Origin of the sequence: Lentzea sp. NPDC006480 (assembly GCF_040611995.1) — a bacterium.
In the GTDB taxonomy this organism is placed as follows: Bacteria; Actinomycetota; Actinomycetes; order Mycobacteriales; family Pseudonocardiaceae; genus Lentzea.
In genome coordinates this window covers 1-42,011 of record NZ_JBEXPJ010000065.1, presented here as the reverse complement: position 1 = coordinate 42,011, position 42,011 = coordinate 1, and the positions used below count along the sequence as shown (strand labels likewise).

Annotated in this window: 39 protein-coding genes and 2 pseudogenes; 28 read left to right on the top strand and 13 right to left on the bottom strand. The window is 69.4% G+C overall.

Annotated elements, in window-relative coordinates; all coding sequences use genetic code 11:
* Positions 1-296 (bottom strand): annotated as a pseudogene (locus tag ABZX92_RS24615) (hypothetical protein); the annotation flags it as partial.
* A gap of 377 nt (positions 297-673) precedes the next feature.
* Here ABZX92_RS24615 and ABZX92_RS24610 point away from each other — a divergent pair.
* Entirely contained in the window at positions 674-1,261 is a 588-nt protein-coding gene (locus tag ABZX92_RS24610; protein ID WP_355563662.1) for a hypothetical protein, read from the top strand.
* Positions 1,262-1,454: 193 nt separating this feature from the next.
* Positions 1,455-1,766: an EthD family reductase gene (locus ABZX92_RS24605; protein ID WP_355563659.1), complete on the top strand. Its 312-nt coding sequence runs from the start codon at positions 1,455-1,457 to the stop codon at positions 1,764-1,766.
* A gap of 95 nt (positions 1,767-1,861) precedes the next feature.
* On the opposite strand, the gene ABZX92_RS24600 is transcribed toward ABZX92_RS24605, so the two are convergent.
* Positions 1,862-2,701, bottom strand: coding sequence for a helix-turn-helix domain-containing protein (locus ABZX92_RS24600; RefSeq protein WP_355563656.1), 840 nt, complete (start codon positions 2,699-2,701; stop codon positions 1,862-1,864).
* 100 nt (positions 2,702-2,801) lie between these two features.
* On the opposite strand from ABZX92_RS24600, the gene ABZX92_RS24595 reads away from it, so the two are divergent.
* The 3 genes from ABZX92_RS24595 (at position 2,802) to ABZX92_RS24585 (ending at position 4,714) form a co-directional block, all read left to right on the top strand.
* On the top strand, positions 2,802-3,017 hold the full coding sequence (locus ABZX92_RS24595; RefSeq protein WP_355563654.1) for a hypothetical protein: 216 nt from the start codon (positions 2,802-2,804) through the stop codon (positions 3,015-3,017).
* Positions 3,018-3,153: 136 nt separating this feature from the next.
* The gene (locus tag ABZX92_RS24590) at positions 3,154-3,795 is read left to right on the top strand and encodes a hypothetical protein (protein WP_355563652.1); all 642 of its coding nucleotides are present in this window, start codon (positions 3,154-3,156) and stop codon (positions 3,793-3,795) included.
* A gap of 94 nt (positions 3,796-3,889) precedes the next feature.
* On the top strand, positions 3,890-4,714 hold the full coding sequence (locus ABZX92_RS24585; RefSeq protein WP_355563650.1) for a cyclase family protein: 825 nt from the start codon (positions 3,890-3,892) through the stop codon (positions 4,712-4,714).
* A 27-nt stretch (positions 4,715-4,741) separates the two neighbouring features.
* On the opposite strand, the gene ABZX92_RS24580 is transcribed toward ABZX92_RS24585, so the two are convergent.
* From ABZX92_RS24580 to ABZX92_RS24570, 3 genes are all read right to left on the bottom strand, one after another.
* A complete protein-coding gene (locus ABZX92_RS24580) occupies positions 4,742-5,212 on the bottom strand; it encodes a YdeI/OmpD-associated family protein (protein WP_355563647.1) in 471 nt (156 codons plus the stop codon).
* Between the two features lie 92 nt (positions 5,213-5,304).
* On the bottom strand, positions 5,305-5,700 hold the full coding sequence (locus tag ABZX92_RS24575) for a type II toxin-antitoxin system VapC family toxin (RefSeq protein ID WP_355563644.1): 396 nt from the start codon (positions 5,698-5,700) through the stop codon (positions 5,305-5,307).
* Positions 5,697-6,380 carry an alpha/beta hydrolase gene (locus ABZX92_RS24570; protein WP_355563641.1) on the bottom strand — a complete coding sequence of 228 codons (684 nt, stop codon included), beginning with the start codon at positions 6,378-6,380 and terminating at the stop codon, positions 5,697-5,699. Before ABZX92_RS24570 ends, ABZX92_RS24575 begins: the two co-directional genes overlap by 4 nt.
* Positions 6,381-6,475: 95 nt before the next feature.
* Between ABZX92_RS24570 and ABZX92_RS24565 the strand changes: the two genes are divergently transcribed.
* Both ABZX92_RS24565 and ABZX92_RS24560 read left to right on the top strand, forming a co-directional pair.
* Complete coding sequence (locus ABZX92_RS24565) at positions 6,476-7,438, top strand: WYL domain-containing protein (RefSeq protein WP_355563638.1); 963 nt, start codon at positions 6,476-6,478, stop codon at positions 7,436-7,438.
* 38 nt (positions 7,439-7,476) lie between these two features.
* Positions 7,477-7,827, top strand: coding sequence for a VOC family protein (locus tag ABZX92_RS24560; protein WP_355563665.1), 351 nt, complete (start codon positions 7,477-7,479; stop codon positions 7,825-7,827).
* 142 nt (positions 7,828-7,969) lie between these two features.
* Here the strand turns inward: ABZX92_RS24560 and ABZX92_RS24555 are convergent, their stop codons facing one another.
* From ABZX92_RS24555 to ABZX92_RS24535, 5 genes are read right to left on the bottom strand one after another with little or no spacing between them, the layout of a single operon-like run.
* Complete coding sequence (locus ABZX92_RS24555) at positions 7,970-9,553, bottom strand: Na+/H+ antiporter (RefSeq protein ID WP_355563635.1); 1,584 nt, start codon at positions 9,551-9,553, stop codon at positions 7,970-7,972.
* Between the two features lie 18 nt (positions 9,554-9,571).
* Positions 9,572-9,880, bottom strand: coding sequence for a thioredoxin (trxA, locus tag ABZX92_RS24550; protein ID WP_045315209.1), 309 nt, complete (start codon positions 9,878-9,880; stop codon positions 9,572-9,574).
* Entirely contained in the window at positions 9,871-10,257 is a 387-nt protein-coding gene (locus tag ABZX92_RS24545) for a MerR family transcriptional regulator (protein WP_355563631.1), read from the bottom strand. Before ABZX92_RS24545 ends, trxA begins: the two co-directional genes overlap by 10 nt.
* A 43-nt stretch (positions 10,258-10,300) precedes the next feature.
* Entirely contained in the window at positions 10,301-10,699 is a 399-nt protein-coding gene (locus ABZX92_RS24540; RefSeq protein ID WP_355563628.1) for a hypothetical protein, read from the bottom strand.
* Positions 10,700-10,706: 7 nt separating this feature from the next.
* A complete protein-coding gene (locus ABZX92_RS24535) occupies positions 10,707-11,624 on the bottom strand; it encodes a DUF6745 domain-containing protein (protein WP_355563625.1) in 918 nt (305 codons plus the stop codon).
* A 177-nt stretch (positions 11,625-11,801) separates the two neighbouring features.
* On the opposite strand from ABZX92_RS24535, the gene ABZX92_RS24530 reads away from it, so the two are divergent.
* From ABZX92_RS24530 to ABZX92_RS24500, 7 genes and pseudogenes are all read left to right on the top strand, one after another.
* A complete protein-coding gene (locus ABZX92_RS24530; RefSeq protein ID WP_355563622.1) occupies positions 11,802-12,650 on the top strand; it encodes an LLM class flavin-dependent oxidoreductase in 849 nt (282 codons plus the stop codon).
* A gap of 7 nt (positions 12,651-12,657) precedes the next feature.
* Positions 12,658-13,929, top strand: coding sequence for an LLM class flavin-dependent oxidoreductase (locus ABZX92_RS24525; protein WP_355563619.1), 1,272 nt, complete (start codon positions 12,658-12,660; stop codon positions 13,927-13,929).
* A gap of 220 nt (positions 13,930-14,149) precedes the next feature.
* Positions 14,150-15,028, top strand: a complete 879-nt coding sequence (locus ABZX92_RS24520) for an amino acid ABC transporter permease (RefSeq protein WP_355563616.1) — start codon at positions 14,150-14,152, stop codon at positions 15,026-15,028.
* Positions 15,025-15,746: pseudogene (locus ABZX92_RS24515) on the top strand (amino acid ABC transporter ATP-binding protein). The gene ABZX92_RS24520 and the pseudogene ABZX92_RS24515 overlap by 4 nt, the downstream one beginning before the upstream one ends.
* A 12-nt stretch (positions 15,747-15,758) precedes the next feature.
* Positions 15,759-16,697 carry an ABC transporter substrate-binding protein gene (locus ABZX92_RS24510; protein WP_355563615.1) on the top strand — a complete coding sequence of 313 codons (939 nt, stop codon included), beginning with the start codon at positions 15,759-15,761 and terminating at the stop codon, positions 16,695-16,697.
* Between the two features lie 11 nt (positions 16,698-16,708).
* Positions 16,709-17,161, top strand: coding sequence for a winged helix-turn-helix domain-containing protein (locus ABZX92_RS24505; RefSeq protein WP_355563611.1), 453 nt, complete (start codon positions 16,709-16,711; stop codon positions 17,159-17,161).
* A complete protein-coding gene (locus ABZX92_RS24500; RefSeq protein ID WP_355563609.1) occupies positions 17,158-17,640 on the top strand; it encodes a GNAT family N-acetyltransferase in 483 nt (160 codons plus the stop codon). The genes ABZX92_RS24505 and ABZX92_RS24500 overlap by 4 nt, the downstream gene beginning before the upstream one ends.
* 94 nt (positions 17,641-17,734) lie before the next feature.
* Here ABZX92_RS24500 and ABZX92_RS24495 read toward each other — a convergent pair whose 3' ends face one another.
* Positions 17,735-18,196 carry a hypothetical protein gene (locus ABZX92_RS24495; RefSeq protein ID WP_355563607.1) on the bottom strand — a complete coding sequence of 154 codons (462 nt, stop codon included), beginning with the start codon at positions 18,194-18,196 and terminating at the stop codon, positions 17,735-17,737.
* On the opposite strand from ABZX92_RS24495, the gene ABZX92_RS24490 reads away from it, so the two are divergent.
* The 3 genes from ABZX92_RS24490 (at position 18,152) to ABZX92_RS24480 (ending at position 21,403) form a co-directional block, all read left to right on the top strand.
* Positions 18,152-19,498, top strand: coding sequence for a ThiF family adenylyltransferase (locus tag ABZX92_RS24490; RefSeq protein ID WP_355563605.1), 1,347 nt, complete (start codon positions 18,152-18,154; stop codon positions 19,496-19,498). The genes ABZX92_RS24495 and ABZX92_RS24490 overlap by 45 nt on opposite strands.
* Positions 19,495-20,466, top strand: a complete 972-nt coding sequence (locus tag ABZX92_RS24485) for a beta-ketoacyl-ACP synthase 3 (RefSeq protein ID WP_355563602.1) — start codon at positions 19,495-19,497, stop codon at positions 20,464-20,466. Before ABZX92_RS24490 ends, ABZX92_RS24485 begins: the two co-directional genes overlap by 4 nt.
* Positions 20,467-20,530: 64 nt before the next feature.
* Positions 20,531-21,403 (top strand): aminoglycoside phosphotransferase family protein, encoded by an 873-nt coding sequence (locus ABZX92_RS24480; RefSeq protein WP_355563599.1) that lies wholly within the window; start codon positions 20,531-20,533, stop codon positions 21,401-21,403.
* Here the strand turns inward: ABZX92_RS24480 and ABZX92_RS24475 are convergent.
* Positions 21,380-22,270, bottom strand: a complete 891-nt coding sequence (locus ABZX92_RS24475; RefSeq protein ID WP_355563596.1) for a helix-turn-helix transcriptional regulator — start codon at positions 22,268-22,270, stop codon at positions 21,380-21,382. The two genes, ABZX92_RS24480 and ABZX92_RS24475, sit on opposite strands and share 24 nt — an antisense overlap.
* On the opposite strand from ABZX92_RS24475, the gene ABZX92_RS24470 reads away from it, so the two are divergent.
* From ABZX92_RS24470 to ABZX92_RS24420, 11 genes are all read left to right on the top strand, one after another.
* Positions 22,269-23,021 carry a nuclear transport factor 2 family protein gene (locus tag ABZX92_RS24470; RefSeq protein ID WP_355563593.1) on the top strand — a complete coding sequence of 251 codons (753 nt, stop codon included), beginning with the start codon at positions 22,269-22,271 and terminating at the stop codon, positions 23,019-23,021. The two genes, ABZX92_RS24475 and ABZX92_RS24470, sit on opposite strands and share 2 nt — an antisense overlap.
* Before the next feature lie 2 nt (positions 23,022-23,023).
* Complete coding sequence (locus ABZX92_RS24465; RefSeq protein ID WP_355563590.1) at positions 23,024-23,875, top strand: protein-ADP-ribose hydrolase; 852 nt, start codon at positions 23,024-23,026, stop codon at positions 23,873-23,875.
* Positions 23,872-24,654 carry a hypothetical protein gene (locus ABZX92_RS24460; protein ID WP_355563588.1) on the top strand — a complete coding sequence of 261 codons (783 nt, stop codon included), beginning with the start codon at positions 23,872-23,874 and terminating at the stop codon, positions 24,652-24,654. Before ABZX92_RS24465 ends, ABZX92_RS24460 begins: the two co-directional genes overlap by 4 nt.
* Positions 24,651-25,736: an NAD(P)-dependent alcohol dehydrogenase gene (locus ABZX92_RS24455; protein WP_355563585.1), complete on the top strand. Its 1,086-nt coding sequence runs from the start codon at positions 24,651-24,653 to the stop codon at positions 25,734-25,736. The genes ABZX92_RS24460 and ABZX92_RS24455 overlap by 4 nt, the downstream gene beginning before the upstream one ends.
* 229 nt (positions 25,737-25,965) lie before the next feature.
* A complete protein-coding gene (locus ABZX92_RS24450; RefSeq protein WP_355563582.1) occupies positions 25,966-32,478 on the top strand; it encodes an SDR family NAD(P)-dependent oxidoreductase in 6,513 nt (2,170 codons plus the stop codon).
* On the top strand, positions 32,466-36,131 hold the full coding sequence (locus tag ABZX92_RS24445) for a beta-ketoacyl synthase N-terminal-like domain-containing protein (RefSeq protein WP_355563579.1): 3,666 nt from the start codon (positions 32,466-32,468) through the stop codon (positions 36,129-36,131). Before ABZX92_RS24450 ends, ABZX92_RS24445 begins: the two co-directional genes overlap by 13 nt.
* Complete coding sequence (locus ABZX92_RS24440; protein ID WP_355563576.1) at positions 36,131-36,391, top strand: phosphopantetheine-binding protein; 261 nt, start codon at positions 36,131-36,133, stop codon at positions 36,389-36,391. The genes ABZX92_RS24445 and ABZX92_RS24440 overlap by 1 nt, the downstream gene beginning before the upstream one ends.
* Complete coding sequence (locus ABZX92_RS24435; protein ID WP_355563573.1) at positions 36,384-37,151, top strand: alpha/beta hydrolase; 768 nt, start codon at positions 36,384-36,386, stop codon at positions 37,149-37,151. Before ABZX92_RS24440 ends, ABZX92_RS24435 begins: the two co-directional genes overlap by 8 nt.
* Positions 37,148-38,275 carry a nucleotide disphospho-sugar-binding domain-containing protein gene (locus ABZX92_RS24430; protein ID WP_355563570.1) on the top strand — a complete coding sequence of 376 codons (1,128 nt, stop codon included), beginning with the start codon at positions 37,148-37,150 and terminating at the stop codon, positions 38,273-38,275. The genes ABZX92_RS24435 and ABZX92_RS24430 overlap by 4 nt, the downstream gene beginning before the upstream one ends.
* On the top strand, positions 38,272-40,029 hold the full coding sequence (locus ABZX92_RS24425) for a class I SAM-dependent methyltransferase (protein WP_355563567.1): 1,758 nt from the start codon (positions 38,272-38,274) through the stop codon (positions 40,027-40,029). Before ABZX92_RS24430 ends, ABZX92_RS24425 begins: the two co-directional genes overlap by 4 nt.
* The gene (locus tag ABZX92_RS24420; RefSeq protein WP_355563565.1) at positions 40,029-40,814 is read left to right on the top strand and encodes a hypothetical protein; all 786 of its coding nucleotides are present in this window, start codon (positions 40,029-40,031) and stop codon (positions 40,812-40,814) included. Before ABZX92_RS24425 ends, ABZX92_RS24420 begins: the two co-directional genes overlap by 1 nt.
* Here ABZX92_RS24420 and ABZX92_RS24415 read toward each other — a convergent pair.
* Positions 40,811-42,011: glycoside hydrolase family 3 C-terminal domain-containing protein (locus ABZX92_RS24415; protein ID WP_355563562.1), on the bottom strand; the 1,201-nt coding region annotated here is incomplete at its 5' end. The two genes, ABZX92_RS24420 and ABZX92_RS24415, sit on opposite strands and share 4 nt — an antisense overlap.

The window sequence follows — 42,011 nt, the reverse complement described above, 5'->3', positions numbered from 1 at the left end:
TCTGTGGTGCCCTCCCAGGACCCGGCCCAGGCGACCTGCCGGAACGTCCGGTAGCCGGTCACGTCCACGACCTCGGCCGGGTTTGCCGGCTGGTACGTCGGGTCGAAGTTCTCGTCGTAGGACGGCGAGTACGCCACCACGAGCAACTTCGCCCCGCCCCGCAACGGAACAGGCTCACCCGACCCGACGTGGGTCACCTCGTCGGTGTAGCGCACGTAGTGGTCGCCGTCGGCCAGGTGGGTGTCGATCACCAGCCGGTCAAAGCACTCGTGCTGCCCGGAGCGAACGCCGATCACGGTACCCCCGGTACCGTTGAACACGGTCTTCAAACCCGATCCCCAGTCCACCGGCGCACACGCAGCGGCACCTGCAGTCGCAGGCACTACCGTCATGACCACCAGCACGGCAGCCACCACCAACGCGAACCTGCGCATGAAATTCCCCTCTCCCGTGGGCTTTCCCGCCCGTCGATCACTACACGCCCGGCCGGCCACGCAGGTTGTCCGATCCCTCAGGAAATCAGCCGCACGCCGGCCGTCTGACGAACGCATGTGCTTCCGACGGCGAAGCTGTGCCGCGGTAGACGACTCAGTCATCCGCTACTCGGCAGATGCGGATGGTTCGACGTCGTGCTTGTCGAACTGATCGGGCGTTGCCCTGCATGCTGACAGGTGTGACAGGAAAGGGCGGCGCTCAAGATCAGAGGTGGGCTCAGCTAGCTACCGCGCGCACCGCGTACGAGCGCCAGGTGGCGTCCTCCTACGACGAGGTGCTCCTTGAGGTAGCGGCGCGCGTTCAAGCCGCGGGCAGCATTGGCAAGTCGGACATCGGCGCGTTGCTCCTTTGGAAGCGGCTGCGGGCCGACACTCTGTGGGCGCGCCGGCTGATGAGCCTGCCGGACCTCGAGGTGCGCACCACCACGGCGCGCGCCGTGGACGCGGTCCGTGACGAGCGTGCGTCGACACCGGCGGCAGCATTCCAGGGCCGTCGGCTGTTGAGCTCGCTGCCCGGCTTCACGACAGGAGACGCCCTGGCCTCCGCGGTGCTGGTCGCCGCCGCCCCACGCCGAATGGCCGTGTACGACAAACGAGCCCACCGCGGCCTGGAACTTCTGGGCGAGACCTTGTCCTCGTCCCCCGGCCGATACGGCCGCTACATGCAGCTGATCGACGACCTGCTCAACCTGGTCCACCAGCATGATCACACCTGGATCGCCCGCGATGTCGATCTCGCCCTCTACTGGCTCGGACGGTCGCACTGAGACACGCTCGGCGGCATGTGAATGCGTTGGTGGCGGCGAATTGGCGTGTCGCCGGCAGGGATGGGTCAGCGCTTCGATGATCGGCTCATCCGCAATCCACTGGATCTTGGTGTGCAGTCTGATCTACCGTCCATCTCTCCTTGGGCGCGCACACCGGAGCGTTGTGGTCGCCCGCCGCTGAACAGAGGTTGTCATGCACAAGCTGGTGGTTCTGTATCCCGAGCCCGCCGATCCTGACCACTTCCGCGACTACTACGTGAGCAACCACCTCCCGCTGGTCACGCGCATGCCCGGCCTGCTCGCGTGGCGCTACAGCTTCGAGGTGGCAGCGACGCAGGGACAGACGCCGTACTTCGCGGTTTTCGAGGCCGAGTTCGCTGACGCTGCGGCAATGACCGCGGCGAGGGCGTCTCCGCAGGGCCAGGCGGTGGCTGCCGATGTCGCCAACTACGCCACCGGTGGTGCGGTCGTCATCCACTATCCGGTGCAGAACGGCACCGGCTGAGCCAGGCCCTGAGGCACCGCCGTGTCCGCGGTGAGCCATGGTCGCGGAATCGGTCCCCGCACTCTCTTCGGCATGAGCGGGCGTTCGTGGTCTGGTCAGTCGTCGGCGGTCTGTGCCGCGGCGGCCATCGGCTCGAGCCCCGCGATCAGCTCGTCCAACTCGTGTGCGTTGAGCACGTGGTACGCCGGCGCCGCCAGTTCGTCGGTGAGGGCCTCGATCCGCTCGCTCGTCTGCCGGCCGGTGTCGGTGAAACCGCCGGTGGCGTCCACGAGGCCGCGGTCGCGCAGCCCGTCGACGACAGCGGCCAGCTGTGCCTTGGGCAGGTGGTGGATCCGGCCGAACTCCTCCGGCCTCATTCCGAGGGAGAGCGCGAGCAGGACGTGGGCCTCGGTACCGCCGATGCCGTGGGCGACGAGGGCGGCGTTGTGGCCGTCCCCGCGGTGCTCGCGCAGCAGCGTCGCCGCGTGCCAGAGCCTGGCCACCGGCTCCTCGGGCACGTCGAGCGCCCGGAGCCCGGCGTAGAGCACCCGGCCCTCGGTCGGCGCGCTGACCGCCGCTCGGGTGGCGAGGTCGGCGACCCGCACCAGACCGGGAGAGTCGGCGAGCTCCCCGATCGTGCGCCGCAGCGCGGCGACGCTGCCCCGCTCGCGCACGGCGATCGCCTCCTGCGGGGTGATCTTCCCCCAGACCCGCGGGATGTGGCGCGCCACTTCGCCGTCAGCGAAGTTGTAGAACACCGCGTGCACCACCTCGGCCGGTGCCTGCCCCAGCGGCGCGGCCCGGCCCGCGAAGTACCCGTCCCAGTAGTTGCGCATGCCGGCGGCCAGGAACGCCTCGTTCACCACCGCGGAGTAGGTGACAGTGGCGATCGGCTCGACGAGCTCGAACATGCGGTGGACCTTGGCCTGTGAGTGCAGCATCGGTCGGATCTCCATCGTCCTGACGGCGCCCTGGTGGGCGACCTCTCAACCTGACGACGAACGACGCGGCCCGGATTCGACAACTCCAGCCGGATCTGCGGGCAGGCTTGAGCGCATGCCCGACGAGTTTGCACGGTGGACCGCTTTCCACTTCTCCCAGTCGAATCCCGCCGGACGCGGTCAGGGAGACGTTTCCGCCCTGCTGCGGCGGGTTGCCGACACGATCGATGCTCTGGGCGAGGTCGAGATCATGGACATCACCTTCAAGGCCACGCCGACCGAATCCGAAGACGACCTGACGATGACCGTTCACTACACCCACGACCGGTGACGCGCGGTCTGCGGCACAGCTGCTCTACGTCAAGAAGGTGACTCCGGCCGGAGAAGCGTGAGACGGCGCCGGCCGCGTAGTCCAATGAGGGGCTTCCCACCGCCGGGGAGCCGGGCGACTGTTCCTCGGAGGACGCATGGATCTGCTGCAGTTCGTGATCGTGTTCGGAGTCCTCTTCCTGATCACGGGAGTCGTGTTCTCGATCATCAACGCCGGGCAGCAGTCCGCGCTGCTCCGCTCCGCGAGGGCGGCCGCCGGAGCGTTCCGGCGGCAGGCGGGCGAGCCCGGCTGGCGGCAGGTTCCCGAGGACGAGGACGTGCCGGCGGGGCGGATGAGCGCCTCCGGACGGACGCGGCGCGCGGCGGTGGCGGGAACCCGTGCGGGGCGGACCGTGCGAGCCGCTGTCTTCTCCTCGGTGGTGCCCGCTGGTCGCTATCAAGGCGTTCCCTTCGGAGGAGTCGCCGTGCTGGGCCTCGTGGTGGCGGTGGACGTGCCGGAACTGCGCGGGGATCTGCGGATGGACCCGTCCCGGGCCTCCAGGGGCTACGAGATGTCGGGCGACCTGGCGCCGTTGGTGGTGGGAGACGCCGAGAAGAAGGTTCTCGCGCAGCTCAAGTCGTACCAGCCGCCCGCCGTGGACGTCGCCGACGGCGTCGCGTGCTTCACCTTCACCGACATGGACCTCGCCGAACAGGTCGACGAGCTGGCCGCCCTGGCGTGCGACGTGGTGGACATCCTCGTGGGCCTCAGAAAGTCGGTTCCGCCCGGCGGGGAGTAGGCGGCCGGGGCGAATCCTCACGCCGCCGCCCTTCCAGGTGATATCACCGTGGATGCCGCCGCGCGATAGCGCGGCTTCTGCGGAAGGTGATCGCATGCCACAGAGACGAAGGGTGCTCGCCGCCGGGGTGGCGGGGCTGTTCGGCGCGTTGTCGTTGCCCGCCCGGTCCGCACAGGCCGCGACCCCGCCGGTCCGGCTGGATCAGCTGAACCTGGTCAACCTGTCGCACGTCAACGACCCGGCGACGACCAACGTGTTCCCCGGCGATCCCGCGTTCACCCTGGAGACCATCGCGACGATTCCCGATGACGGCTACTACCTCCAGTTCGTCCGCGAGGGCGAGCACACCGGCACGCACTGGGGCGCGCCGGGACACTTCAACACCGGAGAGGCGCTCGCCGACGACATGGACCCGGCGGATCTGTTCCTGCCCGCGGTGAAGATCGACATCCGTGACCGGGCGGCCGCGAACGCCGATTACGCCGTCACGATCGACGACATCAAGGCGTGGGAGCGCAAACACGGCCGCATCCCCAACGGCTCGATGGTCGTGCTCTGGACCGGCTGGGACGCGAAGTGGGGCACGCCGGCGTACCCGAACCTCGACGCCGACGGCGTGCCGCACCAGCCCGGGTTCTCGATCCCGGCGGTGAAGTGGCTGATCGACACCGGGCGCCTCGGACGCCGCGGTGGCACCGGCACCGACACGTTCAGCCCGGACGTCGGCACCGAGGAGACGTACACCGTGTCCAAGCTGGTGTACCAGCGCCGCCGGATCAGCCTGGAGATCCTGGCGAACCTGCGCAAGCTCCCGGCCACCGGTGCGTGGGTCCTCGCCGGCGGCCCGATCAACCGCAAGGGCGCGGGCTCGACCGCGACCGTGTTCGGCATGATCCCACCGGGTGTCGCCGTGGACTGACGCACGTCCGGAGGGAGGCGGACCGGGTCAGGTCTTGGGGCGCTGCTTGATGCCTGCGCTCAGGAGCTCGACCATTTCGGCGATCCGGGCCGCGCGCAGTTCCGGGCGGCGTTTGGTGCCGTCGATCCAGCGCAGGTAGGCGCGGCGGTAGAACTGGGCGAGCGAGTCGAAGAACGCGGCAGCCGCCGGTGCGGCGTCGAGCGCGGCCGCGATGTCCTCGGCGAGGTCGGCGCGTTGCGGGCCTTCTGGAGACAACACGACCTCGACGCGATCGCCGTGCGCCAGGCCGTGGTCGCGCAGCCAGGCCGGAGTGAGGACGATCCTGGGGCCGGCATCCGAGATCTCGATGACGCCGCGGATGCGCACCTGGTTGACGCTGCCGGTGATGTGATGCCGGGACTTGACGCCCCAGACCTCGTCGGGGTCGAACGGCACGGGCACGACCAGGTGGCCGGGTCCCTCCGCGTGCACCGTGCCGACAAAGCGTGGCGCCGTCATGAACAGCGATGGTAACGAGCGCCGTGGTGTCAAGCCGGACATCGGCACGCTCCTGATGTGGAAACGGCTGCGCGCCGGCCGATGAACGCCGATCAGGAGAGCGCGTCGATCGGTGCGACCGTCACCAGCTTCCGCACGGCGCGGGCGAGCTGCCCGTCGAGCGTGATCAACGCGTCTGCCTGGAGCTGGGTCAGCGCGACGTACTCGGCGACCAGGGTGTCGGCCCACCCGAGCTGGTCCGCGACCTTCCAGGCGGTGGACTGCAGGACGCGGTCCCCGAGCAGCCGGATCCGCAGCCCGCGCAGGTGGTCGAGTCGTGCCTCGGCCTCCTTCTTGGTCATCTCACCGCGGTGCACTTCCTGGTAGAGGAGCGACAGCGTCTGCGAGCGGAGCAGCGTCGGGGCCAGGATCTGGTGTCCGGCGCCGATCACGGCCCGGTCGCGAGCCAGGCGAACAGCAACGTCCGGACCGATCACGTACCTGGTCATGGCAGGTCCACAGCCGCCGACGCGAGGAGCCGCGCGAGTTCGGCGGGCTTGGTGTGCATGGGCCAGTGGCCGGAGTCGAGGTCGACGAAGCTGAGGTGCCGCACCGAGGCGAGCTCGGGCACGTCGCCCGCGTTGATCCACTCCTTGGCCTGGGCCGGGGTGAACTCGGGGCAGACGACCACGACCGGCACGTCGAAGCGGCGGGAGTCGGTCAGCCGCACGACGCCCGTGGCCACGCCGGCGGGAACGGGGATCGCGGCGGCGGCGAACGCGCGCCGGGCCTCCGAGTCGAGGTCGGCCGAGTCCGGTCCTTCGAACGCGTCCCAGCCCGGGAAGGGCATGACGCCGTTCCGCACTGGGAAGAAGTCGGCGTAGGGCTTCCCGTCGGAGGCCGGGAAGCCGCCGACGAGGACGACCTTGGAGATCTTGTCCGGACGCGCGTCCGCGGCCAGCCACGCGAGCGAGCACGCGGCCGAATGCCCCACCACCACGGGCTTGCCGGAGGCCGCGTCCACGGCGGCGAGCACGGCCGCCACCTGGTCGTCGAGCGTGGCGGACCCGTCACCCTGGCCGGGCAGGGTGAGCGGCACGGGGCGGTGGCCGAGCGACCGGAGCTCGGACGCGACGTCGTCCCAGGCGGATCCGTCGAGCCACAGGCCGGCGATGAGCAGGACGTCCATGATTTTTCCCTTTCGCAGCACGTCGACGCGTCACGCTAGAGGCAATTCCGGACGATCTGCTTCCGGTTCAGCAAGTGATCGCCTAACCTGCCCGAGTGCCGAGCGACCTCAGCCCCACCGCGAGGGCACTGCGCACGCTGGAGATCCTCCAGGCACGCCCCGGCACGACGGCCGACCAGCTCGCCGAGCGGCTGGGCGTCACGGAACGGGCCGCCCGCCGCTACATCGGGATCCTCCGCGAGGCAGGCATTCCGGTCGAGTCGAGCCGGGGTCCGCACGGCGGGTACCGGCTCGGGCGCGGCACCCGGCTGCCGCCGATCGTGTTCACCCAGGCCGAGGCGCTGGGCCTGGTCATGGCGGTGCTCGACGGCCAGCCCGCGGCCACCGAAGCCGACGACCCGGTCGGCGCGGCCCTCGGCAAGGTCATCCAGGCGCTGCCAGAGAACGTCGGCCGGCAGGCGGCCGTCCTGCGCGAGCACGCCAAAGCCGCGCCCGACCGGCACTCGGCCCGCCCGGATCCCGCCACCACCAGCGCGCTCGTCGCCGCCGTCGCGGCCAGGCAGCGGGTGCTGATCGCGTACCAGAGCGAGCGCGGCAACGGGTGGCAGACCGAAGTGGACCCGTGGGCGGTCGTGGTCCGCCACGGGCGCTGGTACCTGTTGTGTCATTCCCATCGGGCAGACGCGGTCCGCACCTATCGGATCGACCGGATTCGCACGGTCGGGCAGACCGCGCACGAGTTCGAGCCACCCGGCGACCTGGACCCGATCGCGGCGCTGGAGGAACACCTGGGCACGGGCTGGGAATACCCAACGCACGTCGTGTTCGACGCGCCGCTGACCGAAGTGGCGCCCTGGATCCGGCCTCCCATGGGACGGCTGCACCCAGAAGGGGACGGGTGCGTGCTCGTCGGCAGCACCAGCAATCCGGCGATGTACGCGCAGGAGTGGCTGGCGGCCGTGCCGTTCGCCTTCCGCGTCGAGGGCGGCGACGAACTGCGTGCCGCGGTCGCGACGGTCGCGACGCGCTTTGCCGCGGCGCTGGCGGAACGCTACTAGCGGTTGCGCGGCAACGTCTTCGGGAGGCATGGTTGGCCATGTTCAGCGGCGCGCACGTGATCCTCTACAGCCAGGACGCCGAGGCGGACCGGGCCTTCATCGCCGACGTCCTCGGGTTCCCCCACGTCGATGCCGGGCACGGCTGGCTGATCTTCAAACTGCCACCGGCCGAGGTCGCCGTGCACCCGGCCGACGGGCCACCGCAGCACGAGTTCTACTTGATGTGCGACGACCTGGACGCGGTCCTGACCGAGCTCGCCGCAGCCGGTGTCGAAGCCACCCGGCCGGTGACCGAGGCGCGGTGGGGGCGGCTCACCGCGGTGCCGATGCCGAGCGGGTCCGAACTGCCCCTGTACCAACCGCTGCACCCCGTCGCGCACAGCCTCTGACTCTCGGCACGAGCTGGGCAACAACCCGGACGAGCGACGAACCTTCATCCACCTCACGTGGATGAAGGTTCCCTTCATCGACGTGGGACAGGCCGGGAGGGCGTTCACGGACCTGGCTCGGAAGACCGGCCAGGTGCTCGGATCAGTCCTCCTCGATCTCCCGTCGCGAGAGCCGGACCTCCTCGATGTCGAGCCGCCGCTGCACCGCCCGCAGCACGATGTCGTCGATCGCCGCCTCGTCGCGCAGCCGGACCACCGTGGCCCGCTTGTGCGCGATCAGCTCCAGCCGCAGCGCCGCGTACTCGACCTCGGACTGCGCCACCTCCTCGTCGCCGGCGTCCTTGGCGCGCCGGACTTCGAGGTGGTGTTCGTACTCCGCGAGCACCCGCTTGTAGACGACGTCGCTCACGCCCACCTTGTCGGCCAGGCGCGGCAACGCCTCGTAGGCCTCCTCGGAGGCCGTCGACTGGGCGAGCTTCAGCTCCTCGTCGACCGCGGTGTCCTCGGGCAGCCGGGAGAACCGGATGATCGCCGGCAGCATCAGCGACTGCACGACCAGCGTCAGCACGACCACGCCGGACGTGATGAGGATGATCTCCTCGCGGAACGGGAACGGCGCACCGCCCTGAACCGTCTCGGGCACGGCCAGCGCCGCCGCGAGCGACACCGCCCCGCGGAACCCGGCGGCCGACGACACGAGCCGTTGCCGCGCACCGACGCGCCTGAGCCGTTGCTGGGGACGGCGGTCGATCGCCCGAATCACATAGGGAGTCGTGTAGCCCCACAACAGCCGAGTACCGGCAACGGCCAGGGCGACCAGACCGATCGCGCCGAACGACTTGAGCACCTGGGAGCCGTCCAGGCTGCGAACCGCGCTGTGCGCCTGGAGTCCGATCAGGACGAACAGGGCACCGTTCAGCACGAACGTCGCGATGCCCCAGAACGCCGTGCTGACCTGCCGGGTGTCGGCGCGCACGATCCGCGGCCCGACGCGGGCGAGTGCCAGCCCGCACGTCACCACCGCGATCACGCCGGACCCGTGCACCAGCTCGGCCACCAGGAACGCGGAGAACGGCGTGAGGATGCTGACGACGGTCTCGTGGATCGGGTTGTCGAGCCGCCTGCGCACCTGCACCACGAGCCACGCGATCGCCAGCCCGGCCGCCGCGCCGCCCGCGTACGACAGCAGCAGCTGCAGCCCGACCATGCCGGTGCTGAACCGCTGCTCACCGGTCGTGATCGCGACCGCGATCGCGTAGATCACCAGCGCCGTGCCGTCGTTGATCAACGACTCGGCGCGCAGGATGGTCGTGGTCCGGCGCGGCATGCCACGGGCGATGGCCGAGACGGCGGTCGCGTCGGTGGGCGCGAGGGCCGCGCCGAGCACCCACGCCGGGCCCCAGTCGAGGCCCAGCGCGTGGGCGACCGCCGCGACCGCAGCGGCCGTCGCGAGCACGAGCAGCGTGCTGAGCAGCACGATCGGACGGAGGTTGCTGCGGATTTCGCGCAGCGAGGTGTTGAGGCTCTCCCAGTACAGCAACGCCGGCAGGAAGATCAGCAGCATCGCCTCCGGCGGCAGGCTGACCGACTCCAGGGCCGGCACGAAACCGAGCACAGCACCGCAGAAAACGAGTAAAACCGGGGCGGCGAGGCGCAACCGTCCTGACGCGACACTGCTCGCCAGGATGCACACACCGAGCACCACCACGAGTTCGAGACCGAGCATGGCCTCAAGATAGGCGGCTCACGCGCTGAGTGCGTCATCCAATTCGGCGAGCAACCGCGACTTGGGTCGCGCTCCCACGATCTGCCTGATGGGCACGCCGTCGCGGAACAGCAGCATCGTCGGCAACGACATCACCTGGTAGTCCCGCGCGGTGGCGGTGTTCTCGTCGGCGTTGATCTTGTAGACGGTGAGGTCGTCGCGCTCGCTGTCGATCTGGTCGAGGATGGGCGAGAGCATGTGGCACGGCCCGCACCACTGCGCCCAGAACTCGACGAGCACGGTGCCGGTCCGCGTCTGGTCCGCGAAGGTGGCGTCGGTCAGCTGCACAGGAACTCCTTGGGTTCGGGCACGAGGCACGGATCTTGGAAGGCGAGTCTGGCCAGCAGGAACTCCCGGACGCCTTGGAGCCGCTCCAAGCACGCGTCCACCTCGGCGAGCTTGCGCCGGTAGACCTCCCGCGAGTCAGGGCACGAGTCGCCGGACTCGTGGCCAGCTCGCAGGCACGCGACGAACGGCCGCGCGTCCTCCAGCGACAGCCCGACCGCTTGCAGCGACTGGATCTCCTTGACCAGCCGCAGGTCGTGCTCGGAGTACTCGCGGTAGCCGTTCGACGCGCGCTGCGCCTCCAGGAGCCCCTCGGACTCGTAGAAGCGCAGCGCCCGTGTGGTGGTGCCGGCTCGCCTGGCCAGTTCGCCGATCCTCATGTCACGAACGCTAAACCTTGACGCGCACGTCAAGGCAAACAGTTCAGTCCGCGACGAGACCGGTCTGTTCCCGCTGCCGCCGGACGAGCCACTGGCCAGGCGCGATGCCGGTGCCACCGTGCTCGGGATGCAGCAGGTAGACGGGTGCGGTGTTCTCGATGACGCCCACGTCCTGCTCCTCGGCGGGCGACCACGTGCAGGTGCCCGGATCGGCGACGAGGACGTGCGGGTTGCGGCCGTCCTCGCCCGCGATGAGGTGGACGCCTTCCTCGGGGACCCAGCGGCCGGCGTTCTGGTCCGGCGGGCCGGCGAGCATCGAGAACGGGATGACGATCAGGTCGCCCTGGGCCTGGAGGCCTTCGACGACGGGGACGGTGGACTCGCGCTCGAGGTGGTCGAGCGCGTCGACGCTGGTGCGGTCGACGAGTTCAGCAAGGTTCATGGTGTGTTTATGTGCGTCGAAGGAGTTGGGAGTACTGCCGCGGCTCCAGCCCGTAGGTCCAGGCGGCGGCCTGGACCGGATCCTGGAGCGAGTCCGGAACGCGTAGTCCGTAGCGCCGCCGCGTGCCGTCGCGCTCCACCGAGCCGTTGACGACGACCAGCAGCCGCGCGGGTTCGAGGAGGAGGTCGTGGAGCGTCAGGTGGAAGCCGGGGTTGGCGGGGTCGCGTGCGGAGGCGATCGGCGTCGTCGGGGTGCCGTGCCATGCGTGGGCGCAGCTTCCGTCCGCGAACTCCACTGCAGGCCCATCGTCGTTGTGCAGCAACGAATCCGCGTCAACGTGCATGGTCACGGGCCGCTCGGCCATGACGCAGGCTTCCTCGCGCGGCCACCACCAGCCGGTCGACCGGACCAGGGTCTCCCACAGCTCGAACAGCGCGAGATCCACCGGGTCGAACCTCGTGCCGAGCAGTCGATGCGCGTCGAGCTCCGCCAGCCAGTAGGCGTCGTGCTGGCCTGTCCAGCCGATACCGGTGGACGCGTCCGGCATCGTGGATCGCACCGCTTGCACAAGGCTGCTGCGGATCCGCCGCAGTTCCCGGCGAATGCGGCTCGGAGCGCCCTGCCAGTCGGTGCGCCCGCGCATCCGTCCGATCAGGTCCATGAACTGTGTGGCGATCTGTGACCCGACGGTCTGCCGGTCATCTTCGAAGCAGGTGACTTCGTTGGCGGGCAACAGTTTCGCGGCTTCCGCAGGCGAACGCACCCAAGTGAACTCCGGCGGTGGCCTGCCCGTGGCCGCGTAGAGCTGTGCCACGGCCTCCTCGGCCGCTGGACGATCAGCGGGTGCGGTGCTGAGCGCATGGCTCAGCCATTCATCGCGGAGCTGGAGAAGAGAGCGGGTCTCGAGCCCGCCCGGTGCGCTCACAGCGCGAGGGCGCGCACGCCCTTTCGAGTCGACATGCGGAAGATCGTGACACCAAGTACGCGGGAGGCGCAAGCGGGAAAATATTCCCGCCCCACCGGCTTTTCCCACTCTGTGGCCGTGCCAGCGGTCGCCCTCGAAGCCTGCACAGAATGCAAGGACCCGAGGAGAGGGGGACCGGTGAGTTCACCACTGCACCTGGCAGTCGCACTCCGAGCGACCGGAGACGACGCGTTCACCGCGAAGCACTGGGTCGAGCGAGTGCGCGAGGCCGAGGAGGCGACGCTCGACTTCGTCACGTTCGACGACTCGCTGAGCGGCGAGCCCGGCCTCGACGCGGTGCTGACGGCCGCCCGCGTCGCGCCGCTCACCACGAACATCGGCCTCGTCCCGACAGCGGTAGTCACGCACACCGAGCCGTTCCACCTGTCCAAGGCGATCGCGACGCTCGACCACGTGAGCCGGGGACGTGCGGGCGTGCAGCTCGACACGGCGCCGTATCCGTTGCACGCCAGGCACTTCGGGCGCCGCGAGGTCCTGGACGACCTCTGGGAGGAGGCGGCGGACTACGCCGAGGTGCTGCGCCGGCTGTGGGACAGCTGGGAGGACGACGCCGAGATCCGCGACGTCGCCACCGGCCGGTTCATCGATCGCGAGAAACTGCACTACATCGACTTCGAAGGCCGCTGGTTCAGCGTGCGCGGGCCGTCGATCACGCCCCGCCCGCCGCAGGGACACCCGCCGATCGCCGCCACCCATGCCGGGTTCGCGGACATCGTGTTCGCCCAGGATCCGAAGGTGTCGGACCAGCTCGTCTTCCGCGACGTCACCGGCGTGCCCGAGATCGACCAGTTGCTCGACTGGCGGGAGCAGGGCTTCGCCGGGTTCCGGTTCCACGCCGATCTGCACGAGATCACCCGCGGCCTCGTCCCCGAACTCCGCGAGCGTGGCCTGTTCCGCACCGCTTACGAGCACCGAACCCTGCGCGGCCACCTCGGCCTCGCGAAGCCCGCCAACCAGTACGCCTAGGAGCGCGATGACCAAGCAGATCCACCTCGCCGCGCACTTCCCCGGCGTGAACAACACCACGGTCTGGAGCGACCCCCAGGCAGGCAGCCACATCGAGTTCGAGTCGTACGTCCACTTGGCACAGACGGCAGAACGCGCGAAGTTCGACTTCTTCTTCCTCGCCGAGGGACTCAGGCTGCGCGAACAGGGTGGCCAGATCTACGACCTCGACGTCGTCGGCCGCCCGGACACGTTCACCGTGCTCGCCGCGCTGGCCGCCGTGACCGAACGCCTGGGGCTCGCGGGCACGATCAACTCGACGTTCAACGAACCCTACGAGGTGGCCAGGCAGTTCGCGTCCCTCGACCACCTCTCCGCTGGCCGCGCGGCCTGGAACGTCGTCACCTCGTGGGACGCCTTCACCGGCGAGAACTTCCGCAGGGGCGGGTTTCTCAAGCAGGAGGACCGCTACTCCCGGGCGGAGTCGTTCCTGCGCACCGCGTGGAAGCTCTTCGACACCGGCGTGGGCCGGTTCGAGCACCAGGACGAGCACTTCGACATCAGCGGCACCTTCGGGGTCCCGCAGTCACCGCAGGGCCGTCCGGTGATATTGCAGGCGGGGGATTCCCACGAGGGCAGGGAGTTCGCCGCCGCCACCGCCGACGCGATCTTCTCCCGCTACGGCACGCTCGAAGCGGGGCAGCAGTTCTACCAGGACGTCAAGGGGCGCCTGGCGAAGTACGGGCGCACGCCGGACCAGCTCGTGATCCTGCCCGCTGCCACGTTCATCCTCGGCGACACCGACGCGGACGCCCAGGAGAAAGCGGCGGTCGTCAGGAGGCAGCAGGTGAGCGGCGCGACCGCGATCCGGTTCCTCGAACAGGTCTGGAACCGCGACCTCAGCGGCTACGACCCGGACGGCCCTCTGCCCGAGGAAGAGCCGCTGACCGGCGAGAACACCATCGCGAAGGGCCGCGCGAGCGTGCGGATGTTCAAGGACCCGGTGGCGACGGTGAAGGAGTGGCGGGAGCGGGCCGCGGCCAAGAACCTGTCGATCCGCGACCTGGTGATCGACGTGAGCGCGCGGCAGTCGTTCATCGGCTCGGCGGACACCGTCGCGACGCAGATCAACGATCTGGTGCAGCAGGACGCGGCGGACGGGTTCATCCTCGTGCCGCACGTGACGCCCGGCGGCCTGGACGAGTTCGCCGACACCGTGGTGCCGCTGCTGCAGGAGCGCGGCGTGTTCCGGGAGGACTACACCGGTCCGACACTGCGGGATCACCTCGGTATCCGATAGTTGTTCACCACGTGGACGTCCTTGCTCAGGCAATCGTGCGGTCCTTAACGTGAGCCGCGGTCTGCAAGTGCTCTCATCCGAGCGCAGGGAAGGGAGGGCAGGAATGGTCTTCGCCCTGTTCCTGTCCTCCCGCAGGCACATCGACCACGGGCGCGTGTCGAGCACCGCCTGTACCGGCTGATACTCCGCCCTCTCCCGCCTGCCCCGACAAGGACCCGCCATGTCTTCCGGCACCCTCACTCCTCCGTCCACAAAGGACAGATCGGACGATCTGGCCTCGTTACCGGTGGTCGCCGCCCGCCACCCGTGGCGCTGGGTCGGCGTCGTCGCCGTGCTGGTGCTCGTGGCGCAGCTCGTCCACGGCCTGGTCACCAACCCCGCCTGGGACTGGCCGACGTTCGCCCGCTACTTCACCGCCCAGTCGATCCTGACCGCGGTCGGCACCACGCTCGTCCTGACCGTGCTCGGCACGGTGCTGGGATTCGGGCTGGGCATCGTGGTCGCGGTGCTCAGGCTCTCGAAGAGCCCGTTCCTGCAGGCCGTCGGCTGGACCTACGTCTGGGCGTTCCGGTCGATCCCGCTCATCGTGCAGCTGCTGTTCTGGTTCAACATCTCGTACCTCTACCAACGGCTCAGCCTCGGCATCCCGTTCGGCCCGGAGTTCGTGAGCTTCGAGACCGTGGAACTGATCAGCCCGATGGGCGCGGCGGTGCTGGGACTGGCTTTGCACCAGGCCGCCTACGCCGCCGAGATCGTCAGGTCCGGGGTGATCTCGGTCGACCGCGGCCAGCTGGAAGCCGCCGCCGCGCTGGGCATCCCGAGGTTCCGCCAGTTCCGCAGAATCGTGCTGCCCCAGGCGATGCGCGCGATCCTGCCGAACGCCGCGAACGAGGTGATCAGCCTCTTCAAGGGCACGTCCGTGGTGTCGGTGATGGCGATCGGCGAGCTGTTCTACCAGGTTCAGGTGATCTACGGCCGCAACGCGCGGGTCGTCGCGCTGCTGATGGTCGCCACCGTCTGGTACATCATTCTGACCACGCTGCTCTCGATCGGCCAGCACTACGTCGAGCGCTACTTCGCCCGAGGAGACCGCCGGTGATCGAGGTTCTGGGCGTGCACAAGAGCTTTGGTGACAACGAGGTGTTGCGCGGCGTGTCGCTGGAAGTCGCGGCCGGTGAGGTCGTCGTGGTGCTCGGCCCGTCCGGCTCCGGCAAGTCGACGTTGCTGCGCACCATCAACCACCTGGAGAAGGTCGACCGCGGGTTCATCAGCATCGACGGCGACCTGGTCGGGTACCGGCACCACAAGGGCAAGCTGCACGAGCTGAAGGAACGCGAGATCCTCAAGCAGCGCAGGCACATCGGGTTCGTGTTCCAAACTTCAACCTGTTCCCGCACCTCACCGCGCTGGAGAACATCGCGGAGGTCGCCCCTCTGGCCGACGCGCGACGGTTCCTGGCGAGGGTCGGCCTGGCGGACAAGGAAGACGCCTACCCGCGTCAGCTCTCGGGCGGTCAGCAGCAGCGCGTCGCGATCGCGCGAGCCCTTGCCACGCAACCGAAAGTCGTGCTGTTCGACGAGCCGACGTCGGCTCTCGACCCGGAACTGGTCGGCGAGGTGCTGGACGTGCTGCGCGACCTCGCCAGGTCCGGCACGACGATGATCGTGGTCACGCACGAGATCGGTTTCGCCCGCGAGGTGGCCGACCGGATCGTGTTCATCGACCAGGGCGTGATCGTCGAAGAGGGCACACCCGCCGAGGTGCTCGACAACCCGGCTCACGAACGCACCCGCGCGTTTCTCTCGAAGGTTCTCTAGAAGGAGTCTGTTGTGCGCAAACCACTGTTCGCCGTCCTGGCGCTGCTTCTCACCGCCTGCGGCACGGTCGGGGCTGAGCCCGAGCCCGCCACCAGTGGCGGCGCCCTGAACGTCAACCTCAGCCCCCAGCAGAACCGCGTGACGGCCGCCAAGGACGACAAGATCGCGTCGAAGGTGCCGGAGAAGTTCCGGACCAAGGGCGAGCTCGTCATCGGCGGATCCGCAGGGACAGCACCACCTCTGCGCTTCTACGCCACCGACGACAAGACCGTGATCGGCGTCGAGACCGACATCGCCTCCCTGGTCGCGGACACGCTCGGCCTGAAGCCGCGGCTCGAGGTCTCGTCCTGGGAGAACCTGTTCGTGGGCCTGGACAGCGGCAGCTTCGACGTCGGTCTGTCGAACATCACGGTGACCGAGGCGCGCAAGGAGAAGTACGACTTCGCGACGTACCGGCTGGACACGCTGGCGTTCGAGGCGAAGAAGGGCGGCACCTGGCGCGTCAAGGAACCGAAGGACGTGGCGGGCAAGGTCATCGCCGTCACCTCCGGCACCAACCAGGAGAAGATCCTGGTCGACTGGAGCACGAAGAACGTCGCCGCGGGCCTGAAAGCCACCGACATCAAGTACTTCCAGAACTCCTCGGACTACTACCTCGCCCTGCAGTCCGGCCGCATCGACGCCTACCTCGGCCCGAACCCGACTTCCGCCTACCACGCGGCGACCTCCGGGCAGACCGAGGTGATCGGCAACTTCTCCGGCGGCGCGTCCGTCCAGGGCAAGATCGCCGTGACCACCAAGAAGGACAACGGTCTCATCGCGCCGGTCCAGGAGGCGCTGAACCAGCTGATCGCCAACGGCAAGTACGCCGAGGTGCTGAAGCGCTGGGGCCTGTCCGACGAGGCCGTGCCGACGTCGGAGATCAACCCTGTCGGCCTGCCGAAGTCCTGAGGGAACCCGTCATGCGATTCAGCATCACCATCGACACCGAGGACGAGGCGGTCGCCGTCCGGCTGCTCGGCGCGCTGAAGGACGTCGGCCTCGTTCCGGCCGCCGAAACCGCGGTCGACCACGCGGACGTCAGGATCCTGCCGGACACCCGGCAGGTCCTGCTCCACGACTCGGTCATCGAGCTCACCAGGCTGGAGTTCGAGCTGCTGCTGCACCTCTGCGAGCACCCGGACCGCGTGCACCGCCGCCGTGAGCTGCTGGCCGCGGTCTGGGGCGTCCACGACGACTACAGCGGCGCCCGCACCGTCGACGTGCACGTGCGGCGGGTGCGGCAGAAGCTCGGCGACGTGGCGGACGTGATCCAGACGGTGCGCGGCGTCGGCTATCTCGTCGCGTCGAGCGGCCGGGTGCGGGTCGAACGGTCGCCGAACGTCGTGCGGCTGGCCGATCGACGGGCCGGATGACCGAGGAGGTGCGCTGGACGCGGCCGGACGCTCCCGAGGTCGCGGAGATGATGGCGGAACTGCTGCATGAGTACGTGAGCAGGTACGGACCGGCTGCGCGGCAACGGATGGAGCGCTTCCCGGACGCCACGCTGACGCCGCCGCACGGACGCCTGATGGTGTTGCTGCGGGGTGGAACGGCCGTCGCGGGTGGCGCGTTCCGGCGGCACGACGAGCAGACCGCGGAGCTGAAGCGGATCTGGACGCACTCGTCGTACCGCCGGCAGGGCCTGGCCCGCAAGGTGTTGGAGGTGCTGGAGAGCGAGGCCGCACGTCTCGGCTACACCCGGCTGTACCTGACCACCGGGCCACGTCAGCCCGAGGCGCGCGGGCTGTACCTGGCGGCGGGTTTCACACCGTTGTTCGACGTGACGGTCCCTCCTACCGGACCGCTGCCGTTCGAGAAAGCGTTGCTCGTCTCACTTGACGCGGGGGAATGAAACATTCACCCAGTTGGGATGGTTGATTTCGCAACCATGATCAACTCCGGCTAGCGTGGACGTCATGCATTCGCAGTGGCACGTCAGTGCGTTCTTAGCTCCGTTTGACAACGTTGTCAGCAATGAGATAGTCGAGACCGTCCGGGAACTGAGGGCGCGTGTGCTGTTCGACCGCGGCCGTCGACCGGCATTCCTGGCCGAGGACGGCCGGCACGTTGACGACCAGGACTTGGACTACGGGGCGTGGCACTTCGTCGCACGTAAAGAAGCCGATGGGCCACCCCTCGGGTACATCAGACTTTCGACACCCGAAACGGGCGAACTGTTCCAATCCCGCGCATTTCTCGGTGTTGCAAGTTATCTGCAAATTCTGGACAACGCCGGGGTGACGCCGGCGGACACGTTTGAGCACAGTCGACTTGTTGTCGAGCACCGGGCCAGGAAACTCGGCCTCGGCGCGTATTTGAACGCCGTCGCAATTGGCGCCGCGCACGCCCTGGGTGCGAAAGCGATGATCGGGACATCCGGTACCAAGGACGGTCAGCACCAGTTCCACGAGCGGTTCGGCTTCCGGTGTGTCGACGGGACACGCCGGTACGTCGAGCACTACACCGAGGACGTCGTGATCATGTTCCACGACGCGGCCGGGGGCGCGGGGGAGTACGACGACCTCGTCACGAGGATGCGCGACGAGTTCCCGGCGCTGGCGGCGGTCGACCACGTCCCGGCGATCGCGACCAGCCACCGCAGGCCCGCGAAGCTCGACCGTCGGCAGGACGCGACGTCCTGGCAGCCGGTCCTCTTCACACCGACCGTGGCGGCGGACCGGGAGGCGTTGACCGCCCTGCTCGACAGTGGACAGGTTCGCGAGGTCCACGACACGATCGACGCGCAGATCGACGAGCTGATCCGCAGTCGCGAACCCTGGCTGAAGCCGGACGAGGACCTCGCCCAGCGCCGGGACGACCAGCTGGGCGGGCTCAGCGACTGGGAGTACGGCACCTGGGTGCTCTACCCGTGGTCCGGCCGGCTCGTGCACGTGCTGCCCCGCGAGGAGTTCCGGCTCGTCCGGACGGACCGCAACCGCGGCAAGATCGAGCGCCCGCAGCAGAGGACGTTGCTGGGCAAGAAGGTCGGCGTCGTCGGCCTGTCGGTCGGCAACAGCGCCGCCGTCACGTTCGCGCTGGAGGGCATCGGCGGGAAGTTCAAGCTCGCGGACTTCGACGAGTTCGGACTGTCCAACCTGAACCGGCTCCGGGCGGGCGTGCACCACCTGGGCGTCAACAAGGCGGTCATCTCGGCGCGGCAGATGTTCGAGATCGACCCCTACCTGGACATCGAGATCTTCACCGATGGGCTCACCAGGCAGAACCTGAAGGAGTTCGTGGACGGCCTCGACCTGCTCGTCGAGGAGTGCGACACCCCGTACGCGAAGATCGCCGCCCGCGAGGAAGCCCGCAGGCACGGCATTCCCGTCGTCATGGACTGCAACGACCGCGGCATGCTCGACGTCGAGCGGTTCGACGAGGAGCCGCACCGCCCGCTGCTGCACGGACTGATCGGCGACGTCAGCGCCGACGCGCTGGAAACCCTGACCAGGCAGCAGAAGGTCGACCTGATCCTCGCCATGGTGGACGCGGACCGGATCAGCCCCGAGCTGCGCGCTTCATTCGACGAGCTGGGCAAGACTCTCAGCAGCTGGCCGCAGCTCGCGTCCGGCGTGGCGCTCGGCGGCGCGCTGACGGCCGAGGTCGCGCGCAGGATCCTGCTCGGTGGCGACTGCGTCTCCGGCCGGTTCTACGTGGACTTCGCCGAACTGATCACGCCGGCCGCCAACACCGCCGGGAGCTTCGTGTGATTCCCGTGGCGGTGAAGGGAACCGGCGTCCACCTGCCCGAGCGGATCGTCACCAACGACGACCTCGCGCGGATGGTCGACACGTCCGACGAGTGGATCACCAGCCGGACCGGCATCCGGGAACGCCGGTGGCTCGCGGCGGATCGGGCGGTGTCGGACATGTGCGTGGACGCGGCACGAGAGGCGATGGCGTCCGCCGACACGTCAGCGAGGGAGCTCGACGTGATCATCGTGGCGACCTACACGTGGGACCAGCCGTTGCCGTCCACGGCGTTGATCGTCAAGGAAGCACTGGGCGCGGACCGCGCGCTCACGCTCGACATCACGCAGGCCGCGTGCGCGAACGGGGTGCAGGCGTTGCTGCTCGCCGCGCATCTGCTGCAGACCTCGGCCGCGCGCACGGTTCTCGTGATCGCGGCCGACTGCGCCAGTCGCGTCACGGATCCGCGGGAACGCACCACGCGGATCTTCTTCGGCGACGCGGCCGGGGCCGCGGTACTGCATCGCGGCGCCGGGGACAGCGCGCTGCTGTCGTGGGACTTCGGTTCCGAGCTGTCCTACGAGGTGCAGATCAGGGCGGGCGGGTCGAGGCTGCCGACGAGTGAGACGACAGTCGCACAGCGGGAACACTTCCTCGCCATGAACGGCAGGGCGGTCTGGGACACCGCGACGAGGTGGCTGCCCGACAGCATCCTCACCGCGGCGGCCAAGGCGGAGGTGCCGATCGAGCGGATCGACCACTTCTTCCTGCACCAGGCCAACGTGAACATCATCAACGCCGCGCTCGACAAACTCGGCATCCCGGCCGGCAAGGCACCGGTCACGCTCGACAGGCTCGGCAACACCGGGTCCGCCGGTGTGTTCACCGCGCTGCACTCGCGGTTCGCCGACGTGAAGCCGGGCGAGGTGTTCGTGATGTCCGCGATCGGCGCCGGGTTCCAGTGGGGAACCCTCTGCTTCCGGCACTAAAAGCGGTTGCTCCCGCTGCCCGGCCCGGTGTTGCATGACACCGGGCCGGACTGGGGAGTGGTCGATGCAGGACGCGGTGTTCGCGACGGACGTGTCTCTTGTGGACGAACTGGTCCGCACGCAGTTCCCGCGCTGGCACGGCCTCCCGATCGTCCCGGTCGAGCACGGCGGCACCAGTCACGCGATCTACCGCCTCGGCGACGAGCTGGCGGTCCGGCTGCCGCACCGCGGGTGGTCGACCGGCGAGGCCGAACGCGACACGGCGATCCTGCCGCTGCTCGCCCGGCACCTCCCGGTCGCCGTCCCGGAACCGGTCGCTCTGGGCGAACCAGACCTCGGCTTCCCGAACGCCTGGACCGTCGTGCGCTGGCTGTCCGGCACGACCGCCACCGTCGACGAGGTCCGCGCGGACACCCCGATCCGGCTGGCCTCGGTGATCCACGCCTTGCAGCGCGTCGAGGTGACCGGGCAGCAGTGGCGCCCTCATCGCGGGAACGCGGAGCAGGAGAAGTACGACGACGACGTGCACCAGGGCATCGCTCAGCTCGGTGGCGATCCGCGGCTGACCGCGCTCTGGCGGGAAGCGCTCGACGCACCGCGCTGGGACGGGCCTCCGCGCTGGCTGCACGCCGACCTGCACAGCGGCAACATGCTCTTCACCGACGGCTCGCTGACCGGTGTGATCGACTGGGGCTGTGCCGGTGTCGGTGACCCGGCCGGCGACCTGATGCCCGCGTGGTTGTTCTTCGACGCCCCTGGCAGGCGTGCGTTCCGGCGTGAGCTTCGGGAGTTCGACGACGCCACGTGGGCGCGCGCTCGCGGCTGGGCGCTGGACCTCGCCGTGGTCGGGCTGCCGTACTACCGCGCCACGAACCCGGTCTTCGCCGCCATCTGCCGGCACACGCTCGACCAGCTACTGGCGGAACGCGCCTGGTGACATGCCGGTCTCGCGGGCGAAGAACTTGGTGAAGTTGGTCGCCTCGCTGAAACCCAGCCGGTGGCCGATCGCCGCGGACGACAGGTCTGTGTGCACGAGAAGTCTCTTGGCCTCCAACGCGACCCGCGCGTCGATCAGGGTCTTGGCCGACTGGCCGGTGGCTGCCACGCAGATCCGGTTCAGGCTGCGCGACGAGTATCCGATGCGGGCGGCGTAGTCGGCGGCGTTGCGGGTGGTCGTGAACGACCGCTCCAGCTCCTGCTGGAACCGTTCGAAGCGGGGATCGCCGTGGGCGGCCGCGGCCGCGCGCAACCGGGCGATGCGCAGCAGGAACACGCCCAGCAGCTGCCTGACCAGGTCGTCCGGCTCGCCTTTCACGACGTCGCGGTACTCCTGCCGCAGGTCCCGCGCGGCCCGGTCCAGCACGGCCCGTCCGGTCGCCGGTACGTGCCACCGCACCGGGCCGAACGGGCTGAGCAACGGCCGGGTGCGGTCGAGCGGCGGCGGGAACGCGGGCGTGAACAGCACCACGTGCGCCTTCAACGGGCCGGTCGGCAGGCGCAGCACCCGGCCAGGGCTCACGTGCAGCAACGTGCCGGGCCCGCACGGGTGGTCCACGAAATCGACCATGGTGCTGCCGTGCCCGGCGGTGACCAGGAACAGCTGGTGGAAGTCCGTCCTGTGCACCTGCGTCAGGGTGTTTTCGGTGAGCCTGCGGCGGAGATCGGCGAGTTCCAGCGCCTCCAGTCCCAACCTCGGGCGGTCGGGGTTGCTGAAGCCGAACTCGGCAAGCTGTCCACTTTTGACCATGGTGAAGCCGGATCCTACCTCGTTCTCGCGGGCGGCACGGGCCAGAGTTCTCGCCATGGACAACAAAGAACTCGTTCTCAAGGCGGCCGGCGAACTGTTCGGCGACAAGGATCCGTCCGCAGTGGACCGCTGGGTCTCGCCGGACTACCGCCAGCACAGCGCGTTGATCGGCGACGGTCCCGAGGCGTTGCGTGAGCTCGTCGCAGGTCTTCCGGAGGGTTTCCACTACGAGCTGGCGCGGGTCATCGCCGATGGTGATCTCGTTGCGCTGCACGGCGTCTACCACGGCTTCGCGCCCGAGCCGCTGGTCGCGTTCGACCTCTTCCGGGTGGCGGACGGCAAGCTCGCCGAGCACTGGGACGCGCTCACGCCGCTCGTCCGGGAGACGGCGAGCGGACGGTCCCAGACGGACGGTCAGGCCCAGCCGGCCGATGCCGACACCTCCTTTTCCCGGTCGTTCGTCCGGGAATTCGCGCAGCGGGTGCTGCAGGACGCCGACTACTCGGTGCTGACCGACTACATCTCGACGACGACCTACCTGCAGCACAACCCCGAAGCCGCCGACGGGCTGACCGGGTTCGGTGCCGCGGCCGCGAAGTGGGCAGGGCAGGGCCGCAACCTCGTCTACAAGACCATCCACCAGGTCGTGGCCGAGGGTGACCTCGTGCTGCTGCAGTCCGAGGGCGAGTTCGGCGAGCCGGTGGCGTACTGGGACCTGTTCCGGGTCGCCGACGGCAAGATCGTCGAGCACTGGGACGTCATCGCGCCGATCCCGGCCTCGCTGCCGCACAGCAACGGCCTGTTCTGACCATGATCACCGCGCTGCCGTTGCGCGACTACCGGGACGCGGTCGCGCTGGACGAACCGTTCCACCCGCTCAGCCCGCCCGCACCGGCCCGGCGTCTCGGGGTGCTGACCGAGATGGCGTTGCGGCTGCTCGGCGAGGACCCGTGGGTGGGCCGGTTCGCCCTGCCCCGCGGCTTCGCCGCGCAGCGCAGCCTGTTGCGGTCGCTGCTGACCGTGCGGGAACCCGCACCGCTCGCCGCCGAGCTGCTTTCCGTGCTCGACGCGCTGTTCGGGGGCGAGCGCCAGCAACGTTCCCTCGTCAACGCGCGGGCGCTGCCGGGGCCGATCGCGGTGTGGCGCGGGGACATCACGCGGTTGATGTGCGACGCGATCGTGAACGCCGCGAACGACGCGTTGCTGGGCTGTTTCCAGCCGATGCATCCGTGTGTGGACAACGCGATCCACGCCGTGGCCGGGCCGCGCCTGCGTTCCGACTGCCACCGGATCATGGCCGCACAGGCCGCGCCGGAACCCACGGGCATCGCGAAGATCACCCGCGGCTACCACCTGCCCGCGCCGTTCGTGCTGCACACCGTGGGGCCGATCGTGCGCGGAAAGGTGTTGCCCGCCCACTCCAACGCCCTCGCCGACTCGTACCGGGCGTGCCTCGACCTGGCCGCCGAGGTCGCCCAGATCCGCACGCTGGCGTTCTGCGGTGTCAGCACCGGGATCTTCGGGTTTCCCAAGGATGCGGCGGCCCGGATCGCGGTGGCGACCGTGCGGGACTGGCTGGCCGCGCATCCCGGCCGGTTCGAGCGGGTCGTGTTCGCGACCTTCAGCGACGAGGACGACCTCGCCTACCGGGAGCTGCTGTGACGTTCGAACGCTGGCTGGACGAGTCCGATCGGGTGCTGATCGCGGCCGGTGCCGGGCTGTCGGCCGCCGCCGGGTACGACTACTCGGACACCGAGCGGTTCGCGGAGCTGTTCCCGGCGTTGCACCGCAAGGGGTTGTGGGCGCGCTACCAGCTGATCGGCCTGCCACTGCCACCTCGGTTGCTGTGGGGTTACTGGTCCGTGCACGTGCGCGACATCCGGTTCGACCCGGCGCCGAACCCGTTGTACCGGCGGCTGCGGGCGACGATCGGGGAGCGCGACCACTTCGTGCTGACGTCGAACGTCGACGGGTTGTTCGCGCGCAACGGTTTCGATGACGTGTGGACGCCCCAGGGGGACTACGGGCGTTATCAGTGCGAAACACCCTGCACACGCGAGACGTGGGAGAGCAGACCGATCGTCGAGGCGGCGCTGGCCACCTACGACGCGGAGTCCGGAGAGGTCGCGGCGGTGCCGTCGTGCCCTCGGTGCGGTGGGCCGGTGTTCCTCAACGTGCACAAGGGACCCGAGTACGTGCCTGACCACTACGTGCCCGCGGGGAAGCGGTTGAGGTCGTGGCTCGGCGGTGAGGGGCGATTGCTGGTGGTGGAGATCGGGGCCGGGTTCAGCACGCCGTCGGTGATCCGGTGGCCGGTCGAGACGGTGGTGCGCGGTGTGCCGGGGGCCCGGCTGGTGCGGATCAACCGGGACCACGCCGAGGTGCCGGACGACCTGGAGGCGTTGCCGGTGCGGGCCGATGTGACGGAGGTGCTGGCGTGAGGATCACCGCGGCCGTCGTCAGTGCGCAGCACGGACCGTTCGAGCTCCAGGACGTCCTCCTGGCCGAACCAGGCGAGGGCGAGGTGCTGGTTCGCGTGGTCGCGACCGGCATCTGCCACACCGACTCCATCACCCGCCACGGCGACCTGCCGTTCCCCCTTCCCGGTGTGCTCGGCCACGAAGGCGCCGGGGTGGTGGAGGCCCTCGGGCCGGGAGTGTCCACCGTGGCCGAGGGCGACCACGTCGTGCTCGGCTGGCCGTGGTGCGGTGAGTGCCGCAACTGCCTGGACGGCCAGCCGCGCTACTGCCTGCGGCTGGGTGAGCTCCTCGTCGGCGGCGGCAAGTCGTTGCGCAGGCTCGACGGTTCGCCGTTGGCCAGCCACTTCTTCGGGCAGTCGTCGTTCGCGACGCACGCCGTTGTGCCGCATCGGGGCCTGGTGCCGGTGGACACGTCACTGCCGCTGGACCTGTTGGGGCCGTTGGCGTGCGGACTGTCGACCGGCGCGGGCGCGGTGCTGAACGTGCTGCGGCCCCACGCTGGTTCGTCAATCGTCGTTTACGGAGCGGGCACGGTCGGGCTGGCCGCGATCATGGCCGCGCGCAACAGCGGCGCGACCCGGATCATCGCGGTCGACCGGCACGAGCCGAGGCTGCGCGCGGCGAGCAGGTACGGCGCGACGGACGTGATCAACGCGGCGGCGGACGACCCGGTGGCGGCGGTGCGGGAGATCTGCGACGGGCCCGCGGACTTCAGCCTGGAGTGCACCGGTGTGGTCGCCGTGTGCCGCCAGGCCGTGGACTCCGTGGGGATGCGGGGCGTGTGCGCACTCATCGGCGGTGCGCCGGCCGGGGCGCGGGTCGAGCTCGATCATCTCAGCACGTTGTGGGGGAAGCGGGTCATCGGCGTTCTCGGTGGTGAGGGGCGCAGCACGAGCTTGGTCACGACGCTGCTCGACCTGCACCGGCAGGGGAGGTTTCCGTTCGATGAACTGATCACGCGCTTCCCGTTCGAGCGGATCACCGAGGCGATGGAGGCCGCCGAGGCGGGCGAGGTGATCAAACCCGTGCTGCGGATGCCATAGCACGCCGCGCCATCCGCGAAGCGGCGTAATGCGCCCCGCCATCTGGGGTCATTCGTCAGGTTACGCACATGAGAAAGTTTCATCACCCCCCTCGACGGCGACTGTGGTTTGTGCGTACGGTGAGCCCCGCAATGTACTGGTGAGTAGGTAGCGAACTGAATTCCTTTCTCCCCACCCCCTGCACGGTGAGGAAGCGAGCGCAGTGAACATGCTGTCGGATCGAGATCGGGTGCTGTGTCTGAGTCCGTTCAGCACCCCCAACCCGGCCCTCGTGGTCGCGGCCGAACGAGCGGGCGGCCTCGGCGTGCTCGATCTCGGGCCGCACGCCGCCCGTGACCTGAGTCGTGTCACCGCGCGCCACCCCCGCGCGTTCGGGGTACGGCTGCACGGGCCGTTGACGAGCGCGTTGCCGGACGCCGTCGACACCGTGGTGGTTGATCTCGTTCGTCATGTCCCGAACGTGGCTGAGCTGGGTGAACGCCGGGTACTTGCCATGATCACCTCGGTGGCGGAGGCCGTTGCGGCGATCGAGTTCGGGGCCACCGGGTTGATCGCGAAGGGTGCCGAGGCAGGCGGCCGGGTGGGTGGCTCGCCCGCGTTCGTGTTGCTCCAGCAGGTGCTCGCGATCACCGATCTGCCGGTCTGGGTGGCGGGATCGATCGGGCCGGACACGGCTGCCGCCGCGGTCGCCGGCGGAGCGCGCGGAGTGGTGCTGGAAGGCCAGCTCACGCTAGTCGCGGAGGCTCGAAAACATATTTCCGCTGAAATTGTGAACGCGGTCCGCGCGATGGACGGTGCCGACACCGTCGTGAACGCCGGGTTGCGTGTACATGTTCGTCAGAACACGCTCGAAATTGGTCAAGAAGGCGCGTTCGCGGAATTCAATCGCGTCTCGTTTGGGACCGTCGGAGGCGTCGTCGGCGCGATTCAGCGGGCCATTCGAGACAATGTCGCACAGGCGGGCGAACACCGCTCGATCCGGGCCGGCGGGCCGTTCTGCGACCGCGTCGAGGGCCTGCGCTACCCGATCGCGCAGGGTCCGATGACGCGGGTCAGCGACCAGCCCGCGTTCGCTCAGGCCGTCGCGGAGGGTGGTGCGCTGCCGTTCCTCGCGCTCGCGCTGATGGACGGTCCAGCGGTCCGCGAACTCCTCGAAACGACCGCTGAGAAGCTCGGCGACCGGCCGTGGGGTGTCGGTCTGCTCGGGTTCGCACCGCCGGAACTGCGCGCCGGGCAGCTTGAGGCCGTGCTGGCGGTCCGGCCGCGGTACGCGATCGTCGCCGGTGGCACGCCCGCGCAGGCACGTGAGCTGGAAGCGGCGGGCATCGAGGCGTTCCTGCACGTGCCCTCGCCCGCGCTGTTGCGCCGGTTCCTGGACGAGGGCGCGCGCAAGTTCGTCTTCGAGGGTTCGGAGTGCGGCGGGCACACGGGCCCACGATCCAGCTTCACGTTGTGGCAGCAGCAGATCGAAGTGTTGCGTGGCCGCGAGAAGGACGTTGTCGCGCTCTTCGCAGGTGGCATCCACGACGCGCGCTCGGCTGCGATGATCGACGCGATGACCGCACCGCTGGCGGCACGTGGTGCGGCGATCGGCGTTCTCGTCGGCACGGCGTACCTGTTCACCGAGGAAGCCGTCACGCACGGTGCCATCCAGCCGGTGTTCCAGCAGGTCGCGCTCGAATGCGAGGACACCGCTCTGCTGGAAACCTCGCCGGGCCACGCGGTCCGCTGCGCGCAGACGTCCTATGTGGACACGTTCGAGCAGGCCCGCGCCGAGCTGAAGGACCTGCCGAAGCAGGAGAGCTGGGAGAAGCTCGAACAGCTCAACCTGGGACGGCTGCGGCTCGCCAGCCGGGGCCTGGTCCGCGGCGAGGGCGGGCTGGTCGAGGTCGGCGAGGACGAACAGCGCCGCGAAGGCATGTTCATGATCGGCCAGGTCGCCACGCTGCGGCACGAGCGCACCACGATCGCCCGGCTGCACGAGGACATCGTCTCCGGCCAGGTCCCCGAGACCACCGCGGAGACCACTGGCCAGCAGCCGTTGGACGTCGCCATCGTCGGCATGGCGGCGATCATGCCCGGCGCGAAGGACGTCGCCGAGTTCTGGGCGAACATTCTCAAGGGCACGGACTCCGTCACGGAGATTCCCGAGGACCGCTGGTCGCCCGAGCGCTACAACAGCCCGTTCAAGTGGGGCGGGTTCATCCCGCGCACGGCGTTCGACCCGCTCGCGTACGGCATCCCGCCCGCCTCGCTGACGTCGATCGAACCGGCGCAGCTGCTCGCGCTGGAGGTGTCGGCACGGGCGTTGAAGGACGCCGGATACGCGACGCGGGTGTTCGACCGCGAACGCACCTCGGTGATCTTCGGCGCCGAAGCCGGTGCCGACCTGGCGAACGCCTACACGGTCCGCACCGCGTTGCCGGCGCTGGGAATCCGCGGCCTGGACGACCACCTGCCCGCGCTCACCGAGGACTCGTTCCCCGGCGTGCTCGGCAACGTGATCTCCGGGCGCGTGGCGAACCGGCTCGACCTCGGTGGCGCGAACTACACCGTCGACGCGGCCTGCGCGTCGAGCCTGGCCGCTTTGGACGTGGCGTGCAAGGAACTCGTCGGCGGCACCAGCGACATGGTGTTGTGCGGCGCTGTCGACCTGCACAACAGCGCGCACGACTACCAGATGTTCGCTTCCGTGAAAGCCTTGTCCGCCAAGGGACGCTGCTCCACCTTCGACTCCGGTGCGGACGGCATCGCGCTCGGTGAGGGCGTGGCGTGCCTGGTGCTCAAGCGACTCGAAGACGCCGAACGCGACGGCGACCGGGTCTACGCGGTGATCAAGGGCATCGGCGCGTCGAGCGACGGCCGGTCTCGCGGCCTCACCGCGCCGCGTCCGGAAGGTCAGCAGCGAGCACTGCAACGGGCCTACGCGTCGGCCGGGTTGCCGGTCACGTCGGTCGGGCTGGTCGAGGCGCACGGCACCGGAACCGTGGTGGGCGACCGCACCGAACTGGCGGCGCTGACCGAGATGTTCTCCAGCGCCGAACCCGGCACCTGCACGATCGGCTCGGTGAAGTCGCAGATCGGCCACACCAAGTGCGCGGCAGGACTCGCGGGCGTGATCAAGGCGGCGCTGGCCGTCCACACCGGACTGCGGCCCGGCACGTTGCACGTCAAGCAGCCCAACGCGTTCTGGAACGCGGAGACCAGCCCGTTCACGTTCGGCCACCGCACCTGGGCGAGCAAGGACCGGGTCGCGGGCGTCAGCGCGTTCGGCTTCGGCGGCACGAACTTCCACACCGTCATCGCCGGCTACGACGGCGCCGACGAGCCGTGGCACGGCCTGACCCAGTGGCCCGCCGAGCTGTTCCTGATCCGAGGTGACGATCAGGCCGCGGCGCAACGGGAAGCAGCTCGGCTCGCCGCGATCGTCGATGCCAGGACGCCGTTGCGAAACCTGGCCGCGGCGTGCGGCAGCGGCACGGTCCAGGCGGCGTTCGTGGTCAGCGATCACGACGGCCTGCGCAAGGCGCTCGCGGACGTCGAGACCTGGCGATCCAGCGAGACGGTGAAGCTGCGCGGGGGAGAGCGGCCCGAGGTCGCGTTCCTCTACCCCGGGCAGGGCAGCCAGCGACCGGGCATGCTGCTCGACCTGGTCACGGCCTTCCCGCGGCTGCAGGACTTCGTGGACGCCCGCTACGAGCGCGTGATGTACCCACCGGCCGCGCTCACCGCCGAAGACGTCGCCAGGCAACGCGCGGCGATCACCGACACCCGGATGGCTCAGCCGACGCTGGGAATCGCCGGGCTCATGGTCACCGCGCTGCTGGAATCCGTTGGTGTGCGGCCGGATCTGGCCGGCGGCCACAGCTACGGCGAACTGGTCGCGCTCGCCGCAGCCGGTGTGTTCGAGCCCGCCGACCTGCTCGACCTCAGTGCCGCGCGCGCCGAGGCGATGCTGGAAGCGGTCGGTGAAGACCCCGGCACGATGGCCGCGGTGTCCGCGCCACTGGCCGAGGTCGAGGCGCTGCTGCCGTCGGATGTCGTGGTGGCCAACCACAACGCGCCCGACCAGGTCGTGATCTCCGGTCCGACCGAGGCCGTGCGCAACGCCGTGGAGCTGCTGAAGAACGCCGGGCTGAGCGTGAAGAGCATCCCGGTCGCCGCCGCGTTCCACAGCCCGTTGATGGCGGGCGCGCGCGATCGGTTCGCGGCCCGTTTGCAGGCCATTTCCATTGGTGAGACGGCTTTCCCGGTGTGGTCGAACGTCACCGCCGAGCCTCACACCGACGTCCGCGCGGGCCTGGCCGCGCAGCTCGCGGGCCGGGTGCGTTTCGTGGACCAGATCGAGTCGATGTACGCGGCGGGCGCTCGGATCTTCGTCGAGGCCGGACCGGGCGGCGTGCTGACGTCGTTGGTCGGCAAGACCCTCGGCGACCGCCCGCACCAGACGTTGCGCTGCGACGACCACGTGACGTTCCTGCACACGCTGGCAGAGCTCGCGGCCGCCGGCGTCGAGGTCGATGCCGCACCGCTGTTCGAGGACAGGGCCGAACCCGCCGCGGTCGTGCCGCCGCGGCCGGGCTGGTACGTGGATGGAGGTCTCGTGCGGGACGCGAACGGCGACGCCCTACCCGGTGGGCTCAGGCCCGCCACGGAGTTCCCGACCCTGAAGATCGGCTCGGGGCTGGGGCGAGACGAGATCATCGAGAAGTTCCTGGACGGCATGCGCGACGCGGTGAGCGCACAGCGCGACGTCCTGCTGAGCTACCTCGGCAACACCCCCGCCGCACCGGCCCCGATGCCGGTCATCGAGCACACGACCACGAAGGCACCGGCACCGCAGCCGCAGGCAGAAGACGTGGCCACGGTGGTACTTCGAACCATCAGCGAACGCACGGGCTACCCGATCGAGATGCTGCAGCCTGGCCTCGACCTCGAAGCCGACCTCTCGATCGACTCGATCAAGCGCACCGAGATCGTCGGCGAACTGGCCCAGAAGCTGGGCGCGTCCGGATCGATCGACGAACTGGCTCAGCTGAAGACCATCGATGGCCTGGTCGGCTGGCTCGGCACGGCGTCCGCAAGTACCACCAACCCGCAGTTGGTAGTGCTTGCAGACGCCTCGAAGTCACCGGCCCGGGACGTCCGGGCGGTCGTCGTGCAGACGATCAGCACCCGCACCGGATACCCGGTCGAGATGCTCCAGCCCGGACTGGACCTGGAAGCGGACCTGTCGATCGACTCGATCAAGCGGACCGAGATCGTCGGCGAGCTGGCCTCCGAGCTGGGTGCGACGGGTTCTGTGGACGAGTTGGCGCAGCTGAAGACGATCGAGGCCATCGTCGGCTGGTTCGGTTCGGCGTCCGCAAGTACTACCAACTCGCAGTTGGCGGTACTTGCAGACGTCCCGGCAGCTGGGCGGCTGGTGCGGTTGGTGCCGCAGGTCGTGCCCGCCGAGCCCGCCGAACCCGTCGACCTCACCGGCAAGACCGTGCTGATCATCGACGACAACGGCATCGGGCTCGAACTGGCCGACCTCATCGAGAAGCACGCCACCCGCCCGCGGATCCAGCCGGTGTTCCCGGACGACCTCACCGGCGTCGACGTCGTGGTCCGGCTCGGCGGACGGCTGCCCGAGGCGTTCAGCGAGGTCAAAGCCTGTGTCACCAACGGAGTCGCGCTCGTCGTGGTCACCACGGGCGGCGGCACGTTCGGCTTCGACCACGCCCCGGACGAGCTGCCCGCGGACATCGGCCTGCACGGCCTGATCCGCACGGCCGCTCTGGAGTACCCGGATCTCGTGGTGCGCGCGGTCGACGTCAACTCCAAGGAGAGCCACCGCGACATCGCCACGGCGTTGCTCGCGGAGATCGGCCCCGGCCCGGCGGTCGTCGGCTACCACGCGGGCAGGCGCCAGGTCATCGAAGCCGTACCTGCTGAGCTCGAAGCAAAGCCTCTCGAACTCGGTCAGGACAGCGTCGTGTTGCTGACCGGTGGCGCGCGAGGCATCACCGCGCTGGCCGCCACGGCGCTCGCCGAACGCACGGGCTGCCACGTCGAACTCCTCGGTCGCACCCCGATCGCGGCCGAGGACCACCGGCTCACCCACGCCACCACCGAGCCCGAGCTGGTGAAGGCGCTGTTCGAGCTGGGCGAGAAGGACAACGTCCCGGCCAAGGCACGGAAGGTGCTGGCCGAACGCGAAGTCCGCCAGACCATGGACCGGTTGCGCGCCAGGGCATCGAGCGTCCGCTACCACGAGTGCGATGTCACGGACGCCGAAGCGGTCAGCAAGGTCATCGACGACATCAAGGCCAGGTTCGGCAAGATCGACGGCGTCATCCACGGCGCGGGCGTGCTGGACGACAAGCTGATCGAGGCCAAGACACAGGAATCGTTCGACCGCGTCTGGGCCACGAAGGTCAACGGCGCCAAGGCGTTCAACGACGGTTTCCTGGTCCTGTTCGGCAGCGTCAGCGGCGTGTTCGGCAACCGCGGTCAGGCCGACTACTCGGCCGCGAACGACGCCCTCGACCGGATGGCCAGGTTCTGGGGCACGCACCGCCGCGTCGTCGCCGTCGACTGGGGCCCGTGGGCCGGCGCGGGCATGGCGGTGGGCCTCGCCGACGAGTACGCGCGGCGCGGCATCCCGTTGATCGAGCCGCAGCAGGGCGTGGACGCGTTGCTGAACGAGATCGCCTCCGGCAAGGACGTGCAGGTGGTCTACCGATGGGAGGCATAGCGATCGTCGGGATCGGCGCCGTCTTCCCCGGTGCCCCCGACGCGACGACGTTCTGGCGCAACATCGTCAGCGGCGTGGACGCGATCGGGCAGATCCCGGCAGGCCGCTGGGACCCGGCCACCTACTACGACCAGGGCAGCACGTCCGGCGACCGGTTCTACTGCCGCAAGGGCGGTTTCGTCGACGACCTGGCCGAGTTCGACCCGACCAGGTTCGGCATCATGCCCTCCACTGTGGACGGTGCTGAACCGGACCAGCTGCTCGCCCTCGCCACGGCTGCCGAAGCCATCGCGGACGCGGGCGGCGAAAGCACACTTCCGGCGCGAGACCGCATCGGCGTGATCGTCGGCCGCGGTGGCTACCTCACGCCCGGCTGCGCCCGCCTCGACCAGCGCGTGCGGCTCGCGGACGAGGTCATCTCGGTCGTCCGCGACCTGTTCCCGAACCTGGCCGGAGCCGAGCTCAGCACTGTTCGCCAGGCCATTCGCGACCGGCTCGGCCCGGAGCAGCCCGAATCGTCGATCGGCCTGGTGCCGAACCTCGCGGCCTCCCGCATCGCCAACCGGTTCGACCTCAAGGGCACCGCCTACACGGTCGACGCGGCCTGCGCGTCCGGTTTGGTCGCCGTCGAGCACGCCGTCCGTGAGCTCCAGGAGGGCCGCGCGGACGCCATGCTCGCCGGGGCGGTGCACGTCTGCCACCACCCGACGTTGTGGAGTGTGTTCACGCAGCTCAGGGCGTTGAGCCCGACCGAGCGCATCAAGCCGTTCGACGCGAGCGCGGACGGCACGCTGCTGTCCGAGGGCGTCGGCATGGTCGTGCTGAAGCGGCTCGAAGACGTCGGTGACGAGCGTGTCTACGCGGTGATCCGGGGCATCGGCACGGCCAGCGACGGCCGCGCGACCAGCATGATGACGCCCAACCCCGAGGGCCAGCTCCTCGCCGTGCAACGGGCTTGGGACAGCGCCGGACTCGACCCGAAGCGGGACGGGCTCGGTCTGATCGAGGCCCACGGCACCGCCACCCCCGCCGGTGATGCCGCGGAACTCGCCACGATGATCAACGCGTTCGGCGCGGAGGGCGACGAGATCGGCATCGGCACGGTGAAGTCGATGATCGGCCACGCCATGCCCGCCGCCGGCATGGCCGGGCTGATCAAGGCCGCGCTGGCCCTGCACCACAACACCCTGCCGCCCACGCTCCACGTCGAGCAGCCTCACTCAGCGCTCAAAGACACCAGGTTCGCCCCGGTCAAGGAAGCCCGCGAGTGGAGCGGTCCGCACCGCGCGGTCGTGAACGCGTTCGGCTTCGGCGGCATCAACGCGCATGCCGTGCTCGACGGCCACACCGTCGCCAAGCCGCGCAAGCCGGTCATGATGTTCGCCGCCGACACGGCCGAAGAGCTGGCCAGGGCGTTGAAGGAACGCCGGACGTCCAGCGCGGACCGGGCGTTCCGGCTGGCCATCGGCAATCCGGACGACCGCAAGCTCAAGCTCGCCGAACGCGTGATCGCCCAGGGCAAGGCGTGGCCGGGCCGCCACGACATCTGGTTCGCCCACGAACCGCTGCTGACCAGCACGGACCAGGTCGCGTTCCTGTTCCCGGGCTTCGAGCGCGAGTTCAGCGGCGAGGTCGTCGACCACGCCGTTCAGCTGCTGCAGGACGGCCGCCGCGACGCCCGCGAGCTGATGGCGCTCGGCATCACGCCGGGAGCGCTCGCCGGGCACAGCATGGGCGAGTGGACCGCGATGGTCGTCGGCGGCATCTACCCGACGATCGACGAGTTCGTCTCGGCTCTCGGCCCCGGTGCGGTGGCGGTCGTGGACATCGCCTACGCCGCGCTGGGCTGCGACGCGGGAACCGCCGAGAAGTACCTGGCGAAAGGCGTGACGGTCAGCCACGACAACTGCCCGCACCAGTCGGTGATCTGCGGCCCGATCGACCAGCTCGAACTCGTCCTGGAACGCTTGAAGGCCAACGGCGTGATGGCTCAGCTGATGCCGTTCCGCACCGGCTTCCACACCCCGGCGCTCGCCCCGTACCTGGGCCAGGCCAAGCAGATGCTCGACCAGCTGCCGGTTCGCGCCTCGGACATCCCGGTCTGGTCCGCGAACTCCCTCGAACCCATGGCCGCGGCTGACGTTCGCGAACTGGTGCTGCGCCACCTGGTCGAGCCGGTGAAGTTCCGGCCGCTGCTGGAACGCCTGCACGGAGCGGGTTTCCGGGCGTTCGTCCAAATCGGACAGGGCAGCCTGCCGGGGTTCGTCTCGGACACCCTGTCAGATCGGCCGCACATCGCGGTGAACGCCGACATCGCCCCGGAAGCGCTGTGGGCGTTCGGGCTCAAGCGCGGCACCGCCCACAAGGTCAAGCTGCAGCTCGGCACCCCCAAGATCAAGCTCGACGCCATCGGCACCGAGCCGGTGCTGGTCGCCGACGACAGCCCGATGTCGGCCGCGGTCAACAAGCTCCTCGCCCACACCAACGCCGTGGCGCGCGAGGTCGCCGGCGCGCTGAGGCCGAACGAGGCCGGGTTCACCCGCGAGTTCTCGCTCCGAACCATGCCGGAACTCGTTGACCACTCGGTGTTCCCGCAGGCGCCGGGCTGGCCGGACCTCGCGGACGGGTTCCCGATCGTGCCCGCGACCGGTTTGCTGGAGGTGTTCGCCGACGCGGCCCGCAGGCTCACCGGTGGCACCGTGCACGGGTTCGCCGAGGTCAAGGCCAAGCGCTGGCTCACCGCACTGCCCGCGACCACGGTGAAGATCACCGCTCGTGCGGAAGGCTCCGAACGCGTCGTGGTGAAGGTCGGCGACTACGCCGAGGGCGTCGTGCTGATGGCCCCGGTCAAGGGCCAGCGCCTGAACGAGCAACTCGAAGGCGTTCGCGAAGCCCCGGTCAGCGCCGAAGAGCTGTACCGGGACAACTGGATGTTCCACGGACCGGCGTTCGCGGGCGTCACGAAGATCGACTGCTTGGCGGACAACGGAATCGCGGGTGTGCTGACGCCGTTGCCCGCGCCCGGAGCGTTGCTGGACAGCGCGGGACAGCTCATCGGTCACTGGATGCAGGTCAGCCTCACCGTCGACCAGACCGTGCTGCCGACCGGGATCGAACAGGTCTCGTTCCACGGCCCGGTGCCGACCGGCGACGTCCAGTGCACGGCCTGGATCCGCTCGGTGACCGCCCAGGAGATGGTCGCCGACGCCGAGCTGACCGTGAACGGCGTGCTGTGGTGCCGGATCACCGGCTGGACCACCCGCAGGTTCACCACGGACGACCGGATCTGGCAGGTGAAACTGCGACCCGGTACCGAAATGCTGTCCATTCAGGATGGTGGCTGGCTCAAGGTGCGCGAGAACTGGTCTGACAGCGCGACCAGAGACCTGATCATGCGCCGCTACCTGAACTCGGCCGAAAGACTGCACTACGGCGGACTGGACGTGCCTGCCCAGCGGGACTGGCTGCTGCGCGTGATCGCGGTGAAGGACGCGGTGCGCGCGTGGCTGTGGGACCGCGGCGCCGGGCCCGTCTACCCGGCGGAACTGACCGTCGACGCCTCAGCTCGGGTGCGCGGAGCCTTTGCCGTGCCGCAGATCGAAGTTGTGTCGGAACTGGGCAACGCCGCCGCCCGCGTGCGAACGGAGAAGTGATGGACGAGGTGCTGGAGCAGGTCGCGAAGATGATCACCGAGGTGGTCGGGCCTGACTTCCTGCTGGGCGTGGAGATCACCCACGACACCACGTTCAGCGACGATTTAGGCCTCGAGTCGATCGAGTTCGTCGCGTTGGCGGACAAGCTCAACGCGCACTACGGCGTCGACCTGGTGGCGTTCCTGGCGGACATGGACATCGACGAGATCATGGCGATGTCCGTCGGCCGTCTCGTCGACCACATCACGGCTCGTGTCTGACGTTCACGCCCGAGGGCTGCGATTTCACGTGCAGCGGCTCGGGCCAACCGATGCACCGACCGTGGTTTTCGTGCACGGCCTGGTGATGGACAACCTGTCCAGCTTCTACTACACGCTCGCCGCGCCGCTGGCCAAGGCCGGGTTCGGCACGGTGCTGTTCGACCTGCGCGGCCACGGCCTGTCCGAACGGCCGCCATCTGGTTACACGCCGGAGGAAAGCGCGCTCGACCTGATCGCCGTGCTGGACGAGATCGGTGTGACCGACCCGGTTTACCTGCTGGGCAACAGTTACGGCGGCGTGGTCGCCATGCACGCGGCCGTCCAGGCTCCCGAACGCGTCGGCGGCGTCGTGCTCGTCGAGTCGGCGTGCGGGGGAGTGGTCGGCGACGCGTGGTTCGAGGACATCACCAACACGCTGACCGTCGCCGCGCTGGGCCTGGAGTTCGACCGCACACAGGACCAGCTGATGGCTCTGGGCCAGCGCAAGATCGCGCGGCTTGCCGTGAACGCCAACGCGTTGCTCAACGGGACCACGCTGATCGACGACCTCGGCTCCGGCGCGAAGCTCGACCTTACGCAGGTGCACTGCCCGGTGCTCGGCGTGTTCGGTGCCGAGTCCGAGCTGATCGGGGCCGCGGCGGAACTGCGGGAGCGGATCCCGTCGTGCCGGCTGCACATCGTGTCCGGGCTCGGCCACACCGTGCTGCGCGAAGCGACCGCCGAGCTGCTCGACGTGCTGCTGGACTGGTTGCCGTCATGAGCCGGTTCCTGTTCGTGGTGCCGCCGCTGACCGGCCACATCAACCCGACCGCCTCGGTGGGCGGCGAGCTGCTGGCGCGCGGGCACGACGTGGCGTGGGTAGGGCATCCGCGGACCCTGAAGCCGCTGCTGCCGGACCACGCGGTGGTGTTCCCGGCGATCGACGACCTGCTGGAAGCCGACATCCGGGCGAAGCGGGAGCGGTGGCTCGGGCTGCGCGGGATGGCGGTGCTCAAGTTCTTCTGGGAAGAGTTCCTGATTCCGCTCGGGCACGCGATGGTCCCCGGTGTCTCGCAGGCAGTGACGGCGTTCGAGCCGGACATGATCATCGCGGACCAGCAGGCGCTCGCGGGACCTCTGGTGGCTCAGCACGCCTACCTGCCGTGGGCGACGTCGGCCAGCACGTCGGCTGAGCTGGTCAATCCACTGAGGACGATGCCGAAGGTCGACGCCTGGGTGCGCGACCTGTTGCACGACTTCGCGGGTGGGGACATCAGGTTCTCGGACCGGCTGGTGCTGGTCTACAGCTCGAAGGCGCTGGTGACGGGGGAGTTCGGCGACCAGGTCGCGTTCGTGGGGCCGGCACTGGCTCATCGCGTGGAACGCGTGGACTTTCCGTGGGAGAAGCTCACCGGTCAACGACTGGTGCTCGTTTCGCTGGGAACGTTGAACGGTCCTGCCGGCGAACGTTTCCTCGGCCAGGCCCTGGAAGCGGTCTCTGATCTCGATGTGCAGGTGGTCATGGTCGCCGGCCCGCGGCCCGCTCCACCCAACGTCCTGATGCTCCCCTCGGTGCCCCAACTCGCGCTGATGCCACACCTCAGCGCGGTCGTCACGCACGGCGGGCACAACACGGTGTGCGAGGCGTTGGCGCACGGGTTGCCGCTGGTCGTGGCTCCGATCCGGGACGACCAGCCGACCGTCGCCGCCCAGGTCGTCGCGGCCGGGGCAGGCGTCCGGCTGACCTACTCGCGGGCACGGGCCGCTGATATTCGCAGTGCGTTGGAATCGGTGCTGGACGAGCCGGAGTACGCGGCCGCCGCCGAGCTGGTGCGGGAGTCGTTCTTGGCGGCAGGCGGCGCGGCAGCCGCGGCCGACCGACTGGAAAAGGTGGTGGCCGGGTGATCCTCAGCGTGTTGGTGGTGCTCGTCGTCCTGGTGGACGTGCTGCGCCTGCGTTCCCGCGCGTCCAAGCTGCGAGTGCTCGCTCAGGGCGCGGGCGAGCACTCGCTTCTCCCTGTCACGATCTCTGGCACCGGAGTCCATCCCGAGGGCTCGTGGGTGACCGACGCGGATCTCGTCGACCTGATCCCGCCCGATCTGCCGACCGTTGCCGCACTGGACTTGCTGGGCGCGTTCGACCCGGCCAAGTACCGCGACGACAAGTGGGCGCGCGGGATCAGCGCGTCGCAGGCCGTGCTGGTGCGGGAGCAGTTCGTCGAGGAGATCAACCCCGACGACCCGACCGAGTTCGTCGCGTATGTGCGTCGCATCAAGGACAACGTGCGAGTGCGGGTCGACATCGCGGTCGCGCCGGGGTTGAAGGCAGGGCCTTACGACCTCGGGTACCGCGCGGCGACGCTCAAGCAGTTCGGGAAGCGGCCGGCGCTGTGGATCGCGGGCTCGGTGATCGGGTACGCGTCCGTGGTCGCGGCGCTTGTCGTGAACTGGCAGTGGGGACTCGCTGCGCTGGCCGCGTACTGGGCGCACCCGCTGCTGGTCTTCGCGGGGACCCCGCTCAAGCCACGTGACCTGTGGGTGCCGCGGTTCCTGCGCACGCCCTACCTGTGGCTGAAGACGTCCGGTGGCAAGAAGTCCACGGCCGACAAGCGCCAGGCCGAGCACCTCAAGCAGGCCGCGCCCTGGTACGAGGCGAACCGCCACAAGGACTTCCGCGAAGCCCGGCGCGACAACTGCCCCTCCTGCAGCAGCACGGATCTGCGTCTCTGGGTGACCGCGACGGATCTGGTGCAGCGCAAGCCCGGCACGTTCACGATGGACCGTTGTGTCCGATGTGGACACGTCTGGCAGAACCCGCGCCTCTCCGAAGAAGGCCTCGGCTTCTACTACCGCGACTTCTACGACGGTCTTGGTGAGACGTCGGCGGAAGCGGTGTTCTCCGGCAAGAACGACCCGTACTACGGCCGGGCGCGGTTGGTGGAGCCGTTCACGAAGCCGGAGCGGTGGCTGGACGTCGGGTCCGGGCACGCGCACTTCTGCCTGGCCGCCAAGGAAGTGCTGCCGCAGACGGCGTTCGACGGCCTCGACCAGGGTGCGGCCATCGAGGACGCGGCTCGGCTCGGCCGGATCGAACAGGCTTATCGGGGCAGCTTCAAGGAGTTCGCGGGCGAGCTCAAGGGCCGATACGACGTGATCAGCATGCACCACTACCTGGAGCACGTGCGGGATCCGTGGGAGGAGCTGGACATCGTCGCCGACGTGCTGCCCGACGGCGGTTACCTGCTGATCGAGCTACCGGACCCGGAGTGGCGGCTCGGCCGGTTGTTCGGCAAGTACTGGATGCCGTGGTTCCAGCCGCAGCACCAGCACATGATGCCGATCGGCAACCTGGAGCACGCGCTCGCCGACCGCGGACTGACCACGGTGGCCACCGAACGCGCGAAAGCCCACCTGTGCAACGACTTCACGCTCGCGTTGCTGCTCTTCCTCGGCAACGTCGCACCGCGCACGCCCGCGCCGTGGCGTCCGGAACGGGTGCGGCTGCGCCGGACCCGCAGCTTCCTGGTGTGGTCGTTGGGGATTCCGGCGTTCTTCGTCGCGATGGCGCTGGACCAGACGGTGAACCGGTTCATCGCGGCCCGCACCGGCAACGGCAACGCCTACCGGCTGCTGGCCCGGAAAACGGCACAGCAAGCATGATGGACATCGCGGATCGGCCTGAGATCGCGCCGGAGCTCAGGCTGGTGCCGCACGCGTTCCGGCGGACGTTCGGCAGGCCCGCACAGGGCGTCTGGTACGCGCCAGGCGTTCTGAACCTGCTCGGTGGCGCGGTGAAGGTGCACGCCAAGTGGGGCGCCATCGTGGCGGGGGACAAGCGCGACGACGGCAAGCTCGAACTCGTATCGGTGAACCGCCCGACCGAACGCGCTCTCCTGCCGTCCGACGACGTCCCAGCCTGGGCAGCGGGCCTCTCGGCAACGGGCGGCGCCACCCTGATGTGCAGCGTCGACCTCCCGCAAGGCAGCGGCCTGTCCGCCTCCGAGGCACTCGGAGCGGCAGTCGGGTTGGCACTCCGGGACCTCGCGGGAACCCCCGACGTTCGCGATGAAGGGAACCTTCATCCACCTCAGGTCGATGAAGGTTCCCTTCATCGGTTTCTTGTCGTGGACACGCGGGTGCGCAGGGAGGAGCGGCAGGTGGCGCGGCCGTTCGGCTATGACGGTGGGGATCTCGGGGCGGCTTTGACCGAGTACCACCGCGCTCAGGAGCCGGATCCGGAGCAGGACGCGGTGGTGGAAGCCGCGCTGGCCGCGGGAGCGTCGGGTGCCAGCATGCTGATCGACTCGCCGGGCAGGCCCGCTGTCGCACTGGTCGACGCGGACCTCGTCCCGGCGGTGAAGAAGGCGATCACGAAGGCGGTGGAGATCCCTCCCCGCTACCTCACGATCGTGCCCGGTACCCTCAGTAGTTTCAGTCTTGGCTAAAACTGCGGCTTCACGGTGAACTCGGCCCGGCGCAGGTCCTTCGAGTTCGGACCCACCAGGAGGACGAACTCGCCGGGCTCGACCACGCGTGACCCGTGCTGGTCGACGATCGTGCACGCGGACACGGGCAGCTCCAGCGCGACCTTCGCGGTCTCGCCGGGCGCCAGGTCGACCTGCTTGAACGTCTTGAGCTCCTTGTCCGCCCAGCTCACCGACGTCACGGCGTCGCTCACGTAGACCTGCACGGTCTCGCGGGCGGGCCGGGAGCCGGTGTTGGTCAGCGTGATCGAGGCCCGCACGGTCTCGTCCGGCCGCAGCACCGCCGTCTCGACGTGCAGGTCGCCGTACTCGACGGTCGTGTACGACAGGCCCTCGCCGAACGCGAACGCGGGCTCTTGCGTCAGGTCGGCGTAGCGCGAACCGTGCTGGCCGCGGATCTGGTTGTAGTACGTCGGCTGCTGGCCGGCGTGCGCGGCGAACGAGATCGGCAGGCGCCCGCTCGGTTCGATCAGGCCGTGCAGCAGCTCGGCGATCGCGCGGCCGCCCTGCATGCCGGGGTTCGCGACCCACACCAGCGCGGCGGCGTTGCGGGCCGATTCCGGCAGCACCAGCGGCTTCGAGGCGAGCAGCACGACGATCATCGGCTTGCCGGTCTCGGCGAGCGCGTCCAGCAGGGCGATCTGGCCGCCGATCAGGTCGAGCGTGGCCGTGGAGCGGCCCTCGCCGACGAGTTCGATGCGGTCACCGACGACGGCCACCACGTAGTCGGCGTTCTCCGCCGCTGCCACGGCTTCTGCGATGAGATTCGGGTCGGGATCGCACGGCCGCACGATCCGAGGCCGCGGCTGGCCGTCGGGGAACGTGTCGCCTGCCGGATCCGGTTCCAGCGTGAGGATGTCGGCACCACGGGCGTACGTGACGTCCTGGGAGAGTTCTCCGAGTCCGTCCAGGATCGTGGTGATCATCTCGCGCGGCTGGCCGTTCGGGATCCAGTCGGCTTGGCCGGACGAGCCCGCCCAGTCGCCGAGCTGGGTCTGCGGGTCGTCGGCGAGCGGGCCGACGACCGCGATCTTGCCCTTGGCGAGCGGCAGCACGCCGTCGTTGCGCAGCAGCACGAGCGACCGGCGCGCGACCTGCAGGTTCAGCGCCACGTGGTCGTCGTGGTTGATCATGCTCTGCTGGCGTGCGGTGTCGGGG

Bases quoted from the DNA above. Each gene is read 5' to 3' on its own strand.
- ABZX92_RS24545 (WP_355563631.1), bottom strand. From the start codon at position 10,257: ATGAGGATCGGCGAACTGGCCAGGCGAGCCGGCACCACCACACGGGCG.
- ABZX92_RS24555 (WP_355563635.1), bottom strand. From the start codon at position 9,553: ATGCTCGGTCTCGAACTCGTGGTGGTGCTCGGTGTGTGCATCCTGGCG.
- ABZX92_RS24585 (WP_355563650.1), top strand. From the start codon at position 3,890: ATGCCACAGAGACGAAGGGTGCTCGCCGCCGGGGTGGCGGGGCTGTTC.
- ABZX92_RS24520 (WP_355563616.1), top strand. From the start codon at position 14,150: ATGTCTTCCGGCACCCTCACTCCTCCGTCCACAAAGGACAGATCGGAC.
- ABZX92_RS24500 (WP_355563609.1), top strand. From the start codon at position 17,158: ATGACCGAGGAGGTGCGCTGGACGCGGCCGGACGCTCCCGAGGTCGCG.
- ABZX92_RS24560 (WP_355563665.1), top strand. From the start codon at position 7,477: ATGTTCAGCGGCGCGCACGTGATCCTCTACAGCCAGGACGCCGAGGCG.
- ABZX92_RS24475 (WP_355563596.1), bottom strand. From the start codon at position 22,270: ATGGCGAGAACTCTGGCCCGTGCCGCCCGCGAGAACGAGGTAGGATCC.
- ABZX92_RS24575 (WP_355563644.1), bottom strand. From the start codon at position 5,700: ATGACCAGGTACGTGATCGGTCCGGACGTTGCTGTTCGCCTGGCTCGC.
- ABZX92_RS24595 (WP_355563654.1), top strand. From the start codon at position 2,802: ATGCCCGACGAGTTTGCACGGTGGACCGCTTTCCACTTCTCCCAGTCG.
- ABZX92_RS24470 (WP_355563593.1), top strand. From the start codon at position 22,269: ATGGACAACAAAGAACTCGTTCTCAAGGCGGCCGGCGAACTGTTCGGC.
- ABZX92_RS24430 (WP_355563570.1), top strand. From the start codon at position 37,148: ATGAGCCGGTTCCTGTTCGTGGTGCCGCCGCTGACCGGCCACATCAAC.
- ABZX92_RS24420 (WP_355563565.1), top strand. From the start codon at position 40,029: ATGGACATCGCGGATCGGCCTGAGATCGCGCCGGAGCTCAGGCTGGTG.
- ABZX92_RS24570 (WP_355563641.1), bottom strand. From the start codon at position 6,380: ATGGACGTCCTGCTCATCGCCGGCCTGTGGCTCGACGGATCCGCCTGG.
- ABZX92_RS24445 (WP_355563579.1), top strand. From the start codon at position 32,466: ATGGGAGGCATAGCGATCGTCGGGATCGGCGCCGTCTTCCCCGGTGCC.
- ABZX92_RS24525 (WP_355563619.1), top strand. From the start codon at position 12,658: ATGACCAAGCAGATCCACCTCGCCGCGCACTTCCCCGGCGTGAACAAC.
- ABZX92_RS24540 (WP_355563628.1), bottom strand. From the start codon at position 10,699: ATGAACCTTGCTGAACTCGTCGACCGCACCAGCGTCGACGCGCTCGAC.
- ABZX92_RS24490 (WP_355563605.1), top strand. From the start codon at position 18,152: ATGATCGGGACATCCGGTACCAAGGACGGTCAGCACCAGTTCCACGAG.
- ABZX92_RS24605 (WP_355563659.1), top strand. From the start codon at position 1,455: ATGCACAAGCTGGTGGTTCTGTATCCCGAGCCCGCCGATCCTGACCAC.
- ABZX92_RS24505 (WP_355563611.1), top strand. From the start codon at position 16,709: ATGCGATTCAGCATCACCATCGACACCGAGGACGAGGCGGTCGCCGTC.
- ABZX92_RS24440 (WP_355563576.1), top strand. From the start codon at position 36,131: ATGGACGAGGTGCTGGAGCAGGTCGCGAAGATGATCACCGAGGTGGTC.
- ABZX92_RS24590 (WP_355563652.1), top strand. From the start codon at position 3,154: ATGGATCTGCTGCAGTTCGTGATCGTGTTCGGAGTCCTCTTCCTGATC.
- ABZX92_RS24580 (WP_355563647.1), bottom strand. From the start codon at position 5,212: ATGACGGCGCCACGCTTTGTCGGCACGGTGCACGCGGAGGGACCCGGC.
- ABZX92_RS24600 (WP_355563656.1), bottom strand. From the start codon at position 2,701: ATGGAGATCCGACCGATGCTGCACTCACAGGCCAAGGTCCACCGCATG.
- ABZX92_RS24465 (WP_355563590.1), top strand. From the start codon at position 23,024: ATGATCACCGCGCTGCCGTTGCGCGACTACCGGGACGCGGTCGCGCTG.
- ABZX92_RS24480 (WP_355563599.1), top strand. From the start codon at position 20,531: ATGCAGGACGCGGTGTTCGCGACGGACGTGTCTCTTGTGGACGAACTG.